The sequence below is a fragment of the Bradyrhizobium sp. USDA 4452 genome, from assembly GCF_054063575.1.
In genome coordinates this window covers 5,593,156-5,649,280 of sequence record NZ_JBSSGK010000001.1, presented here as the reverse complement: position 1 = coordinate 5,649,280, position 56,125 = coordinate 5,593,156, and the positions used below count along the sequence as shown (strand labels likewise).

At 64.9% G+C, this 56,125-nt stretch carries 55 protein-coding genes (2 of these 55 running past the window's edge); 27 read left to right on the top strand and 28 right to left on the bottom strand.

Translation table 11 applies throughout. The annotated features are described in order from the left end of the window. Positions 1-197 carry the final stretch of an aldehyde dehydrogenase gene (locus tag ACVISU_RS26960; RefSeq protein WP_456708873.1) on the top strand. Its footprint begins 1,285 nt before the window's first position, so the window shows 197 of its 1,482 coding nt (coding positions 1,286-1,482); the start codon falls outside the window, past its left edge; the stop codon is at positions 195-197. 29 nt (positions 198-226) lie between these two features. Here ACVISU_RS26960 and ACVISU_RS26955 read toward each other — a convergent pair whose 3' ends face one another. From ACVISU_RS26955 to ACVISU_RS26940, 4 genes are all read right to left on the bottom strand, one after another. After that, a complete protein-coding gene (locus ACVISU_RS26955; RefSeq protein ID WP_456708872.1) occupies positions 227-847 on the bottom strand; it encodes a c-type cytochrome in 621 nt (206 codons plus the stop codon). Continuing rightward, positions 844-1,380, bottom strand: a complete 537-nt coding sequence (locus tag ACVISU_RS26950) for a c-type cytochrome (RefSeq protein ID WP_244522083.1) — start codon at positions 1,378-1,380, stop codon at positions 844-846. Before ACVISU_RS26950 ends, ACVISU_RS26955 begins: the two co-directional genes overlap by 4 nt. A 112-nt stretch (positions 1,381-1,492) precedes the next feature. Next, on the bottom strand, positions 1,493-2,296 hold the full coding sequence (locus tag ACVISU_RS26945; protein ID WP_050405024.1) for an outer membrane protein: 804 nt from the start codon (positions 2,294-2,296) through the stop codon (positions 1,493-1,495). Positions 2,297-2,317: 21 nt separating this feature from the next. Further along, complete coding sequence (locus ACVISU_RS26940; protein ID WP_456708871.1) at positions 2,318-3,817, bottom strand: cytochrome C; 1,500 nt, start codon at positions 3,815-3,817, stop codon at positions 2,318-2,320. Positions 3,818-4,050: 233 nt separating this feature from the next. Between ACVISU_RS26940 and ACVISU_RS26935 the strand changes: the two genes are divergently transcribed. Continuing rightward, positions 4,051-4,797: a c-type cytochrome gene (locus tag ACVISU_RS26935; protein ID WP_456708870.1), complete on the top strand. Its 747-nt coding sequence runs from the start codon at positions 4,051-4,053 to the stop codon at positions 4,795-4,797. Here the strand turns inward: ACVISU_RS26935 and ACVISU_RS26930 are convergent. The 5 genes from ACVISU_RS26930 to ftsE all read right to left on the bottom strand — a co-directional run bounded on the left by ACVISU_RS26930 (position 4,781) and on the right by ftsE (position 8,911). Next, positions 4,781-5,359, bottom strand: a complete 579-nt coding sequence (locus tag ACVISU_RS26930; RefSeq protein WP_456708869.1) for a MarR family winged helix-turn-helix transcriptional regulator — start codon at positions 5,357-5,359, stop codon at positions 4,781-4,783. The genes ACVISU_RS26935 and ACVISU_RS26930 overlap by 17 nt on opposite strands. 286 nt (positions 5,360-5,645) lie before the next feature. Beyond that, positions 5,646-6,407 carry a lysophospholipid acyltransferase family protein gene (locus ACVISU_RS26925; protein ID WP_050405027.1) on the bottom strand — a complete coding sequence of 254 codons (762 nt, stop codon included), beginning with the start codon at positions 6,405-6,407 and terminating at the stop codon, positions 5,646-5,648. A 1-nt stretch (position 6,408) separates the two neighbouring features. Next, a complete protein-coding gene (locus ACVISU_RS26920) occupies positions 6,409-7,128 on the bottom strand; it encodes a YdcF family protein (protein ID WP_050405028.1) in 720 nt (239 codons plus the stop codon). A 159-nt stretch (positions 7,129-7,287) separates the two neighbouring features. Continuing rightward, complete coding sequence (locus ACVISU_RS26915) at positions 7,288-8,259, bottom strand: cell division protein FtsX (protein ID WP_063695513.1); 972 nt, start codon at positions 8,257-8,259, stop codon at positions 7,288-7,290. Next, positions 8,252-8,911, bottom strand: coding sequence for a cell division ATP-binding protein FtsE (ftsE, locus tag ACVISU_RS26910; protein WP_063695512.1), 660 nt, complete (start codon positions 8,909-8,911; stop codon positions 8,252-8,254). The genes ACVISU_RS26915 and ftsE overlap by 8 nt, the downstream gene beginning before the upstream one ends. Positions 8,912-9,083: 172 nt before the next feature. Here ftsE and ACVISU_RS26905 point away from each other — a divergent pair, with 172 nt between their 5' ends. Beyond that, on the top strand, positions 9,084-9,944 hold the full coding sequence (locus tag ACVISU_RS26905; RefSeq protein WP_050403445.1) for an MJ0042-type zinc finger domain-containing protein: 861 nt from the start codon (positions 9,084-9,086) through the stop codon (positions 9,942-9,944). Between the two features lie 38 nt (positions 9,945-9,982). Further along, the gene (locus ACVISU_RS26900; RefSeq protein WP_029079732.1) at positions 9,983-10,360 is read left to right on the top strand and encodes a response regulator; all 378 of its coding nucleotides are present in this window, start codon (positions 9,983-9,985) and stop codon (positions 10,358-10,360) included. A gap of 146 nt (positions 10,361-10,506) precedes the next feature. Here ACVISU_RS26900 and ACVISU_RS26895 read toward each other — a convergent pair whose 3' ends face one another. Then, entirely contained in the window at positions 10,507-13,116 is a 2,610-nt protein-coding gene (locus ACVISU_RS26895; RefSeq protein WP_456708868.1) for a TIGR02302 family protein, read from the bottom strand. Between the two features lie 171 nt (positions 13,117-13,287). Between ACVISU_RS26895 and ACVISU_RS26890 the strand changes: the two genes are divergently transcribed. Then, the gene (locus ACVISU_RS26890) at positions 13,288-13,671 is read left to right on the top strand and encodes a carboxymuconolactone decarboxylase family protein (RefSeq protein WP_018268955.1); all 384 of its coding nucleotides are present in this window, start codon (positions 13,288-13,290) and stop codon (positions 13,669-13,671) included. A gap of 101 nt (positions 13,672-13,772) precedes the next feature. Then, a complete protein-coding gene (locus ACVISU_RS26885; RefSeq protein WP_050403443.1) occupies positions 13,773-14,684 on the top strand; it encodes an NAD(P)-dependent oxidoreductase in 912 nt (303 codons plus the stop codon). Positions 14,685-14,778: 94 nt separating this feature from the next. On the opposite strand, the gene lysA is transcribed toward ACVISU_RS26885, so the two are convergent. From lysA to argH, 3 genes are all read right to left on the bottom strand, one after another. Then, entirely contained in the window at positions 14,779-16,044 is a 1,266-nt protein-coding gene (gene lysA / locus ACVISU_RS26880; RefSeq protein ID WP_050403442.1) for a diaminopimelate decarboxylase, read from the bottom strand. Positions 16,045-16,140: 96 nt separating this feature from the next. Continuing rightward, a complete protein-coding gene (gene lptM, locus ACVISU_RS26875) occupies positions 16,141-16,410 on the bottom strand; it encodes an LPS translocon maturation chaperone LptM (protein WP_456708867.1) in 270 nt (89 codons plus the stop codon). 92 nt (positions 16,411-16,502) lie between these two features. Next, the gene (gene argH, locus ACVISU_RS26870) at positions 16,503-17,900 is read right to left on the bottom strand and encodes an argininosuccinate lyase (RefSeq protein WP_456708866.1); all 1,398 of its coding nucleotides are present in this window, start codon (positions 17,898-17,900) and stop codon (positions 16,503-16,505) included. Positions 17,901-18,028: 128 nt separating this feature from the next. Here argH and tlpA point away from each other — a divergent pair, with 128 nt between their 5' ends. Beyond that, on the top strand, positions 18,029-18,709 hold the full coding sequence (gene tlpA, locus ACVISU_RS26865; protein ID WP_456708865.1) for a thiol:disulfide interchange protein TlpA: 681 nt from the start codon (positions 18,029-18,031) through the stop codon (positions 18,707-18,709). On the opposite strand, the gene ACVISU_RS26860 is transcribed toward tlpA, so the two are convergent. The 3 genes from ACVISU_RS26860 to ACVISU_RS26850 all read right to left on the bottom strand — a co-directional run bounded on the left by ACVISU_RS26860 (position 18,710) and on the right by ACVISU_RS26850 (position 19,771). Continuing rightward, entirely contained in the window at positions 18,710-18,898 is a 189-nt protein-coding gene (locus tag ACVISU_RS26860; protein WP_456708864.1) for a putative motility protein, read from the bottom strand. A gap of 68 nt (positions 18,899-18,966) precedes the next feature. Beyond that, positions 18,967-19,185, bottom strand: coding sequence for a helix-turn-helix domain-containing protein (locus tag ACVISU_RS26855; protein WP_456708863.1), 219 nt, complete (start codon positions 19,183-19,185; stop codon positions 18,967-18,969). A gap of 10 nt (positions 19,186-19,195) precedes the next feature. Continuing rightward, positions 19,196-19,771 (bottom strand): DUF2975 domain-containing protein, encoded by a 576-nt coding sequence (locus ACVISU_RS26850; RefSeq protein ID WP_456708862.1) that lies wholly within the window; start codon positions 19,769-19,771, stop codon positions 19,196-19,198. 198 nt (positions 19,772-19,969) lie between these two features. Between ACVISU_RS26850 and ACVISU_RS26845 the strand changes: the two genes are divergently transcribed. After that, on the top strand, positions 19,970-20,227 hold the full coding sequence (locus tag ACVISU_RS26845) for a hypothetical protein (RefSeq protein WP_456708861.1): 258 nt from the start codon (positions 19,970-19,972) through the stop codon (positions 20,225-20,227). Positions 20,228-20,249: 22 nt separating this feature from the next. Here the strand turns inward: ACVISU_RS26845 and ACVISU_RS26840 are convergent, their stop codons facing one another. Next, positions 20,250-21,107, bottom strand: a complete 858-nt coding sequence (locus ACVISU_RS26840; RefSeq protein ID WP_456708860.1) for a LysR substrate-binding domain-containing protein — start codon at positions 21,105-21,107, stop codon at positions 20,250-20,252. A 105-nt stretch (positions 21,108-21,212) separates the two neighbouring features. On the opposite strand from ACVISU_RS26840, the gene ACVISU_RS26835 reads away from it, so the two are divergent. The 3 genes from ACVISU_RS26835 to ACVISU_RS26825 are packed head-to-tail and all read left to right on the top strand — an operon-like array spanning position 21,213 to position 22,926. After that, positions 21,213-21,596: a tautomerase family protein gene (locus ACVISU_RS26835; RefSeq protein ID WP_456708859.1), complete on the top strand. Its 384-nt coding sequence runs from the start codon at positions 21,213-21,215 to the stop codon at positions 21,594-21,596. After that, positions 21,593-22,804: a pyridoxal phosphate-dependent aminotransferase gene (locus tag ACVISU_RS26830; RefSeq protein WP_456708858.1), complete on the top strand. Its 1,212-nt coding sequence runs from the start codon at positions 21,593-21,595 to the stop codon at positions 22,802-22,804. The genes ACVISU_RS26835 and ACVISU_RS26830 overlap by 4 nt, the downstream gene beginning before the upstream one ends. Further along, positions 22,801-22,926, top strand: a complete 126-nt coding sequence (locus ACVISU_RS26825; RefSeq protein WP_283807399.1) for a hypothetical protein — start codon at positions 22,801-22,803, stop codon at positions 22,924-22,926. The genes ACVISU_RS26830 and ACVISU_RS26825 overlap by 4 nt, the downstream gene beginning before the upstream one ends. Before the next feature lie 14 nt (positions 22,927-22,940). Here ACVISU_RS26825 and ACVISU_RS26820 read toward each other — a convergent pair whose 3' ends face one another. From ACVISU_RS26820 to ACVISU_RS26800, 5 genes are all read right to left on the bottom strand, one after another. Beyond that, positions 22,941-23,822 carry a 3-hydroxybutyryl-CoA dehydrogenase gene (locus ACVISU_RS26820; RefSeq protein WP_050403462.1) on the bottom strand — a complete coding sequence of 294 codons (882 nt, stop codon included), beginning with the start codon at positions 23,820-23,822 and terminating at the stop codon, positions 22,941-22,943. Positions 23,823-24,069: 247 nt separating this feature from the next. Beyond that, a complete protein-coding gene (locus ACVISU_RS26815) occupies positions 24,070-25,020 on the bottom strand; it encodes an electron transfer flavoprotein subunit alpha/FixB family protein (protein WP_063695509.1) in 951 nt (316 codons plus the stop codon). Further along, on the bottom strand, positions 25,020-25,769 hold the full coding sequence (locus ACVISU_RS26810) for an electron transfer flavoprotein subunit beta/FixA family protein (RefSeq protein WP_050403433.1): 750 nt from the start codon (positions 25,767-25,769) through the stop codon (positions 25,020-25,022). Before ACVISU_RS26810 ends, ACVISU_RS26815 begins: the two co-directional genes overlap by 1 nt. A gap of 117 nt (positions 25,770-25,886) precedes the next feature. Continuing rightward, a complete protein-coding gene (locus ACVISU_RS26805) occupies positions 25,887-26,459 on the bottom strand; it encodes a cob(I)yrinic acid a,c-diamide adenosyltransferase (protein ID WP_456708857.1) in 573 nt (190 codons plus the stop codon). A gap of 51 nt (positions 26,460-26,510) precedes the next feature. Further along, a complete protein-coding gene (locus tag ACVISU_RS26800) occupies positions 26,511-26,705 on the bottom strand; it encodes a twin transmembrane helix small protein (protein ID WP_050403431.1) in 195 nt (64 codons plus the stop codon). 165 nt (positions 26,706-26,870) lie between these two features. Between ACVISU_RS26800 and ACVISU_RS26795 the strand changes: the two genes are divergently transcribed. Beyond that, positions 26,871-27,731, top strand: coding sequence for a YihY/virulence factor BrkB family protein (locus ACVISU_RS26795; RefSeq protein ID WP_456710903.1), 861 nt, complete (start codon positions 26,871-26,873; stop codon positions 27,729-27,731). On the opposite strand, the gene ACVISU_RS26790 is transcribed toward ACVISU_RS26795, so the two are convergent. Continuing rightward, on the bottom strand, positions 27,658-29,022 hold the full coding sequence (locus ACVISU_RS26790) for an ATP-binding protein (protein WP_456708856.1): 1,365 nt from the start codon (positions 29,020-29,022) through the stop codon (positions 27,658-27,660). The two genes, ACVISU_RS26795 and ACVISU_RS26790, sit on opposite strands and share 74 nt — an antisense overlap. Positions 29,023-29,152: 130 nt before the next feature. After that, positions 29,153-30,022: a tRNA glutamyl-Q(34) synthetase GluQRS gene (gluQRS, locus tag ACVISU_RS26785; RefSeq protein ID WP_456708855.1), complete on the bottom strand. Its 870-nt coding sequence runs from the start codon at positions 30,020-30,022 to the stop codon at positions 29,153-29,155. A 266-nt stretch (positions 30,023-30,288) separates the two neighbouring features. On the opposite strand from gluQRS, the gene ACVISU_RS26780 reads away from it, so the two are divergent. Continuing rightward, a complete protein-coding gene (locus ACVISU_RS26780; RefSeq protein ID WP_050403428.1) occupies positions 30,289-30,942 on the top strand; it encodes a DNA-3-methyladenine glycosylase family protein in 654 nt (217 codons plus the stop codon). Positions 30,943-31,062: 120 nt separating this feature from the next. Then, positions 31,063-32,676 carry a glycoside hydrolase family 17 protein gene (locus tag ACVISU_RS26775; RefSeq protein WP_456710902.1) on the top strand — a complete coding sequence of 538 codons (1,614 nt, stop codon included), beginning with the start codon at positions 31,063-31,065 and terminating at the stop codon, positions 32,674-32,676. 9 nt (positions 32,677-32,685) lie between these two features. Here the strand turns inward: ACVISU_RS26775 and ACVISU_RS26770 are convergent, their stop codons facing one another. After that, the gene (locus tag ACVISU_RS26770) at positions 32,686-33,573 is read right to left on the bottom strand and encodes a LysR family transcriptional regulator (protein ID WP_456710901.1); all 888 of its coding nucleotides are present in this window, start codon (positions 33,571-33,573) and stop codon (positions 32,686-32,688) included. Between the two features lie 175 nt (positions 33,574-33,748). Between ACVISU_RS26770 and ACVISU_RS26765 the strand changes: the two genes are divergently transcribed. The 4 genes from ACVISU_RS26765 (at position 33,749) to ACVISU_RS26750 (ending at position 39,357) form a co-directional block, all read left to right on the top strand. Then, positions 33,749-34,720 (top strand): NAD(P)H-dependent flavin oxidoreductase, encoded by a 972-nt coding sequence (locus ACVISU_RS26765; RefSeq protein WP_050403426.1) that lies wholly within the window; start codon positions 33,749-33,751, stop codon positions 34,718-34,720. A gap of 30 nt (positions 34,721-34,750) precedes the next feature. Next, on the top strand, positions 34,751-36,268 hold the full coding sequence (locus ACVISU_RS26760; RefSeq protein ID WP_456708854.1) for an acyl-CoA synthetase: 1,518 nt from the start codon (positions 34,751-34,753) through the stop codon (positions 36,266-36,268). Positions 36,269-36,371: 103 nt separating this feature from the next. After that, positions 36,372-37,457: a DUF2855 family protein gene (locus ACVISU_RS26755; RefSeq protein WP_456708853.1), complete on the top strand. Its 1,086-nt coding sequence runs from the start codon at positions 36,372-36,374 to the stop codon at positions 37,455-37,457. Between the two features lie 112 nt (positions 37,458-37,569). After that, a complete protein-coding gene (locus tag ACVISU_RS26750) occupies positions 37,570-39,357 on the top strand; it encodes a flavin-containing monooxygenase (RefSeq protein WP_456708852.1) in 1,788 nt (595 codons plus the stop codon). Between the two features lie 271 nt (positions 39,358-39,628). Here ACVISU_RS26750 and ACVISU_RS26745 read toward each other — a convergent pair whose 3' ends face one another. Then, positions 39,629-41,389: a chloride channel protein gene (locus tag ACVISU_RS26745; RefSeq protein ID WP_050403422.1), complete on the bottom strand. Its 1,761-nt coding sequence runs from the start codon at positions 41,387-41,389 to the stop codon at positions 39,629-39,631. 192 nt (positions 41,390-41,581) lie between these two features. On the opposite strand from ACVISU_RS26745, the gene ACVISU_RS26740 reads away from it, so the two are divergent. The 8 genes from ACVISU_RS26740 to ACVISU_RS26705 all read left to right on the top strand — a co-directional run bounded on the left by ACVISU_RS26740 (position 41,582) and on the right by ACVISU_RS26705 (position 51,061). Next, positions 41,582-42,139: an HNH endonuclease gene (locus tag ACVISU_RS26740; protein ID WP_016845270.1), complete on the top strand. Its 558-nt coding sequence runs from the start codon at positions 41,582-41,584 to the stop codon at positions 42,137-42,139. 223 nt (positions 42,140-42,362) lie between these two features. Further along, complete coding sequence (locus ACVISU_RS26735) at positions 42,363-42,503, top strand: hypothetical protein (protein WP_157113544.1); 141 nt, start codon at positions 42,363-42,365, stop codon at positions 42,501-42,503. Between the two features lie 437 nt (positions 42,504-42,940). Then, complete coding sequence (locus tag ACVISU_RS26730; protein ID WP_456708851.1) at positions 42,941-45,235, top strand: heavy metal translocating P-type ATPase; 2,295 nt, start codon at positions 42,941-42,943, stop codon at positions 45,233-45,235. A gap of 534 nt (positions 45,236-45,769) precedes the next feature. Further along, on the top strand, positions 45,770-46,984 hold the full coding sequence (locus tag ACVISU_RS26725) for a GNAT family N-acetyltransferase (protein WP_456708850.1): 1,215 nt from the start codon (positions 45,770-45,772) through the stop codon (positions 46,982-46,984). A gap of 438 nt (positions 46,985-47,422) precedes the next feature. Next, entirely contained in the window at positions 47,423-47,941 is a 519-nt protein-coding gene (locus ACVISU_RS26720) for a MarR family winged helix-turn-helix transcriptional regulator (protein WP_456708849.1), read from the top strand. A 2-nt stretch (positions 47,942-47,943) separates the two neighbouring features. Then, complete coding sequence (locus ACVISU_RS26715; protein ID WP_050403418.1) at positions 47,944-49,995, top strand: FUSC family protein; 2,052 nt, start codon at positions 47,944-47,946, stop codon at positions 49,993-49,995. Beyond that, on the top strand, positions 49,992-50,198 hold the full coding sequence (locus ACVISU_RS26710; protein ID WP_050403417.1) for a DUF1656 domain-containing protein: 207 nt from the start codon (positions 49,992-49,994) through the stop codon (positions 50,196-50,198). The genes ACVISU_RS26715 and ACVISU_RS26710 overlap by 4 nt, the downstream gene beginning before the upstream one ends. Beyond that, positions 50,195-51,061 carry an efflux RND transporter periplasmic adaptor subunit gene (locus ACVISU_RS26705; RefSeq protein ID WP_050403416.1) on the top strand — a complete coding sequence of 289 codons (867 nt, stop codon included), beginning with the start codon at positions 50,195-50,197 and terminating at the stop codon, positions 51,059-51,061. Before ACVISU_RS26710 ends, ACVISU_RS26705 begins: the two co-directional genes overlap by 4 nt. A 50-nt stretch (positions 51,062-51,111) precedes the next feature. Here the strand turns inward: ACVISU_RS26705 and ACVISU_RS26700 are convergent, their stop codons facing one another. Both ACVISU_RS26700 and ACVISU_RS26695 read right to left on the bottom strand, forming a co-directional pair. After that, positions 51,112-51,978: a tetratricopeptide repeat protein gene (locus tag ACVISU_RS26700; protein ID WP_456708848.1), complete on the bottom strand. Its 867-nt coding sequence runs from the start codon at positions 51,976-51,978 to the stop codon at positions 51,112-51,114. 73 nt (positions 51,979-52,051) lie between these two features. Beyond that, a complete protein-coding gene (locus ACVISU_RS26695; RefSeq protein WP_244522080.1) occupies positions 52,052-52,708 on the bottom strand; it encodes a FecR family protein in 657 nt (218 codons plus the stop codon). 468 nt (positions 52,709-53,176) lie between these two features. On the opposite strand from ACVISU_RS26695, the gene ACVISU_RS26690 reads away from it, so the two are divergent. Then, on the top strand, positions 53,177-56,125 hold the 5' portion of the coding sequence (locus ACVISU_RS26690; protein ID WP_456708847.1) for a DUF5801 repeats-in-toxin domain-containing protein. 528 nt of this gene lie beyond the right edge of the window; the window shows 2,949 of its 3,477 coding nt (coding positions 1-2,949); the start codon lies at positions 53,177-53,179; the stop codon falls past the right edge of the window.

Here is a 56,125-nt window from a genome sequence, read left to right as displayed (position 1 = left end):
CGAAGCAGCTCCGCGCCGGCACGGTGTGGGTCAATACCTACCGCGCCATCAGCTACATGATGCCGTTCGGCGGCATGAAGTTCTCCGGCGTCGGCCGCGAGAGCGGCATCGACGCGGTGCGCGAATATCAGGAGACCAAGAGCGTCTGGATCTCGACCGCGACCGACGTGCCCGCGAACCCGTTCGTGATGCGGTGAGAGTCTGCCGGCAGGCGGCGGACGATCAGCTACTTGATGAAGCTGAGGTAGGACGCCAACGCCTCGATTTCGGCGGATGCCAGCGGGCGGGCAACGAGAGGCATCGGCGATCCCGGGACGGAGTGGTAGCCTTGGCCCCATTGCTCCAACCGAGCTTTCAGATAGAAGCGTGAGAGTCCACCGAGGCGGGGGATATCCCGGATGCCCTCGGCATTCGGACCGTGGCAAGCGTAGCAGGCCGCTATATTCGCATCCGGAATTCCTTCCATGTAGATTGTGCGGCCCGTCGCGGCGAGGTTCCTGTTGCCGTCGTTGGCGGGCCTCGGCGGGATCGTCGCAAAATAGGCGGCAAGATCGCGAGCGGCTTGCGGTCCGAGGACGGCTGTCGCGCTCCACATATACTGCCTCGAGAGCGGATTATCGCGGAAGCGCTCGTGAAAGCTCTTCAGTTGTGTTTCAAGATAGGCCGGCCGCTGACCGGCGAGCCGCGGCGCGATCGCATATCCCTGTGCCGATGTGCCGTGACACCAGGTGCAATTCTGAACCGACACGGTCGGCTCGCCGGCCACGGCAGTGGCCATCGGGGCGGTCAACGCCGAGAGTACCATCAGCAGCGCGGCCGTGCAGGCGGAACGCGTGATGATGCTCATGGCAGCGTGCTCACATAGGCGGCGACGGCTTCGATCTGCGATCTCGACATGTTGTGCGCGGTCGGCGCCATGACAGCGGAGGTGTCAACTGACGTTCCCTGTCCTCGCACTCTCGACCAGCCGGTCAGCTGGCCGACCGTATATTCGTAAAGCTGCCCGGCAAGCCGCGGGATCTCGTTCTGACCGCGTCCGTCGCTGCCATGACAGGCAGAACAGGCCGGCACGTTGGCTTCGGGCAGTCCTTCGTCGAAGATTCGTTTACCCGCAGCGAGCGAACGCGACGGCGCGCCCCCGATCGGCCTCGGATCGAGATGTCGGAAATGCGACGCTAGGGCCGCGACCATCGACGGGCTCAGCGCATGCGCGACATTGGCCATGATCGGATTGACGCGCCGGCGTTCGACGAAGGCGCGCAGCTGGCTCTGGAGGTATTCTTGTTGTTGACCTGCCAGCCGCGGCATCGGGAAGTAGCCGCGGTAGCCTTGGCCCGACAGGCCATGACAGGTTTTGCAGTAGTCGAGCTTCGCCTGCACCTCGTCCGCCCGGCTTGCGGCCGAGAGGCCGGCCGACAATGATACGGCAAGGATCGCCGCTCGTATTGTCAAACAAGAGCCCAAGCTGCTCATGGTCCGCATTCGACTCGATCTATTGCCAATTCCAAACATGGAAGTTCACGCCAAGCTTCACCGTCTGCAGGGTCGTCTTGATGCTCAGTGGGCCAACCCCGTTGTTGACGTCGTTCATCAACGCGGTATGGGTGCCGAAATCGTAATAGTCGTACTCGAGCCGCGCCGACCAATCGTCGCTGAACGCCCATTCGACGCCGGCACCCACGGTCCATCCGAAGCGGTCACCCAGCCCCTCGAAGTCGAACGGGATCGCGGGCGCGACAGCACCAGCTGCGGTGAAGTTTCCTGTGAGGCTGTACTTGCTGTTTGCCCAGGCGACGCCGCCCTTCGCATAGAACAGCCAGTGATCGGCGGCATAACCGACCCTGCCGGTCACCGTCGGAATGAAATCGGTCTTGATGGTCAGGAGCGCCGTGTCGGGCGCGCTGTCGGGAAGAGCGAGCAGCCGCTCGCCCTTCATCGTTGAACCGGAAGCCGCGCCCTCGATGCCGATCACGAAATTCGAGGGGGTCTGGTAGTCGCACCCGAGCTGACCGCCGATAATAGCGCCGCGCTGGTCGAGGCCGACGGTGGCAGGGCCACCGGTGGTAAAACCCGGTCCGCCCAGATTGACGTTGTCCTGCACCAGCAACACCGGATCGGTAACGGTGTTGCTCATCCAGGACCCGCCGCCGTGCATGCCGATATAGCAGCTCGTCCAAGTGAACCTTTGCACGAACGTCGCCTTGACCGGCATCTGGGTCGGCAGATCAGCGGCGAATGCCGGCGCGGCGGAGATGAGGGCCAGCCCTGCAATTCCGAACAAGGAAAATTTGCTCATGCGTAGATCTCCGTTGCACCGCTACATCGCAAACCATGCGTGAAGGAAGACAGTGTTGTTGTCCTGGGCGCCAAGCGTGGTGCCGTTGAATTTGTTGTAGTAGACGTATTGCAGGCCGATCTTGGCGTTGAACCACGGCCAGCCCGGCGCTTTACCCATTCCAAACGGAATGTAGTCGAGCTCCGCCATCCAGCCGCTGCTGTTCGGACTGTTGTTCGCGAAGCCACCGCCAACCGAATAGAGATTGGCGTCAGGCGTGCCCCAGATCTTGAAATACTGACCGGTCAGCGCGAAGCGATTGTCGCCGCCGAATGTGACCTCGCCGGTGAGACGAAGCGAGTTGAGCAGATTGCTCGGGTTGGCGGACGCGCCCGTCGGAAAGCTCGCGTTGAGCTGCTGGAATTCGCGCAGATAGTTGGCGCGAAGCGTGACCCAGTAGTTGGAGCCCTGGTACTGATACTGCGAGTCGAAGCCGACGTCGGTGAACCTGTCCGCGATGCCGAGTACGCCGGTCGTTCCCTGCACGAAGGTCGAATCGATCCACGGGTTGACATTGAAGACCATGCCATAGGTGCCGATCATGAACGTGTGCGGCCCCCAGTGCGGTTCGAGCGCCACGCGCCAATAGGGCGCCACGCCGCTGAACAGGCCCGGCGCGCCGAACGGATCCACGCCCAGCGAGTTCTGCTGCCCGAAGCGAAGCGTCTGGTAGCCGGTTGCCTCGAGATAAAGCATGTCGTTGATCATCGTATAACCGCCGACACCCACGGCATGCGCCGCAAAGGCACCCTCGATTATCGTCCTGGCGCCGGGCGTCGAACCAAGGTTCGAGACAGCGTAGGGAAACGTCCAGGCCGGCGTCGTATTCCAGAGGTCCTGAACAGTCGGATTATTGTTGGCCGTGATTCCGTAGATGATATCGAGCGGCCCGATCCTGGTCGTGCTCGCAAAACGTACGTCGGTGTTGTCCCAGGTCCAGGTGTGCAGGAATTTGTCCGCCGGGGTGCCGCTCAATCCGGACACCGGACCTGGCGCGTTGTAGGTGACTTGAGCGAACGCGCCGATGTTGCTGGTGACCGCGCCGCCCCAGAAGCCGCTGAACGGCGTCAGGACCGTGTTGTCGTTGGGTCGATAGGGATCGGTCGGCGCAGGGATATCGGCTTGCGTGTGGGTGAAGCCCGCAATTGCCATCATGGAGATCGGAGGCACCCAGCCCCGCTCGCCGCTCGATGTGGCGGACTGCGCAGCACCACCGCCGTCGGTGCGGTTGGCGTAGTCGCGTAGCGCCGCATAAGCTTGTTGCGGTCCGTTGTTATTGCCGAACGGCGTCGTCTTGTAGAGACCGCCGCCGGTCGTGTAGCCGAGAAGCTTGAAGCGGCGGCCAAACGGCGTCAGCCCCGGGAAGCTCGTATGACAGGTGCCGCAAGGCTGCCCGGTCTGCCGCGCGAAGCTCGGCAATGCGCTTGCCGGCGCCGCCCCGCCGATCATCACGAGCAGAACGACGGCGGCACAAATAGCCATGACGGCGGCAATGCCGCCTCTGCTCCACACTCGATCGGAACGTCTATGCTCCATCGCGGTTCATTCCGTCTTGCGGCGCAACTTTTTTCAGAGGAGAGAGCGACGCGCCGCGGACGAGATAATGCAATGGTCGCGCTAGCTGTGAAGCCACTTCATCGCAGGCGACTGCGTTTCCATACGACGCGCGCCATTTCGGCAACGAGCGTTGCATCTGCAACGCCACGGAATGTTGCATGTACAACGAGATTGCATGCGCTGTGATTTGTAAATTTGAAGTGGACCGATGCGCGCGGCACAGCGTAGCTTGCGCGTGCATCTATGGGCACACGTCAATGAACTTGCGATTGAACCGGCATGCTGCTCTCGCCACTGTCCTTGCGCTCGCCTCCACATCCATCGGTGCATATGGCGCCGCGGCAGAAAACATTTCCGCGCAGGCTCTCAAGGCAAAGACGGATTACTGCAAGACCTGTCACGGGCTCGACGGGCAAGGCTTTCGTGGATCGGCCCCCATGCCACGGCTAGCGGGCCAGCAGCCGGAATATCTCGCAAGCCAATTGCAGGCATTCATCGACCGCAGGCGGACCAATCCCGTGATGAACAACGTCGCACACGTGCTCGACCCTGAAATGGTCAAGGCGCTCGCGGCCTATTTCAAAGACCTCAATCCGAAACCGCTCGGAGGCGGAGCCAAATCGCCATCGTCCGACGGTAAGAAGATCTACGAGGAAGGCGTGCCGAGCGCCAACATTCCACCCTGCGCGTCCTGTCACGGCACGGACGGCAAAGGCGCCGACGCGTTTCCGCGCCTTGCCGGTCAGCTTCCCGACTATGTCCAGCGCAAGCTGGCCAATTGGGACAAGGAGCGTGGCCAGAAGAAGGATCAGCCCGACAACTCATCGATTATGCAGCCGATAGCGCACGATCTGACCGAAGCCCAAGTGAAGGCCGTCGCCGCCTATGTCAGTCAGCTGAACTGACCAGCGCCGAGGATGGCGGCTCGGAAGATCCCTCGATCGGATGCGTGATGCGGTCTGCGATGCTGATCAGCGCCATCGTACCATCGTTGCCGAGCAGCGCCTTGGCCTCGTCTTGTGCCGCCAGCCATGCCGACTGGGCGCTGAACAGCAAATCCTTTCCTGCGTTGGTCAACGCGATCGGTCTGCTGCGGCCGTCGGCGTTGTCGCGCACTTCTTCGACCCACCCTTCGCAAAGGATCAATTTCAGATTTCGGGTGAGCGTCGAGCGCTCGAGATGCTGCAGGCGAGCGATCTCGGCGCGGGTGATGGAGCCGGCTTGATCGATCATCGAAAGAAGGACGAATTGTGCCGAGCTGATGCCGAACGGCCGAAGCGGCTTGTCGAAGAGTTCCGTGACGGACCTGGATACGTAGCGGGCTCTCATGAAGAGGCTGTCACCCATCCGCATGATCACGCCATTGTTCAGAGCTGACTTACCTCCGACTTTTCGCATCAGCGCCTCCGCCAAGGTTCTGTCTGAAACCTGCGTCGGTTCGCCGCGGTGGTGATTGCGATAGATCAAAAATGATCGGCTCTCGCCCGGAGTTACGGGCGCGACTCACTCGCAACTGTGGAGGGCGACATCGGGGAATGCCCATGACCTGTGATGCAAACTGACTGGAGCGCCGCGAACGTCATGTTCGATCGGCCCTATTCCGCGGTGAGCTGCACTCGCGCGATGTAAAGACTGCAACGTCGGCATCGGCTCGTTCTCAGGCCGGTCGCCCCCGAATGACGGCTCGATCGGTGACCGGTCCGAGGCGCTTCGCAACCGTCCCGCTACTACCGAGCGTCGTCGAGCACGCGCCCTACCCTTTCGCCGAACTCGGCACGCCGCCGAACAATTTCGCCTGCTCGGCGCGGCCGGCGTCGACGATGCGGGTGGTGGCGGTTTCGATCTGATCGCGCAGGCGGGTCATGAACTCGTCGCGCGGCAGGCCCGGCGGCAACGGATCGAGGAATTCGACCACCAACGTGCCGGGATAGCGCATGAATGTGCGGCGCGGCCAGAACAGCCCCGAATTGAGCGCGATCGGCAGGCACGGCACGCCGCTCTCGGCATAGATCTGCGCGACGCCGGCCTTGTAGTTCGGCGCGGCGCCGGGCGCGGTGCGGGTGCCTTCGGGAAAGATCACGAGCTGCCGGCCGAGCTTCACCTCGGCGGCCGCACGCTTCAGCGTCTTGATCAGCGAGCGCGGGCCGCCGCCGCGCTCGACCGAGATCATGCCGACCTTCTTCAGGTACCAGCCGAACACCGGGATCATCATCAGCTCGCGCTTGAGGATGAACAGCGGATGCTCGAAGAAGCGCACCAGCGCGAACGTCTCCCAGAACGACTGGTGCTTGGAGGCGACGACCAGCGGCCCTGCGGGAATCTTCTCGACGCCGCGGAACTCGATCCGGATGTTGCAGATCACGCGCATCAGGAACAGGCTGGTGCTGGCCCACGCGGCCTCGATCGCCATCAGCGCGCCGCGCGGCAACAGCAGCGCCGGCAGCGCGACGATGCAGAGCAGCACCAGCACCAGATAGAACAGCACGTTGAAGATCAGCGAGCGCAGGAAAATCATTTCAGTCCTTGTTCGCCTGCGCCGTTGCCGGGCGGCGCGGCGCAGCTGCCGGCTGCTCGGCGAGATCGGAGGTCAGGTCGAGGCCGATATCGGCCAGCCGCACCCGCATCTCCGCAGCGACATATTTGGCGTATTCCGATAGCAAGAGACGGAACGTTCCGCCACTCGTCCACCACGGCTCGTCGCGCCATTTGTCGCCGACGACGGCGAACGGGATCAGCGTGATATCCGGCATCGCATGTGACAGTTCCACGATCGCCCGCGGCATGTGGTAGTTCGAGGTCACCACGATCAGCGACTTGAAGCCGCGCTCGTGCGCCCAGCGCCGCGTCTCCGCCGCATTGCTGCGGGTGTTGACCGCCGAGCGGTCGAGATCGACGCAGCACCGCATCAACCCCTGGCTGTCCGGCACCGAGCGCGAAATGTCATTGGCGTCGTTGGTCGGATGCACGCCGGAGATCAAGAGGCGCTTGCCGTAACCCGCAGCCAGCAGTTCCATCGCGTCGGACACCCGCGACGAGCCGCCGGTCAGCACCACGATGCCGTCGGCATTGTGCGGCGGATCGGTCTCGACACCGCGCAATTGCGACAGGAAGCCGATGAAGCCGACCGCGGCGGCAACGAAGGCAAGCGCCAGCGGCACGACGATGACGACGCGCAGCCAGCCGCGCGCCTGCGCGGCATGGCCTTTCGGCGACGTATCGTCGGGCTGCAAACTCATGTGATGCTGATATCCTTCCCCCCGGGGATTTTAGAGCATGATCCGGAAAAGTGGAAACCGGTTTTGCCCGGCAAGGGCCGCACGTCTGCGAGCGAAATCACACTCCGGCGACGCCCCGCGATCACGATACCGCCCCCATGATTGCGACGCCGCGGGCCGTCAGTCGATGTCGTCGAGCGTGGCAAACAGGGTGCGCCGCGACGCCCACGCGGTGATCGCCGCGATCAGCACCGCCTGCAACGCCAGGACGAGGTAACCCGACGGACGCAGCGAGAACGTGCCGAGCAGGGCCGCGAACTGGTCGCCGACCGGCGTGCCGGAGAACCAGTTGGCGATCGATTCCGAAAAGCCGAACGCCAGCATCGCCGCGCCGCCGCCGATCAGTCCGCCCTCGAGGCCGAGCCTGAGGAAATGCCGCAGGAAGCGGTTGGCGATGAAGCTGTCGCCGGCGCCGACGAAATGCAGCACCTCGACGATTGGACGGTTGGCAGCCATCGCGCCGCGGGTCGCGAACGACACCGAGATGATGGTGGCGATGATCACGAGGATCAGGATGCCGACGCCGGCAAACACCGTGGCGCCCGTCATCGAGCGCATGCGCTCGATCCAGGCGCGATGATCGTCGACGCTGGCGGTCGGCGCCGCCTGCGTCACCCGCGCGCGCAAGCCGGCGAGATCGAGCGTGGTGCCGGGCTGCACCCGCGCCACGATCACGCGCGGCACCGGCAGTTCGTCGATCGAGAGTCCGCTGCCGAGCCACGGCTCCAGCAGCTTGGCGGATTCCTCCTTGCTGAACGGACGAACCTCGAGAATGCCGGGCTGCGCCCGCATCGCCTCCACCGCGGCCTGCGCGTCGCGGTCGAGGTCGCGGCCCGGCGAGGGGCGCACCTGGATGGTGATCTCGCTCGACACTTCGGATTGCCATTCGGCCGCCGACGCGCTGACCAGCAGCACGGTGCCTGTCGTCAGCGAGGCGAGGAAGGTCATGATCGCGACGACCGCGACCAGCGCGCGGCCGGAGATCGAGGCGCGCGGCACGATCGGCGACATGTTGCGCGCCGTGGCCGGGACCTGCGGACGCTCGCGCCCGAGATCGACCAACGACACTTTCTCGTCGCCGCTCCTATTCATAGATGTGCAGCCGTCCCTGATGCAGCACCAGCCGCCGCGCCTCGTATTGATCCATCAATGTAATGTCGTGGGTTGCGATGATGACCGCGGTGCCGGACTTGTTGAGCTCGATGAACAGCCGCAGCAGGCGGCGCCCGAGCGTCGGATCGACGCTGCCGGTCGGCTCGTCCGCCAGCAGCAATTGCGGCCGCGAGATCACCGCGCGCGCTATCGCCGCGCGCTGTTTCTCGCCGCCCGACAGGATCGGCGGCAGCGCATCCATCCGCTCGCCGAGGCCGACCCATTTCAGGAGGTCGATCACCTCGCGGCGATAGGTCGATTCCTCGCGGCCCATCACGCGGAACGGCAGCGCGACGTTCTCATAGGTCGTCATGTGGTCGAGCAGGCGAAAATCCTGCAGCACGATGCCGATCCGCTTGCGCAGGTCGGCGACCTGATCCTTGCCCAGCAGGGAGACGTCCTTGCCGAACAAATTGACCAGCCCCCGGGTCGGCCGCAGCGACAGGAACAACAGCCGCAGCAGCGAGGTCTTGCCCGCGCCGGACGGCCCGGTGAGGAACTGGAACGAATGCGCCGGGATCATGAAGGAGAGGTCGCGCAAAATCTCCGGGCCGAGCCCGTAGCGCAGACCGACATTTTCGAACCGAACCAATGCGCTAGCTCCGTTCGAGAGGGCCTGTGGCCCAATACCCAACAAAGACGACCCGAACATCCGCCGAGCGGCCGCAAACCGCACAGAACGCTTGTGCGTCGGTTATGGTTTCCGATTCGTTAACGGTCGCTCGGTAGCATCCGGGCATACCACACGGTGGAGATTCGGCTCCATGCATATCGTTTGCCCGCATTGTACAACATCCTACGCCATCAATCCGGCCACCCTGGGCGAGGCCGGCCGCACGGTCCGTTGTTCCCGCTGCCGCGAGGTCTGGCTGGCCCGGCCGGAGGACGCGATCGGGGCGACTGCCCCTACACTGGCCTATGAGCCCGCGGGCTCCAATCTCGCCGACGAATGGGAGGCGATGGGCCGCGAGGAGGCTGACACGACCCCGGTGGTCGAAAGCCCCTCGATTTCAGCCGATTTGCCCGCCGACGGGGACGCCGCCACGGAATGGCCGGCGGTGGCCGAAGCGGATGCCGCGGCCCATGCCGACACCCGGGATGCCAGAAAGCGCCGCTTCCGCCTGCCGCGGTTTCCTCGCCTCTTCCGTCTGCCGTCGCTCCCCCGTATTCCGTTCATGCCCGTGATTGGTGCCCTGCCGACCACCTGCGCGGCGATGGGCGCGCTGATCATCGCGCTGTTCGTCTGGCGCAATGACGTGGTGCGGCTGCTGCCGCAGACCGCGCTGTTCTACAAAATGGTCGGGCTCGACGTGAATTTGCGCGGCCTCGCCTTCAAGGACCTCAAGATCACCAACGAGACCGTCGACGGCAAGCCGGTGCTGGTGATCGAAGGCATGATCGTCGGCCAGACCAGGAAGCCGGTCGAATTGCCGCGGCTGCGCTTCTCGGTCCGTGACGCCCAGGGCGCCGAGATCTATGCCTGGAATGCGGTGCTGGAGCAGCCGGTGCTCAATCCCGGCGAGCGCGCTTTCTTCAAGTCGCGCCTCGCCTCGCCGCCGCCCGAAGGCCGCAATATCGACGTACGCTTCTTCAACAAGCGTGATCTCACCGGCGGCCGCGCGTGAGGCTGCCGGCCAACACTTTCGGGAACTGACCAATCGCCATGACGCGTGTTCTGATCGCCGACGACGAAGACTCGATGCGCTCGCTGGTGGCGCGCGCCATCGCCATGGACGGCCACGAGACCGTGACCGCGCAGGACGGCGCCGAGGCACTGGAGATGCTGACGCGCGACGAGGGCGCGTTCGACCTGTTGCTCACCGACATCCAGATGCCCGTCATGGACGGCATCGCGCTGGCGCTGACCGCGGCGCGCGATTTTCCCGAATTGAAGATCCTGCTGATGACCGGCTTCGCCCATCAGCGCGAGCGCGCTTCGGGCCTCGAGGCGATCGTGCATGACGTGGTGACCAAACCGTTCTCGGTCGCCGATATCCGCACCGCGGTGGCGGACGCGCTGGCGGCGAGGAAGGCGAGTTAGCAACCGCTCCCCGCACACCACTGTCATGCCCCGCGAAAGCGGGGCGTCCAGTACGCCGCGGCCTCTCGATTCGATCGCTGGCGTCTCTGGAATACTCGATCGCTCGGTCATCGAGCCGGGCGATGACGGTGGAATGTGTTGCGGGCTCAGTAATCCTTCAGCAACCGCTCGATGTAGTCGAGCTCGAGCTGCGGGCGTGACGGATCGGCGAGGCGGCGGCGCAGCTCTTCGAGGATGCGGCGGACGCGCTGAACGTCGATTTCGCCGGGGATCTTCACCGTGTAGTCGTCGCCGAATTCGCGGCCATGCAACGGACGGCCGAGCGGATCGGTCTGGTTGCCGCCGCTCTGCTGGCGGCCGGCGCGGTTGCCGGGGCCATCGCCCTGCTGGTCGCCATCGCCCTGCTGCATCGCGTCGGCGAGGCTCTGCGCGCCCTTGCGCAGCGCATCGAGCGCGCGACCCTGCGAATCCACCGCGCCGTCGGCATTGCCCTCGCCGAGCCGCCCGGAGGCATCGCCCATTGCGGAATCGGCCTGGTCGAGCCCGTCACCGTCGTCGCCCTGGTCGCCCTGATCGCCGCCTTGCTCGCCCTGCTGCGCCTGATCGCCCTTCTGACCTTGCCCCTTCTGACCCTTCTGGCCGCGCTGCTCCGGACCCATGCCGCGCTTGGCGAGCTCTTCCTGTAGCTTCTTGAGACGATCGCGCAGCGCCTGCTGATCCTGCTGCAGGTCGCCCATCGACTGATCGCCCTGCTTGCCGCGCATCCGGTCGCGGCGGGAATCCTGGCCCTGCTTGAAGGTCTTGTCGCGCAACTGCTGCTGCTTGCGGATCATGTCGCCGAGTTCGTTGAGCGACTGCTGCATGTCGTCGTCGCCCTGATTGGGCTGCGCCATCTGCAGGTTTTCCAGCATCTGCTGCATCTGCTCCAGCAACTGGCGCGCCGCATCCTTGTCGCCGGAGCGCGACAGCCGCTCCATGCGGTCGAGCATGTTCTTGAGGTCCTGCTGGCTCAGGACCTTGGCATTGGGATCGAGCGGGCGTGCGAGCTGCTGCGGATTGTTGCGGAACTGCTCGACCATCTGGCGCAGGAAATTGTCCAGTGCCGCACGCAGATTGTCGGTGAGCTTCTTGATCTCCTCGTCGGTCGCGCCGCGTTCCAGCGCCTGCTTGAGCGCCTCCTGCGCCGCGCGCAGCGCCTTGTCGACGTCGCTGATATTGCCGTCCTCGATGGTGACGGCGAGCGCCCACATGCTGGCGACGACCTCGCGCAGCTGGTCGTCGGTGCGCGCCGCCTCAAGCTGGCGGGCCACGGTGTGAAGGCCTAGATAATAGCCGGTTTCCGGCATGAACATTTCCGGCGCGATCATCAGCGCGTCGAGCGCGGCGTAGACCTGGCCGTTCTGGTTGGCATCGAGCGCCAGGATGCGGCGCTGCTCGATCAGCGCGCGCGCCAGCGGCTTGGTGAACAGCCGCTCGGGCAGCCGCATATTGAACGGCTCGCTCTTGCCCTCATTGCCGGCTTCGTCCTTTGCGGACAGCGTCAGCGTCACGTCGGCGCCGGCGTAAGGATCCTCGCTGAGATCCTTGACGGTCTGGCCGACGCCGTTGCGGGTGCGCGCATTCGGCAGCACCAGCGGAAATTGCGGCGGCTCGAACAGCGGGCGCGGCTGCGCGGCCTTGCCGTCGGCATCTTTCGGCGCATCGGCCGGCCGCGCTGCGAACTGCGCGCGCGCTTCGGTGACGCCGTAATCGTCCTCGAGCCTGTAGGACATCTGCAAGGCGCCGCGCGCCTGCCGCTCCGGATCCTTGGCGAGTGCAATCGACGGCGGACGGTCCGGCGTCGCGGTGAACTTCCACTGCGGCTGGCCGGCCGGCGCGCGGACATGCGCGGTGCCGTCGCCGGAGATCTTGAAATGCCGCTCGTTGGTGCCCTTGGGCGCCTGCCCCTCCGGCGCAACCTCGGCGACGCCGCCACCGACCACGACGTCGATGGTGCCGCCGCTGGAGCGTACCAGCAGCGTGCTGCCCGAGGGAACCGCGAGCGGGGTGGTATCGGCCGCGTTGGCATCCTTGTTGGCGTTGGACAGGATGATCGGCGGCTTGCCGGTATAGTTCGGCGGCGTCACCCAGGCGTCGACCCGGATATTGGCCGGCGCCATGATGCCATTCCAGTCGAACGCGGAGGCGACCCGCAGGCCGCGCTCGTCGCCGGCGGCGACATAGGTCGCGACCAGCATCACGATGACCAGCGCGCGCAGCGCCCAGGGATCGTGCAGCGACACCCGCGGCCGCGGCAGCCCGGCGCGGATCCGCTTGAGCGAGGCCAGCGTGCGCTCGCGCTGCGCCTGCCACAGCGCCAGCGCGAACGGATCCTTGTTGGTGAGCGTGTCGGAGAGCGTGGTCGCGGGGCGATGGCGGATACCTGCGCCGCGGTCGAGCCGGCTCAACCCCTCCTCGCGGCTCGGCCAGCGGAAGCGCAGCAACGGCAACAGCGCCGCGAGCGCGGCTATGCCGAACAGGGCAGCGCCGGCCACGCGTGCGGCAAACGGCAGCGCCAGCCACAGCCCGGCCCAGGACGCGACCAGGAACAGACCCACGACCGTCAGGAACCGCGCCAGATGCGGCCAGGCCCGTTCCCAAGCAATCGCGAACTTTGCCCGCTGCAGAGCCTCGGTCAGTTTCAACCGCGCGATCGCATCGCTGTCGCGCGCGGCGCTTGACGGGTTGTCAGACGGGTCGATGTTGGCTCCGCTCAATAAAATCTCCGGGGTAGCCGGCAGGTTAGCCTAGCACAGCGGCGGCTTTGAGGCACCCGTTCCCCGGCGTAACCCACACCAGGAAATACGCATAACACGAAGGCGTGACTGCGGCAGTTCGACCCCGTAACTTCCCGGTCCGAACCAACGCCTTAAGCATGAGGAAACGACATGGACCAGAAGACGCACGACAAGGGGCTCGAAATCCGCAAGGCGGTGCTCGGCGAGGCCTATGTCAACAATGCACTGAAGAATTCGGACAGCTTCAACAAGCCGTTCCAGGAACTGGTCACCGAATATTGCTGGGGCGCCGTCTGGGGCCGCGAGGAGCTGCCGCGCAAGACGCGCAGCATGCTCAACCTCGCCATGATCTCGATCCTGAACCGGCCGCACGAGCTGAAGGCGCACATCAAGGGCGCGCTGACCAACGGCGTGTCGCGCGACGAGATCCGCGAGATCTTCATGCAGGTCTCGATCTATGCCGGCATCCCGGCCGGCGTCGACAGCTTCCGCATCGCGCGTGAAGTGTTCGCCGAGCTCGACAATAAGGCGTGAGCGAACTCCACTCGCTGTCGTCCCGGCCAAACGAGGCGCGAGCCGGGACGACGTCGAGTGCGAGGCGGACTCCGCACATAACGACGTAGAGGAACAACACCATGGAAATCGGATTTATCGGCCTCGGGAAGATGGGCTTCCCGATGGCGCGCCGGCTGATCGAGGCTGGCCACAAGCTCACCGTATTCGATACGAGCAAGGATGCGCGCGATCGGCTGGTTGCGCTCGGCGCCACTGCGGCAACGTCGCCCAAGGATATCGCCGACCGCGTCGAGACCGTGATGGCGAGCCTGCCGTCGCTGCAGGCCTCGCTCGAGGTCGCGACCGGCACAGGCGGTGTGATCGAGGGCACGCGCGTCAAACGCTTCATCGATCTCTCCACGGTCGGCTCGCAGATGGCCGTGAAGATCCACGATCTCCTCGCCAAGAAGAACATCGTGCAGATCGACAGCCCGGTCTCGGGTGGCGTGTCGGGCGCCGAGAAGGGCACGCTGGCGGTGATGGTGTCGGGCCCGCGCGCCGATTTCGAGTTGGTGAAAGGCGCGCTCGACGTCATCGGCAAGGTGTTCTTCATCGGCACCAAGCCAGGCTCCGGCCAGACCATGAAGCTCGCCAACAACTTCCTGTCGGCGACCGCGATGGTCGCGACCTCGGAAGCGGTGGTGATGGGCGTCAAGTCCGGGCTCGATCCGGCCGTGATGATCGACGTCATCAATGCGGGCTCGGGGCTGAACACCGCGAGCCGCGACAAGTTTCCGCGTTCGGTCTTGCCGCGCAGCTTCGACTTCGGCTTCGCCACCGGTTTGATGGTGAAGGACGTGCGCCTCGCCGTCGAGGAGATGCGTTCGCTCGGGCTGTCGATGGAAGTTGCCGAAGCGGTCGGCCGGCTCTGGGAAGTCATCATCCGGGAGGAAGGACCGGAGTCGGATTTCACGGCGGCGATCAAGCCGATTGAGAAGGCCGCGGGCGTGATCGTCGGCGGTAGTGGAAAAGGCAGTCACGCCGCGAAGTAACGCCTGCGTAGGTGAGTAGGGCGTAGCGAAACCCGTCAATTGCGTCCGCGCAGCGAGATGATGGGTTTCGCTGCGCCCTACCCACCCTACAAGATCACAGCCACGGCGCGGGCTTGTCCATCGCGATCAGCGCGTCGACGTCGATGCGCGGGCGGACCACGGCGTATTGGTCGTCCTTGACCAGCACTTCCGGCACCAGTGGCCGCGTGTTGTAGGTGCCGGCCTGCACCGCGCCATAGGCGCCGGCGGTCATGATCGCCAGGAGATCGCCGGCCTTCGGCTGCGGCAGCGCACGGTCGAGCGCGAGATAGTCGCCGGTCTCGCAGACCGGGCCGACCACGTCGGCGACCATGATCGGGGTATCAGGTGCAGGCTGACGCACGGCTAAGATGTCGTGATGCGCCTCATACAGCGTCGGCCGGATCAGGTCGTTCATCGCGGCGTCGATGATCACGAAGTTCTTGGCATCGCCCGGCTTCACATGGATGACGCGGCTAACGAGGATGCCGGCATTGCCGACGATCAGGCGGCCCGGCTCGAACATCAGCGTGCAGCCGAGATTGTGCGTGACGCGCTTGACCATCGCAGCATAGGTCGCGGGCAGCGGCGGCGCGGCACGATCCAGATGATAGGGAATGCCGAGGCCGCCGCCGAAATCGACGTGCGAGATATCGTGGCCGTCGGCGCGCAGCGTCTGCACGAATTCGGCGAGCAGGCGGAACGCCGCCTCCAGCGGGCCGAGATCGGTGATCTGGCTGCCGATATGCACGTCGGTGCCGGTGACCTTGATGCCCGGCAGCTTCGCCGCGCGGGCATAGACCTCGCGGGCGCGCGCGATCGGAATGCCGAACTTGTTCTCCGACTTGCCGGTCGAGATCTTGGCGTGGGTGCCGGCATCGACGTCGGGATTGACCCGCACCGAGATGCGCGCGGTCGTCTTCATCTCGACGGCGAGGCGCGAGAGCATCTCGAGCTCCGGCTCGGACTCGATGTTGATGCAGAGGATGTCGGCGGTGAGCGCGGCGCGCAGCTCGGCCTCGGTCTTGCCGACACCGGAGAACAGGATCTTCGAGGGCGGGATGCCGGCCGCGAGCGCCCGCTTCAACTCACCGCCGGACACGACGTCGGCGCCGGCGCCGAGCTTGGCCAGCGTGCGCAGCACCGACTGGTTGGAGTTGGCCTTCATCGCGTAGCAGACCAGCGTCTTCTCGCCGGCAAAGGCCTCGGTGAAGACGCGGTAGTGGCGCTCCAGCGTCGCGGTCGAATAGCAATAGAACGGCGTGCCGACGGCCTCCGCCAGCTCGATGAGATTGACCGCCTCGGCATGCAGCACGCCGTTGCGATAGTCGAAATGGTTCATGACAGGCTTGATTGTTTGAGCATGATCTCCGCGCAAACGCTTCGCGTTTGTCGCAGGGAACACCGGTTTCCACTTTTCCGGATCATGCTCCAGATACTAGTTGCCGAGCAGCGGATCGAGTACGAACGACCGTTTATTGCCTTTCGACGCCGTCGGCGCGGCATCCGAGCCATAGGTCGGATTGAACACGCTCGGCTGAGCCGCGCGCTCACTCTCGGTGTCGCCCGGAGCTGTGGCCGGCGCGGCGTTCGCGGTCGGCGGCAGGTCGAGCGGTCCCTTGCGGCCGCAGCCGCCAAGCGCAAGCGCAGCAGCGCTCAGCACAATAATGGCCCATCCCGAGGGGGTCAGGCGGTTCTTGCTAATCACGACGAATTCCCCAATTCGGGCGGCACCATACAAACATTGGCGTGCTCTGGCGAGAGGCGGAGACCCGAGAAATCACGGCTAAATTTTCGAGATCAGCCCAATTTTCGCTCTTTTTCCAGCCGCTTGGCCCAGGCTTTGGCCTGCGCCATCACATTCTTCGGCGCGGTGCCGCCAAACGAGGTCCGGCTCTTGACCGAGGATTCGACGCTGAGCACCCTGAGGGCGTCGGCGGTGATCTTCGGTTCGACCTCCTGCATGGCCTTGAGCGGCAGTTCGTGCAGCGCCACGCCCTGCGCCGAGGCGAGGCCAACGATGCGCCCGGTAACATGGTGGGCGTCGCGGAACGGCATTTTCAGGGTGCGCACCAGCCAGTCGGCCAGATCGGTCGCGGTGGCATAGCCCTCGCCGGCCGCTTGCTTCATCTTCGCTTCGTCCGGCACCAGATCCTCGACCATGCCGGTCATGGCGCGGATCGCGAGCGACAGCGCCTCGAACGCCTCCATGGCGCCCTGCTTGTCCTCCTGCATGTCCTTTTGATAGGCGAGCGGCAGGCCCTTCATCACGATCAGGAGCGCTGACAGCGCGCCGATCACGCGGCCGGTCTTGGCGCGCACCAGTTCGGCGGCATCCGGGTTGCGCTTCTGCGGCATGATCGACGAGCCGGTGGTGAACTTGTCGCTGAGCTTGACGAGACCGACCAGCGGCGAGGTCCAGATCACGATTTCCTCGGCGATGCGCGACATGTGCACCGCGCAGATCGCCGCCGCCGACAGCGTTTCCAGCACGAAATCGCGGTCGGACACCGCGTCGAGCGAATTGGCCATCGGCCGGTCGAAGCCGAGCGCCTTGGCGGTCGCCGTACGATCGATCGGGAATGAGGTGCCGGCGAGCGCGGCCGCACCCAGCGGCGATTCGTTCAGCCGCTTGCGCGCATCGGCAAAGCGGCCGCGGTCGCGCCCGGCCATCTCGACATAGGCCAGCAAATGATGACCGAAGGTCACGGGCTGCGCGGTCTGCAGATGGGTGAAGCCCGGCATCACGGTTCCGGCATGCTCCAGCGCGCGGGCGACCAGCGCCTGCTGGAACGCGGCCAGCGCCGCATTTGTCTCGTCGATGGTGTCGCGGACATAGAGCCGGAAATCGGTCGCGACCTGGTCGTTGCGCGAGCGCGCGGTGTGCAGGCGGCCCGCCGCAGGCCCGATCAGTTCGGACAGCCGCGACTCGACATTCATATGGATGTCCTCGAGCGCGCGCTTGAAATCGAAATCGCCCTTGCCGATTTCTGACAAAATCGTGTCTAGACCTTTGCCGATATTTTTCGCATCAGCTGACGTGATGATGCCTTGCGCAGCGAGCATCGCGGCGTGGGCCTTGGACGCGGCAATGTCCTGGGCATAAAGGTGACGGTCGACGTCGATGGAGACGTTGATTTCCTCCATGATCGCGTCGGGACGCTCCGAGAACCGGCCGCCCCACATCTTGTTGCTCATGACATTTCGCTCACGAATTTGTATTTCAGGCCGTGCTGTTTCCTGCGCCGGAGTGGCGAAACAGCGTGGCGGTTCCGGACGTATTCCCGGCACTGCATAGCCATATCTGACCCAGGATGACAAACGATATGCCCGAGACGACCCCATCCGAACCGATCGTCAAGCCGACGGCCAAATGGCGCATCCCGCTGGTGATCGGCGCCGTGCTGGCCGGGGCCGTGATCGGCTATGTCGGGGTCTCCGGCCTCAGGCATCCCGCCGGTGGCGACGTCGCGTGCAACAGCGCGGTGGATCTGGCCAAGAAGATCGCCCCGCTCGCCCATGGCGAGGTGGCGGCGCTGACCATGGCGACCACCCCCTTGAGGCTGCCCGACCTGACCTTCGAGGACGCCAACGGCCAGCCGAAGAAACTCTCGGATTGGCGCGGCAAGACCGTGCTGGTCAATCTGTGGGCGACCTGGTGCGTGCCCTGCCGCAAGGAAATGCCGGCGCTCGACAGCCTGCAGACCAAGCTCGGCGGCAAGGATTTCGAGGTGGTCGCGATCAACATCGACACCCGCGACCCGGACAAGCCGAAGAACTTCCTGAAAGAGGCCAATCTGACCAAGCTTGACTATTTCAGCGATCAGAAAGCCAAGGTCTTTCAGGACCTTAAGAACATAGGCAAGGCGCTCGGCATGCCGACCTCCGTGCTGGTCGACGGCAAGGGCTGCGAAATCGCCAATATCGCCGGTCCCGCCGAATGGGCGAGCGATGATGCGATCAAGCTGGTGAAGGCGGCGCTGGCTCCGGCCGCGGCGGGGTTCTGATCAGGCGACGGCGTTGAGGTTGCCGCCGATGCCGGGACCGAGATTGGCGGTCGACGGCGTGCCGAGCAGGGTCTGAACCGCGAACTTTTCCGCGTCGAGGTTCCGCTTGGTCACACGGGTCGCGATCTGCCCCTGCAAATTGCCCTGCTGCATCGACAGGATGCTCGACACCATGCTCATCATGTCCATACGCGGCACTCCCAAACCCGCCCTTGCGTAGCGCGCGAAAGTTAATGTTTGGGTAACGGATGGCCGCGTCAGGCTGACGCATCGTCGTCTTCATGGCGCAGCAAGTCACCGGGCTGGCACTGCAGGTAGGTGCAGATCCGTTCCAGCGTGACGAACCTGACGCCCTTCACCTTGCCCTGCTTGAGCAGCGACAGATTGGCCTCGGTGATCCCGACATATTCGGCGAGTTCCTTCGATTTCACGTTGCGCTCGGCGAGCATCACGTTGAGCCGGACCCGGATCGGCATCGCAGCGGCCTCAGACGAATTGCGCGTGCTCGTCGGCGATCGCATTGGCTTCGGCCATCACCCAGGCCGTCACCGCAACTAGACCCGCGAACAAGAGCGCCAGCAGCATGTCGGAACCGAGCGCGATGACGATGGACTTGCCCTGCGCGTAGGTTTGCCAGCTCAGCAGGATCGACAGCAGCGCGCCGATCACCGGCTTCAGCAAGGTCGAGACCAGCATCGCGATCGCAAGGTCACGCAATCCGGCGACGTTTGCGGCCGTGAAGAAGCGCCCTGCCGCGAACGATGTGAAAGCGCGGCGCACGCGCGACAAGCCCCAGATCAAACAGGCGAGCGGCAACGCCGAGACCAGCAGAGCCATCAGGCGGACAAGCCAGCCGATCGGATGGAACGCAATGCCGGTCAGCCCCGCATCGCGCAGGATCGCCTCATCCGGACTCCCCAGCCAATAGACCAGCAATCCGACCGCGAGCACGAACGAGATGCCGGTACACGCATAGGCGAGCACGCGGCTGACCGCACGGATGCGTTCGAGGCGGGCCGGCCGCGCGGATGGGGAAAGCTCTGGCGAGAGGGACGCGGACATGGCTCAACCTCGGGATTGCTGATCTGATATTATTGTTTTAAAATAATTAATATCTGCAAGTCAACATGCCTTAGGAGATGAAAGTTTATGCTCGTTCGTCCCGCTCACGCCGTCTGGGCCGTCCTTCTATTGACGACAACCGCACATGCGCAGCCCTCGACATCGCACGGGCAGATCTCGGTCGCGCAGGTCAGGGCCATGCTGGACCAAGCCGCGACCAATCCGACCGCGCGCCAAACGATGACGGCCTATCTGGCCGGTACCGGCGAAACCGCCGGCTGGCTGCTCGATGCCGCTCGCGGCCTGCCCCCCTGCGCGCGGCGGCTGACGCTCGACGCGCAGCAGGCGCGGGATGCGATCGCAGGCACGGCGGCCACCGCTGCGACCGAGACACCGGCCACGCCGCTGATCATCCACGACATGCTCGAGCGCGCGGGATGTCGCCTGACAGACTGAGGAGCGGACAATGCGTGCGCGATCAGGCCGCGTTCGCCGCGAAGGCCGCGCCGAGGGTGCGCAATGCCTGGCGGGTCCGCGCATCCGACAGTTTCGAGTGCAGCATGACATCGCGGGACGGCAGTGGCGGCAGGCCGAGCTTTGGTCCGAGGTCGATGGTGTCGGCCGGCGCCACCCGGCGCGCCAGCGCGGCGACGGCGAGCCCTGCTGAAATCGCGGCGCCGATCGTCGAAAGCCCGCCACCGACGAACGCCTCTGTCCAGGCGATGCCGGCGGCGTCGAGCGTCTCGACCGCCATCGCGCGCACGCTACAAGGCTCGGCTTGCGTTGCCAGGCGCAGCGGCTCGCCGGGCCGATGGTGAAAATCGGGCGCAGCCATCCAACCGAACGGTTCTTCGAACAGCACGTCGCCATCGCGGCGCCTGGCATCGTGGCGCAGCACGATCGCGGCATCGAGCTTGCCGTCGTCGAATGCGCCGAGCACCGAACGCGACGTATCGACATGCAACTGGATCACGAGACTCGGGTCGGTGCTGTTCATCCGTTTCAACAGTGAGGCAAGTTCCGAACCGACGATGTGGTGGCTGATGCCGACGACAAGCCGGCGGCGTTCGACCGCAAACGACCCGATCGCCGATTGATGCGCCGCGACCAGATTGCGCGCCGCCCCGAGAAATGCGGCGCCTTCAGCGGACAGCCGGACCAGCCGCGGCGTCCGCTCCAGCAGCCGGCGGCCGAGCCCATCTTCCAGCCGCCTGACCTTCAGGCTGATCGCGGACTGCGTGGTCTCCATCACCTGCGCCGCGCGTGTGAAGCTGCTGAGGTCCGCGACCAGGACGAAGGCCTGCACCGCCTCGACGTCGAGCGCTTTCATGATCATACATTTAAAAATGAAATCATTGAAATACATTATCATGCCGTTTTTAAATGATCAACGAACTCCTAGGATCGGCGCAGTCAACAATTGCCACCAGGAGACAACATCATGCCGCTGACCCGTGTCTCGCTGCGACGGGGCAAGCCCGCCGCCTACCGAAAAGCCATTCTCGAGAGCCTCTATCGCGCCATGCGCGAGACCTTCGATGTGCCGGAAGGCGATCGCTTCATGACGATCTCCGAGCGCGATGGCGACGATTTTGCCTATGGCGCGGACTATCTCGGCATCAGGCGCAGCGACGACTTGGTCATCATCCAGATCACGGTCAGCAACACCCGCCCGGTGGCGCAGAAGCAGAAGCTCTATCGACGGATCGCCGAACGGCTGACGGAAAGCCCCGGCCTGCGCACTGAAGACATCTTCATCAACCTCGTCGAGGTGCTCCCCGAGAACTGGTCGTTCGGCAACGGTGAGGCGCAGTACGTCCGATGACGCCGACACCGATCCTCTCGCCGCGCATGGACGGCATCAACGCCTCGCCCGCATCGGTGCTGCGCCGCCGCGCCCGCGAACTGCGCGCCGCCGGGCGCGACATCATCGAGCTGTCGTCGGGCAATCTCGACTTCCCGACACCGGACCATGTGATCGCGGCGGCCCATGACGCAGCCTTGCGCCGCGAAACCCGCTACACCGATGTCGACGGCACGCCGGAACTGAAGCGGGCGGTGCAGGCCGCACTGCTGCGCGACCATCGTCTCGACTATCGGCTCGACGAGATCGTCATCACCAACGGCTCGACCCAGGCGCTGTTCAACGCGCTGCTGGCGACCCTGGCGCCCGAGGATGAGGTGATCGTCCCCGCGCCGTACTGGGCGCCCTATCTCGGTCAGGTGCGGCTGGCGGGCGCGACGCCGGTCGTGGTGCCGTGTGCGCAGAACAACGGCTTTAAGCTGCGCGCGGAGGATTTGCAGGCGGCGATCTCGGCGCGAACGCGCTGGATCGTGATCAACAATCCGGTCAATCCATCCGGTGCGCTGTATTCTTCGGAAGACCTCTCCGGGATCGCTGCGATCCTCCTGCAGCATCCGGACATCTGGGTACTCGCCGACGGGCTCTACGAGCACATCACGTTCGACGGTGCGCCCGCGCCGACGCTTGCGGAGATCGAGCCGCGCCTGAAGCCGCGGACGCTCACCGTCAGCGGCCTCGCCAAGAGCTACGCCATGATGGGATGGCGGATCGGCTATGCCGCCGGACCATCGGGGCTGATCCGCGCGATGATCACGGTCCAGTCGCAGACCACCTCCGGCGCCTCGTCGATCAGCCAGGCCGCCGCGGTCGCCGCGCTCGAGGGCGCGCAGGATGTGCTGGCCGAGCGTGCCGCCATCCTTCGCACGAGGCGTGATCGCTTTGCCGACCTCGTGAACGGATGCAGCGGGCTTTCCTGCACGCCGCCCGAAGGCACGTTCTATCTGCTGGTCAGTTGCGCCGGCGCGATCGGCAAGCGCGCGCCCGACGGCAAGCTGATTGCGACCGATCGCGATTTTGCGACCTATCTGCTTGAGCAAGCCGATCTGATGGTGTTTCCCGGCGAGGATCTCGGGCTGTCGCCCTACGTCCGGCTCAGCTTCGCCAATCCGTCACCTGTCATCGAGGAAGCGGGAAGACGGTTGAAGCGTGCCTGCGAGGCCTTGCAATGACGGCACATGGCCAGAGCCAGCGCCTCGCGCTGGCGGCGCATCTGCTCGGACTTGGAACGGGTGTGGCGATGATTGCAGGTCTCGTGCCCGCGACGCTTGCGCTGCTGCGGGCACTGACCTGAAACGAGAGTGGTGATTACCGGGTCGGGACCGGCTTGTCGCCGCGGTAGTCGTAGAAGCCGCGCTGGGACTTGCGTCCGAGCCAGCCGGCCTCGACATATTTCACCAGCAGCGGGCACGGCCGGTACTTGGAGTCGGCGAGCCCCTCATGCAGCACCTGCATGATCGACAGGCAGGTGTCGAGGCCGATGAAGTCGGCGAGCTCGAGCGGGCCCATCGGATGGTGCGCGCCGAGCTTCATCGCGGCATCGATCGCCTCGACGTTACCGACGCCCTCATACAGCGTGTAGATCGCCTCGTTGATCATCGGCAGCAGAATGCGGTTGACGATGAAGGCGGGGAAATCCTCCGACACCGCGACCTGCTTGCCGAGCTTGGCGACGAACGCCTTGGCGGTGTCGAAGGTCGTGTCGTCGGTGGCGATGCCGCGGATCAGCTCGACCAGCTCCATCGCCGGCACCGGATTCATGAAATGAATGCCGATGAATTTCTCCGGGCGGTCAGTCGAGGCGGCAAGCCTTGTGATCGAGATCGATGACGAGTTGGTCGCGACGATCGCTTCCGGCTTCAGCACCGCGCAAACCTCGTGGAAGATCTTGCGCTTGGTCTCTTCCTTCTCGACCGCGGTCTCGATCACGAGATCGCAATCGGCCAGCGCATCGATCGTCTCGGCGGAGGCGATGCGGTCGAGCGCCTGCTTGCGGTCGCTTTCGCTGATCGCCTTCTTGGCGACCTGGCGGGTCAGATTGCCGTTGATGGTCGCCAGTGCCGCCTTCAGCCGGTCGGCGGACACGTCATTGAGCACCACGTCGAAACCGGCCAGCGCCGCCACATGAGCAATGCCATTGCCCATCTGACCCGAACCGATCACGCCGACCTTCTTGATTGCCACCGTCATCTTGTCATCCACCGGAACGGCGCGCATGTCGCGCCTGCCCAATTCCAACGATACCCGAAGTGCAGCCTTCCGGGTTGCCCAATCCGCCGGAAAACGCTTCCCGGGACCATGATGTGATTACGACGTAATCGCACCCGATCCATCTTTCCCCGCCGGACACGATCCTTTCGGAAAACCGTTTCCGGATAGTTGCCCCAAGAGTAATAACACCGGCCGGAGCTTACTCACCCGGCCGGTGCTTTGTCGCTTACTTTCCGAGCTTGCCGAGCGCCTCGGTCAGCTCCGGAACCGCCTGGTAGAGGTCGGCGACCAGGCCGTAATCGGCGACCTGGAAGATTGGCGCGTCCTCATCCTTGTTAATGGCGACGATCACCTTGGAGTCCTTCATGCCTGCCAGATGCTGGATCGCGCCGGAGATGCCGACCGCGACATAGAGTTCCGGGGCCACCACCTTGCCGGTCTGGCCGACCTGCCAGTCGTTCGGCGCATAGCCGGCGTCGACCGCGGCGCGCGAGGCGCCGACGCCGGCGCCGAGCTTGTCGGCGAGCGGCTCGATGTACTTGGCGAAGTTCTCGCGGCTCTGCATCGCACGTCCGCCCGAGACGATGATCTTGGCCGAGGTCAGCTCCGGACGGTCGCTCTTGGCGACTTCCTCGCCGACGAACGTCGACAGGCCCGGATCGGCGGCGGATGCAGCGTTCTCGATCGCCGCGCTGCCGCCTTCGCCGGCCGCGGCGAAGGTCGAGGTGCGGACGGTGATGACCTTCTTGGCGTCCTTCGACTTCACGGTCTGGATCGCGTTGCCGGCATAGATCGGCCGCTCGTAGGTGTCGGGCGCAACGACCTTGATGATCTCGGAAACCTGCATGACGTCGAGCAGCGCTGCGACGCGCGGCATCACGTTCTTGAAGCGCGAGGTCGCGGGCGCGACGAAGGCGTCATACCCCGGCGCCAGCGCTACGATCAGCGCGGCCAGCGGCTCGGCAAGATCGTGCTCATAGGCGGGGCCTTCGGCCACCAGCACCTTGGTGACGCCGGCAAGCTTGGCGGCGGCTTCGGCCGCCGCCTTGGTGCCCTGGCCGCCACCGGCAACCAGCACATGGACGTCGCCGCCGAGCTGGCTCGCCGCGGTCAGCGCCTTGTTGGTCGAGTCCTTCAGGGTCTCGTGGTCGTGTTCGGCAATCAACAGCGTCGTCATCAGAGAACCCCGGCTTCGGTCTTGAGCTTGTTCACGAGTTCGGCGACGTCCTTAACCTTGACGCCCGCCTTGCGGCCCGCCGGTTCCGCGGTCTTCAGCACTTCCAGACGCGGCGTCACGTCGACGCCGTAGTCGGCGACGCTCTTGTCGTCGATCGGCTTCTTCTTCGCCTTCATGATGTTGGGCAGCGACGCATAGCGCGGCTCGTTGAGGCGCAGGTCAGTGGTGACGATCGCCGGGCCCTTGAGCTTGATGGTCTGCAGGCCGCCGTCGACTTCGCGCGTGACCTTGAAGTCGGATCCTTCGACTTCGAGCTTGGAGGCGAAGGTCGCCTGCGACCAGCCGAGCAGCGCAGCCAGCATCTGACCGGTCTGGTTCGAATCGTCGTCGATCGCCTGCTTGCCGAGAATGACGAGGCCGGGCTGCTCCGCCTCGACCACGGCCTTGAGGATCTTGGCGACCGCGAGCGGCTCGACGCTGCCTTCGGCCTTGACCAGGATGCCGCGGTCGGCGCCCATCGCAAGCCCGGTGCGAATGGTCTCGGAAGCCTGCGCCGGTCCGATCGACACCACCACCACTTCGGTCGCCTTGCCGGCTTCCTTCAGCCGCAGCGCTTCCTCGACGGCGATTTCGTCAAACGGGTTCATCGACATCTTGACGTTGGCGAGCTCCACGCCCGTCCCGTCACTCTTGACGCGGACCTTGACGTTGTAGTCGACGACCCGCTTTACCGGCACAAGAACCTTCATCGATCCTCTTTCGCTTTGATTTTATGGGTTTCGGTTGGCTGGCGCGGAACCTAAAGGTCCCGTTTCCCCCGGTCAACGCGGCAAAGCCAAAAAACCGTCCCTCGGTTTTGAACCAGTTTAGCGGTTCTGGCCCGGCACCCACAACACGTCCCCGGCCCCTTTATTATTCTGGAAGCGGCTGGCAACGAATAGGAAATCCGACAGCCGGTTCATATACTGGATGCCAGCTTCATTGACCGGCTCGTCCGGTCGGGCGGCGAGTTCCACCATCATCCGTTCCGCGCGGCGACATATCGTCCGGGCGAGGTGCAGATATGCGGATGCAGGCGTCCCGCCGGGCAGCACGAACGAGGTCAGCGGCGCGAGCTGGTCGTTGAGGCTGTCGATGTCGCGCTCGAGCCGCTCGACCTGGCTCGCCAGCATCCGCAGACGTTCAGCCTTGCCCTCGCGCTCGGGCACCGCAAGGTCGGCGCCGAGATCGAACAGATCGTTCTGGATCCGGCCGAGCATCGCATCGAGCTCGGGACTGTCGGCCAGATGCAGCCGCACCACGCCGACAGCGGCATTGGTCTCGTCGACGGTGCCATAGGCGGCAACCCGCAGATCGTATTTCGGCCGCCGCTCGCCGGAGCCGAGCGCGGTGGTGCCGTCATCGCCGGTGCGCGTGTAGATCCGATTGAGAACGACCATGGCCGTGATCTCCTAAGGTTTTGCGCATCGCGCCCGCCGCTCGAAAGCGCTCTAGCGCCCCATCGCCCAGACCGCGAGCATCGCGATGACGATGGCGACGAACTGAAACAGCACGCGCAGCCGCATCAGCTTCTGCGATGTGTTCGGCGAGCCGCCCTTCATCATGTTGACGAGGCCGAGCAGAAGCACCAGCGCGACGGCGCCGACGGCGATGGGAAGAATGATCGTGCTGAGGACAGATGTCATCTGCGGTACATAACACCGCAGGACGCGGACTTCCACACGGCGGCAGATGCAACCAACTGGCTTTTCACTGCGTAATATCAGATGCTGGGCCCGTCCTCGGACCGAGCGGTTGTCGACAATGCCGGGTGGAATGTGAAGCAGCTTCGTTACGTCACCCACGTCGTGATGGATGCCTTTTACACGTTCCTCGCCGACGACGGTTGGGCGATCGCGAGCCACATCGCGCTGTCGACCCTGATGGCGCTGTTTCCGTTCCTGATCGTGCTGACCTCGCTGGCCGGCTTCTTCGGCTCCAAGCAACTCGCCGACCAGGCAGTCGGGCTGTTGCTGCAGGTGTGGCCGGATCAGGTCGCCGGGGCGCTGTCCGGCCAGATCCACGATGTGCTGACCAATACCCGCGGCGACATCCTGACCATCGGCGCGGTGCTCGCGGTGTACTTCGCCTCCAACGGCGTCGAGGCACTGCGGGTGGCGCTGAACCGCGCCTATGCCGTGATCGAGCCGCGGCGCTGGTACTGGCTGCGGCTGGAATCGATTGGCTACACGCTGGTTGCGGCGTTCACCTCGCTCGCGATGGCATTCCTGATCGTGCTCGGACCGCTGATCATCGAGGCGGCGCGACGCTACATCCCGTTCTTCGTCGAATCGAACGAGAGCCTGCTCAACACCGCACGTTACGGCATCACGATCCTCGCGCTGGTCGTCGCGCTGTTCATCCTGCATGCCTGGCTGCCGGCGGGCCGCCGCGGCTTCACGCAGATCCTGCCCGGCATCATTTTCACCGTGGTGGCCTCGCTGATCTCGGGCATCGGCTTCGGCATGTATCTGGCGCGCTTCGCCAACAACTACGTCACGATGTATGCGGGGCTCGCATCGGTGGTGATCGCGCTGGTGTTCCTGTATTTCATCGCCGCGATCTTCGTGTTCGGCGGCGAATTGAACGCTTCGATCATCAAGTCGCGGTTGCCGCGCGGCGTGACGCTTCAAGCAGCGCAGTCGCGAGCGCCCGCGGAGAAACAGGCTTGACCAGGAAGGCGTCGGCACCGGCGGCGCGCGCCGCGGCTTCGTCCTCGGCTCGGCCGGAGATCCCGACGATCACGATGCCGCCCTGCGGCGGCGGCAGCGCGCGGATGCGCTTGATTGCCTCGACACCGCCGATGCCGGGCAGCACCATGTCCATCAGTACGGCGTCGAAGGCCCCCTGTGCGAGCCGCTCCGGCGCACCCTCGGCCTGACCGACGAATTCGGCATGGTGACCAAGCTCGGTCAGGATCGTGTTGAGCACGACGCGACCGAACGGATTGTCCTCGACGCTGAGCAGCCGCAGCCCCTGCGATGACGGCACCGCTGCGCCCTCGCGCGCCGGCGCGCCGGCCGGTGCTGCGGCCGAAGCCAGCACCACATTGAGCGTGAAGACGGTGCCGCCGCCTGCACGCTGGGCCACGGCGATGTCGCCGCCCATGGCGCGCGCGAGCTGCCTGACCGAGGAGAGGCCGAGCCCTGCGCCGCCGAATCGCGCGGCGATCGTGACATTGGCCTGCGAGAACGGCCGGAACAGGCGCTTGACCTCCGATAACGTCAGGCCGATGCCGCTGTCGGAAATCGTAAAGGCAACGCCGATTCGGCGCCCCGCCTTGCCCTTGGCCTTTCCCTTGGCCGCACGCACCGGCGCGACGTGCAGCTCGATGCTGCCCTGCTCGGTGAACTTGACGGCGTTGTCGATCAGGTTTTCCAGCGCCGCGCGCAGCCGGACGGGATCGCCGACCGCAAACGTCGGCAGCTTCGCGGAGATCTCGACCGAGGCCCGCAATCCCTTGGCTGCGGCGCGGCCGGCCAGCGAATCGCCAGCATGGCGCGCCAGCGTGCGCAGGTCGAAGAAGTCCTGCCGGATCTCGAGCCCCGGCCCCTCGCTCCGGGCGGCGTCGACGAACAGGGTCGCGAGGCTCGCCAGATGCTCGGCCCCGGCCTTGATGGTATCGACCCAGCGCCGCTCGCGCTCGCCGAGATCCGACGTCGCAAGCAGGTTGCTGATCGCGAGGATCCCGGTCAGCGGGGTCCGGACTTCATGGGCAAAGGCGGCAAGCGCGGTCTCGACCATGCCCGGCGCGGCCTTCGGGGCAGCCCGCTTGCGGCTCGGCTTGACCGCGCGCGTCTTGGCGGAGCGCATCTTGGCGGAGCGCGTCTTGGCGGAGCGTGTCTTGGCAGTGCCTGTCTTGGCAGTGCGCACTTTGGCGGGCCGCGTTTTTTCGGCGCGCGCCTCCGGCGGCATCCCTTTGGACTGCCGCTTGCTGCGCCGTACGCGCGATTTTGACGCCATGGTCTCCGTGATCCCCGCCCCGGACAACAACATGGCATGCCAAACGTGCCGGAGTCACGGCGCGGTTTGCGGTGCGCCACAGCAGAGCCCCGTGATGGTAACCATGCTGTTTCGCGAGCGCGGGCGGGATCTATCGCAAGCCGACCAGGCGGCGAATATCGGCCGGGCTGGCGCCCTCCGCCCGCAGTTCGCGCAGTCCGGTCGCCCGGGTCGATTTCGACAGCTTTTGGCCGGCGGCGTCCAGGATCAGTGCATGGTGCAGGTAGGTCGGCACAGGCAGGCCAAGTAGTTCCTGCAGCAGCCGATGCACGCTGGTCGACCAGAACAGGTCAACGCCCCTGACCACATCGGTGACGCCTTGCAGCGCGTCGTCGATCACGACCGAGAGATGGTAACTGGTTGGGGTCTCCTTGCGCGCCAGGATCACGTCGCCCCAGGCCTCCGGCCGGGCCGCCACGTCCCCGGTCTTGCCGGCCGGGCCCTCGCCTGCCTCCCGCCAGCGCAGGCCGCCGCTGCGGGCGCATGCCGCGGTCATGTCGAGCCGCAGCGCGAACGGCGCACCTTGCCCGATCAGCCGGTCGCGCGCCTCGGCCGCGAGGGATTTCGCCGTTCCCGGATAGAGCGGCGCGCCGTCCGGATCGCGCGGCCATGCACCGCCGGCCTCGCGTTCCGCGACCAGCCGCGCGACCTCGGCGCGGCTCTCGAAGCTCGGATAGACCAGTCCCTGCGCCGCCAGACGATCGAGCGCCGCGCGATAGGCGGCAAAATGCTCCGACTGCCGCCGCACCGGGGTCTCCCAGGCGATGCCGAGCCAGGCCAGATCCTCATAGATCGCCTGCTCGAACTCGACCCTACAGCGCGTCGCGTCGATGTCCTCGATCCGCAGCAGGAAGCGTCCGCCCGAATCGCGCGCCAGATCGTGGTTGAGCAGCGCCGAATAGGCATGGCCGAGATGCAGGTAGCCATTCGGACTCGGTGCAAAACGGAAAACGGGTGGCATAGCGTTTGATCGTTCGTCATTGCCGGGCCCCGCCCGGCGATCCTTGTTTGGGCATGATCTTCGCGCGAACGCCCTGCGTTTGTCGCGCGGGAAAACCGGTTTCCACTTTTCCGGACCATGCGGCTGGACAAGACTCTGTTACGGTAGGAGATGGATGCGCGGGTCCCGGCTCCGCCAAGGCTTCGCCGAGGCCCTCGCATCCAGGCCCGCCGGAGCTTTAGCAGAGGCGGCAAGCCCGCGCATGACGAGCCAATGCAGATCCCGCAATGCTGATCCATCTCGAAACCCAGGCCGACCTCGACGACGCCATCCACAAGCTGGTCGACCAGGATCGACGGCTGCGCCCCATCCTCGAGCTGACCGGCATGCCGACGATCCGGCAGCGCGAGCCGGGGTTTGCGGGACTTGCTGCGATCATCTGCGGCCAGCAGCTGTCGACCGCGAGTGCTGCCGCGATCTGGGGCCGCGTCAGCCAGGCGTTCGACCCGTTCCACCATGATACGATCCGCAAGGCGCGGGCCGACCGGCTCGGCCGGCTCGGGCTCTCCGCGGCCAAGATCAAGACGCTGAAGCACATCGCGCGCGAGCTCGCCGAGGAGCGGCTGAACCTCGACGTGCTCGCCAACGAAGAGGCCGATGCCGCGCACAATACGCTGACCGCGCTGCCCGGGATCGGCCCGTGGACCGCCGACGTCTATCTCTTGTTCTGCCTTGGCCATGGCGATGCGTGGCCGGCGGGCGACCTCGCCGTGCAGGAAGCGGTCAAGGTCGGGCTCGGGCTGAAGGAGCGGCCGACGCCGAAGCAGATGGCCCCGCTTGCGGAGCCGTGGCGTCCGCTGCGTGGCGCCGCCGCACATCTGTGGTGGGCATATTATCGCGTATTGAAGAATCGCGAGGGCGTGATCGCCGGTGCAAGGTAGGTCGTGGAGAAAACACTCCAACTGCGTAGTCGCCTGATATAGCATCGGCCGACCAATACTTGTTCAATTGCCGGCCTCGCCCATTTTTGCCCACGCATCCTTCCTCCAAGGGGGACAGACCTGCTATCGCTTCGCATCCCGCTGACGCTTCTTCTGATATCCCTCGGGGCTATCGCCGCGGCGTGGTGGCGGCTGGGCATCCCGGTCAGCCTGCCTCGCGCACCGATTGACCCAAATGACAAAGTTCAGTGCATCTCCTACGCCCCGTTCCGCAACAATCAGACATCGCTTTCGCCGGAGACGCAGGTCTCGCCAGAACAGATCGCGGAAGATCTCGCGCAACTCGCGAAGATATCCAATTGCATCCGGACCTACGCGACCGATCTCGGACTCGACCAGATTCCCGGGCTCGCAGCCAAGGCGGGGCTGAAAGTCATTCAGGGCATTTTCCTGGATCGGGACCGCAAGAAGAATGCGACACAGGTCGAAACCGCGATACGCCTCGCCAAGGAATATCCGGACACGATCACAGCACTCGTGGTTGGCAACGAGGTTCTGCTGCGCAAGGAAATGTCGGTGTCCGACCTCACTGCCATGATCCGCTCGATCAAGGCCCAGGTCAGCGTTCCCGTGACCTATGCCGACGTCTGGGAGTTCTGGCTGAGCAATCGCGAACTTTACGACGCGGTCGATTTCATCACGATTCACATCCTGCCATATTGGGAGAATATCCCAATCCCCGCGGAGCATGCCGCGGCTCATGCTGACGAGATTCGACGGCAGATTGCGGCGGTCTTTCCCGGCAAGGAAATCCTGATCGGCGAATTCGGCTGGCCGAGCGAAGGGCGCATGCGCGAATCGGCGCTGCCCTCGCGGACCAATCAGGCGCGGGTGGTCTCGGAGGTGCTCGACCTTGCGCGGCGCGAGCATTTCCGCGTCAACCTGTTCGAGGCCTACGATGAAGGATGGAAGCGGGAGATCGAGGGCACGATCGGCGGAACCTGGGGACTGTTCGATTCTGACGCGCGCGCGCTGAAATATCCGCCCGGACAACCGATCAGCAACTTTCCGCTCTGGAAACTGCAGATGGTCAGCGGAATGGCGCTGGCGATCCTGGTGTTCGGCGCCGCGTGGCTGACCTTGCGCCGCAAGCCCAGGGAGCCAAAGGAAGCAAGACTCGCATCATGGCTTGCGGTCGGGCTATCGGCGACCACAGCCGGAATCCTGTTTGGGGTGGCCGCCCAGAAAATGGTCTATGAAAGTTACGGCACGGGTGGCTGGCTGCTGTGGGGCTCGCTGCTGGCAGCGGCAACGGCTTCGCCGGTGCTTGGCGCCAACGCCCTGATGTCGGGTCGCGCATCGCCCAGCTTTCTCGAATTGCTGGGTCCGACCGGCCACCACACTGGGTCGGTGCTGGTCACCATGCACGGACTGGCCTTGATCGTCACCACAGTGGTCGGGACCGCGACCGCACTTGGCCTCGTGTTCGACCCGCGCTTCATTGATTTTCCCTTCGCGCCTTTCACGATGGCCGCGGTGCCGTTTGCGGCGATTGCGCTGCTCAATCCTCCCACCAAGGGAATCCGTCCGCTTGCGGAATCGATATTTGCCGGCATTTTTGTCGTGGCGGCGATCTATGTTGGCTTCAACGAAGGACCGGAGAACTGGCAGTCGCTGTGGACTTGCGCTGCTCTTCTGCTGCTTGCGGTGACGTTATGGCGGGCGCGCGCGTGAGACTACGCTCTAACCGCGCAGCCTGACGCGGTCCTCGCGTGCGCAATCGGTGACGAAGCCGATGACGGCGCGCACCGAGGGAAGCTCGACCAGGTCGGGATGGGCGAGCAGCCAGAGATCGGAGAGGCTCGACAGCTTCTGCGGCGCGACCCGCACCAGATCGGGATAATCCGCCCCGACCAGGCAGGACAGCGCGCAAATCCCGAGCCCGGCCCGCGCCGCCGCGAGCATGTCGCCCTGCGAGGAGCAGCGCATCACCAGCGTGCCCTGCCGCGTGATGACATCGCTCCATTGCGCCAGCCGCGCATTCGAGGCCTGGTCGGCAAAGCCGATCACGCTGTGCCCCCGCCACTCGTCCGGCCGCTCCGGCAACTTGCGCCCGGCGGCATAACCGCGTGACGCGTAGAAGCCGGCGCCGAGCCGTCCGATCTTGCGCCCGATCAGGTTCTCGTCCCCGGCATCGACCGGCCGCAACACCACGTCGGCCTCGCGGCGGCGCGCGCTCGCCGGAAACGGGTGGGTGATGATCTCGAGCTGGATGTTGGCATGATCGCGCAGGAACGGCCCGAGGCGCGGCATCAGCCAATGCGCCGCCAGCGTGGCGCCGATCGACAGCTTCACGACGCCGCGGGCTTGCTCCCCGGTGGCGGATGCGGACGCCTCCGCGCGCAGGGCTGCCGCCGCCATCACCTCGGTGTGCTCGCGGAATTTGCGGCCTTGCGACGTCAGCGACAAGCCGTCATTGGATCGGGCGAACAGACGGGTCCCGAGCTGCTTCTCGAGCGCCGCGACGTTGCGGCCGACGGTGGGATGGCTGATACGCAGCCGCCGCGCCGCGCCGGCGAAGCTGCGCGTCTCCGCCACCGCGACGAACGTCTTGCAAAGCTCCCAGTTCATGCCGCCGCCCGCGCCGTTGTTCATTTCTGGCTAATGATCTGTTCAATATTGAACGCCATGACGCAGCCGTCCAGCCTTATATTGCCGCGCCAAGGGAGCCGCCGCTTCCGGCCATCACAACAAATCGCGATTCGCCCCGGCACCGGCCGGGCGGTACGCATGGAGGATCCGAACAATGCCGCTGCCCGCCTCGCTCGCCAACAGGCTCGAACTGCCGGTGGTCGGTTCCCCGCTGTTCATCGTCTCGGGGCCCGAGCTCGTGATCGCGCAGTGCAAGGCCGGCATCGTCGGCTCGTTCCCGGCGCTCAACGCCCGCCCGGTCGAGAAGCTCGACGAATGGCTCACGCGGATCGAGAACGAGCTCGGCGAGTACCAAGCGCTTCACCCGGAAAAGAAGGTCGCGCCCTACGCGGTCAACCAGATCTGCCACGCCTCCAACGACCGGCTGATGCACGACATGGAAACCTGCGTGAAGCACAAGGTGCCGATCATCATCACCTCGCTGCGCCCGCCGTCCGAGATCGTCGAGGCCGCGCATTCCTATGGCGGCGTGGTGTTCCACGACGTCATCAACGTGAAGCACGCCCGCAAGGCCGCCGAGCAGGGCGTCGACGGATTGATCCTGGTCTGCGCCGGCGCCGGCGGCCATGCCGGCACGCTGTCGCCGTTCGCGCTGGTGCGCGAGGTCAAGCAGTGGTTCAAGGGTACCATCCTGCTGTCGGGCGCGATCTCCGACGGCTGGAGCATCGCATCCGCGCTCGCGCTCGGCGCCGACCTCGCCTATGTCGGCACCCGCTTCATCGCCACCGAGGAAGCCAACGCCGACATCAGGTACAAGCAGGCGCTGACCGAATACGCCGCGCACGACATCGTCTATTCGAACCTGTTCACCGGGGTTCACGGCAACTACCTCGGACCCTCGATCGCGGCCGCGGGCCTCGATCCGGCCAACCTGCCGGTCGCCGACAAGTCCAAGATGAATTTCGGCTCCGGCGGCAACACCAAGGCCAAGGCCTGGCGCGACATCTGGGGTTCGGGCCAGGGCATCGGCCAGATCACCGACGCCCCGCCGGTGGCCGAGCTGGTGACGCGGCTGAAGGCGGAGTACACCGAGGCGCGCAGCGACTTCCTGCGGGCCAGCGCCTGACGCCCGGACAACCGCCTGGAGAAACCCGGCATGATCATCAGCGGCGATAGACAGATCAGCTATGGCGACATTCACGCCCGCATCGCGCGGGCGGCGACCGGCTTCCGCGCGCTCGGCGTGCAGGGCGGCAAGCCGGTCGGCATGATGTTGCGCAACGATTTCGCGCTGTTCGAGGTGGTCGCAGCCTCAGCCGCACTCGGCAGTCCGGTGGTACCGATCAACTGGCACCTGAAGGCCGACGAGGTCGGCTACATCCTGTCCGACAGCGGCGCCGACACGCTGGTCTGCCACGCCGACCTGCTGCCGCAGATCCGCGACGGGTTGCCGCCGGGGATCAAGCTGCTGGTGGTGACGACGCCGCCGGAGATCGCCGCAGCCTATGGCGTGGCGCCGGAGCTCACGCGCGTGCCCGATGGCGTCGCCGACTGGGATCAATGGCGCGACACCCATGCCCCGCTGGCCGACGCGCCGCTAGGCGCCGCGCCGATGTTCTATACGTCGGGCACGACCGGACTGCCGAAGGGCGTTCGGCGCAAGCCGATGCGTCCCGAGCAGCTGCCGGCGGCGGCCCGCATCGGTGCGCTCACCTACGGCATCAAGCCCGATGAGGATCAGGTGATCCTGATGAACGGGCCGATGTATCATTCGGCCCCGCATTCCTACGGCATGCTCGCGTTCCGTAACGGCTGCAGCATCGTGCTCGAACCGCGCTTCGATCCCGAGGATCTGCTGCAACTGATCGAGCGTCACCGCGTCACCCACATGCACATGGTGCCGACCATGTTCGTGCGGCTGCTGCGGCTGCCGGAGGAGACGCGGCGCCGCTACGACCTGTCGTCGCTGCGCTTCATCATCCATGGCGCGGCGCCCTGCCCGGTCGACGTCAAGCGCGCCATGATCGAGTGGTGGGGCCCCGTGATCAACGAATATCTCGGCTCGACCGAGACCGGCATCCCGGTCTGGCATTCGTCCGCCGAGGCGCTGGCCAAGCCCGGCACCGTCGGGCGGGCGATCGAGGGCGGCATCGTCAGGATCTTCCGGCCTGACGGCACGCCATGCGACATCGGCGAGCCCGGCGAAATCTTCATGCGTCAAACCTTGATATCGGACTTCGACTATCACGGTAACGCCAAGGCGCGCGCCGAGGCCGATCGCGAGGGCCTGATCAGCGTCGGCGATGTCGGCTATCTCGACGCCGACGGCTATCTGTTCCTGTGCGACCGCAAGCGCGACATGGTGATCTCGGGCGGCGTCAACATCTACCCCGCCGAGATCGAGAACACGCTGATCGGCATGGACGGCGTCCGCGACTGCGCGGTGTTCGGCGTGCCCGACGACGAATATGGCGAGCGGCTGTTCGCCTGCGTCGAGCCGGAAGCGGGCGCTGCGCTGTCGGTCGCGGCGATCCAGGATTTCCTCCGCGGCAAGCTCGCCAATTTCAAAGTGCCGAAGGACATCCGCTTCATAGGCGCGCTGCCGCGCGAGGCGACCGGCAAGATCTTCAAGCGCAAGCTGCGCGACCTCTACCGCGAAGGGCAGCTTCGCTGACGAGGTGACGGTGAGGCGAACGGCGTTTGAAACTTAGTTGCTGTTGCAAACGCCCGGCGATCGACGCAACGATGCGCCCGCATCCGAAGCCGGGATCATCGCCATGAACGCCACTGACTTCATCGTCATCCGCAACGACCTGCAGCAATGCAAGGTGATCGAGACGCGATTGCCCGATGCGGCGGCGCTGCCGGACGACGCGCTGCTGGTGAAGGTGACCCGCTTCGCCTTCACCGCCAACAACATCACCTACGCCGTGATCGGCGAGCAGCTGAAATACTGGCACCTGTTCCCGGGGCCGGATGGCTACGGCATCATCCCGGTGTGGGGCTTTGGCGAGGTGCTGGCCTCGAAACATCCCATGATCGCAACCGGCGAAACGCTGTTCGGCTATTTCCCGATGGCGACCCATCTTGTCATTGAGGCCGCCGACGTCAGCAAGCGCGGCTTGCGCGATGCGGCCGCGCACCGCCAGGAGGTCTCGCCGGTCTACAACGCCTATGCCCGCGTCTCCGGCGATCCGAGCTATGCCGGCCAGCAGGGCGATTTCCGCGCGCTGCTACTGCCCTTGTTCATGCTCTCGTTCCTGGTCGACGACTTCCTCGCCGAGAATGAATTCTACGGCGCGCGCCGCGTCATCCTGTCGTCGGCCTCGAGCAAGACCGCGTTCGGGCTCGCCCATCTGCTGCACAAGCGCGGTATCCGCGTGATCGGGCTGACCTCGAAGGGCAATGTCGATTTCGTCAATTCACTCGGCTGCTACGACGAGGTCGTCACCTATGACCGGGTCACCGCGATCCCGCCGGCTGAGCCGGTCGCCTATGTCGACATGGCCGGCAACAGTGCGTTGCGCGAGGCCCTGCACCGGCACTTCGGCGCGCAGATGGTCTATTCCGGCCGGGTCGGGCTCACCCATCGTGCGAGCGAGCCGGACGAGGCGACGCTGCCCGGCGCCAAGCCGGTGTGGTTCTTCGCACCCGACCAGATCCGCAAGCGCGCCAAGGAATGGGGTCCCGGCGGCATCGACCAGCGCTTCGGCGCCGCATGGACGGAGCTCGTGCCGCATCTGCCCAACTGGCTCGATGTGGTCGAACGGCGCGGCCCGGCCGCGGTGCGCGAGGCCTATCTCGATACCCTGCAGGGCCGCGTTCCGCCGGATCAAGGCCTGATCCTCTCGCTGGCCGAATAGGCGATATCCCGTCACGCCCTTTCTGCAACCTTGCCAATGGGTATAGGCTTGCGGGCAAGGGAACGCCGCCAAGAAAACGTCACCAAGGGCGGCCGATGACGAGAAACGCCCAATGCTCGACAAGACGGACGATATTTCGGTCGCCGCCGACAATTGGCTTGTGCAGTTCGAGGATGCGCTGGCGGGCCCCGACGATGTGCTGCTGAAGCCGCTGTTCCATCCCGAGAGCTACTGGCGCGACGTGCTGGCGCTGAGCTGGAACATCCAGACCGTCAACCGCGCCTTTGCCATCGTCGAGGAACTGCCCGCACATGCCCGCCGGAGCGCGCCGCATGATTTCCGCATCGACGCCGAGCGCGCGCCGCCCCGCCGGGTGATGCGCGCCGGCACCCAGGCAATCGAGGCGATCTTCAAGTTCGAAACCGCTGTCGGCCGCGGCCACGGCATCGTGCGGCTGATCCCGGATGCTGCCGACTGCGATCGGCTGAAGGCCTGGACCTTGCTCACCGCACTGGAGGAGCTGAAGGGATTCGAGGAGCAGCAGGGACACACAAGACCGCGTGGACAGGCCTATTCCCGCGACTTCCGCGGCCCCAACTGGCTCGACCTGCGCAAGGCATCCGCGGAATATGCCGGCCGCGATCCCGACGTGCTGGTGGTCGGCGGCGGACAGGCCGGGCTTGCGATCGCCGCGCGGCTGCAACAGCTAAAGATCGATGCGCTGATCGTCGACCGCGAAGCCCGCGTCGGCGACAATTGGCGCAAACGCTACCATGCGCTGACGCTGCACAACCAGGTGCAGGTCAATCATCTGCCCTACATGCCGTTCCCGCCGAACTGGCCGACCTACATCCCGAAGGACAAGCTCGCCAACTGGTTCGAATCCTATGTCGATGCCATGGAGCTGAACTTCTGGACCGGCACGGAATTCGCCGGCGGCAGCTATGACGAGGCAACGGGGCGTTGGACTGTCGAGCTGCGCCGCGCCGACGGCACGACGCGCAAGATGCAGCCGCGCCATGTCGTGATGGCGACCGGCGTCAGCGGCATTCCGAACGTGCCTGATATCCCGTCGCTGCAGAATTTCTCCGGCAAGGTCATGCATTCCAGCGGCTATGAGGACGGCGAGCATTGGGCCGGCAAGCGCGCGCTGGTCATCGGCACCGGCAACAGCGGCCACGACATCGCGCAGGATCTGCATTCCTCCGGCGCCGAGGTGACGCTGGTGCAGCGCTCCTCGACCCTGGTCACCAATATCGAGCCGTCGGCACAGCTTGCCTATGCCGCCTACAATGAAGGCTCGCTCGAGGACAACGATCTGATCGCAACCTCGATGCCGCTCGCGCTCGCCAAGCGCAGCCATGTGCTGATGACCGAGCAGTCGAAGGAGTTCGACAGGCCGCTGCTTGACGGTCTCGCACGCAAGGGCTTCAAGCTCGATTTCGGCGACGGCGGCACCGGCTGGCAGTTCAAGTACCTGACCCGCGGCGGCGGCTACTACTTCAACGTCGGCTGCTCCGACCTCGTCGCCAGCGGCGCGATCGCCCTGAAGCAGTTCGCCGATATCGAGACCTTCGTGAGCGACGGCGTCCGGCTGAAGAGCGGCGAGACCGTTGCCGCCGACCTGATCGTGCTCGCGACCGGCTACCGGCCGCAGGAAGAGCTGGTGAAGCGGCTGTTCGGCGAGGCGATGGCCGCGCGGGTCGGCCCGATCTGGGGCTTTGGCGACGGCCAGGAGCTGCGCAACATGTACACCCGCACGCCGCAGCCCGGCCTGTGGTTCATCGCCGGCAGCCTCGCGCAATGCCGCATCAACTCGCGCTATCTCGCGCTGCAGATCAAGGCGATCGAGGAGGGCCTGCTGCCGCGCGACGTCGGGCCGGTGGCGAAGCTGACATAACCAACATCGTCATTCCGGGATGCGCGCAGCGCAGGCCCGGAATCCATAACCACGATCGGGAGATGGATTCCGGGCTCGCGCTACGCGCACCCCGGAATGACGAAAGAGGAGGCGGATTCCGACGTAGCGTCGAATTCCCTAACTCCGTCACCCCGAGGAGCGCGCATCGCGCGCGTCTCGAAGGGTCGACGGCCCGGCTGGTGGCCGTGCATCCTTCGAACCTCGCTCTGCTCGCACCTCTGGATGACGGATCGAAAGCGCTCCCGCGCCATCAGATCTCGCCGATCACCTCGCGGCGGCGCTGCTCGGATTCTTCAGCGTAGCGCCGCATCGCGTGGGCTTCGGTGAGCAGGCCGATCGGCCGCCGGTCGCCATCGCCCTCGACCACGGCGAGCGATTCCGCTTCGGCCGCGTCGAACACCGCGATCGCCTCCTGCACGTTCATGCCGGGATGCAGCACCACGTCGGCGTAGCGCAGGATGGCGGCAAGCCCCTTGTCGGCCTCGATATCGGGCGCATGCGCTTCGGCGACCAGCGCGAGCCCGGCGTAGCGTCCCTCGCCGTCGACCGCGACGACCTGGGTCTTCGAGCCCGGCGGGAATTTCTCGCGAAACGCCTCGATCGGCATCGCGGCGTTCACCGTCGTCATGTCCTGCCGCATCATCCTGCCGACCGTGAGATCGCGGATCCAGCCGATATCGGCGGCGCTGCGGATGGTCTCGCCGCGCAGATGCAGCCGCCAGGTCGCGAACGAATAGCCGAACAGCTCGCGCGTGATCGTGGTCGAGATGATGACCGCGACCAGCACCGCGGTGGTGAGCCAGAGATTGCCGGTGGATTCCAGCGCGATAAACGACATCGTCAATGGACCGCCGATCACCGAGGCCGACAGCGCGCTCATGCCGATCACCGCATAGGCGTTTGGGTCAAGGTTCAGCCCCGGCCATCCGATGTCGACGCCGGCTGCGAACAGCCGGCCGCCGAGCGCGCCCATGAACAGCGTGGCAAAGAACAATCCACCGCGGAAACCCGAGCCGAGCGACACGATCGAAGCCACCGCCTTCAGGGCGAACACGCCGGCGATAAAGGTGAGCGGCATCGCCACGATGCCGGCGAAGCGCAGCGCACCGTGGCCCGACGACATCACCTGCGGCGTCAGCAGCGCCATGGCGCCGACCGCAAGCCCGCCCAGCGCCGGCCGCAGCGGCGGCCAGAGCCGGGTCTTGGCGAGCAGCGCCTCGCACAGCGCTACCCCGCGCATGATCGCAATCCCGGTCAGGGCCGCGACCACGCCGAGCAGCGCGGCAATCGCGAGATCCCGTCCGAGCACGTCGCCGACGGTTCCGACGCCGACACCGAGCGGCAGCGGCTCGAAGGCATGGGCGACGAAATAGCCGGTCACCGCCGCCACCCCGACCGGAGTAAGGCTTGCCGGCGTGTAGCCGCCGATCACGAGTTCGAAAGCGTAGAACGCGCCCGCCAGCGGCGCGCTGAAGGCTCCGGCGATGGCCGCCGCCGCGCCGCAGCCCACCATGATTCGCTGGTCGTTGCGGCGGAGATGGAAACCGCGGCCGAGCGAGGCGGCCAGACCACTGGACAACTGGGTGTAGCCGGCCTCGAGCCCGACCGAGCCGCCGACGCCGCTCGACCAGATCGTCTGCAGCGCCACGATCACGCTGCCGCGGAACGACATCCGGCCGCCATAAAGCGCGTTGGCCTCGATCGGGTCGATTTCCCGAGCCGGCCGGACCCGGAGCAGCAGCAGGAACGCTACGCCAAGCACCAGTCCGCCTACCGTGGGAACCACAAGCGCCCGCACGGGATCGATGCTGGGCTGGCTCGACAGCCGTTCGCCCAGCGGCAGATTGAACAGCACCGAGTGCAACACCGTGACCAGGCTGCTCATGACCGCGACCACGAGGCCGCCAATGGCGCCGATCAGCAACGCCAGCACCACGAGGCTCGTCTCGTGCGCACGCACGAATGCGCGCAACCGGCGCGGCGCCTCGAGATAGCTTGTGGTCGCGGTCATCGGCAGGGTCCGTCACTGGCCGACAGGGCCTTGCGGCCCCCTTTACGGGCCTCGCGGGCGGGAGGCAATCGCGGCAGGAACATGGCAGGGCATGGCGGATAAGCCGCTCATTGCTCTTCACAATCCCGTCACGCTGCCTGTAGTATGTGAGTGCATGCTGCTTCGCAGCTAATGGGAGATCAGGAGCGTTATTTGAACGCACATGTCTCGCAAGGCGGTTGGCCGGTGCTGGTCTTGAATGCGGACTTCCGGCCGCTGAGTTATTACCCGCTGTCGCTCTGGTCCTGGCAGGACGCGATCAAGGCGGTGTTCCTCGATCGTGTCAACATCGTCGAATATTACGACCGGGCGGTACGAAGTCCTTCCTTCGAAATCCAGCTTCCGAGCGTCGTATCCCTCAAATCCTTCGTCAAGCCGACCACCCACCCCGCCTTCACCCGGTTCAACGTTTTCCTGCGCGACCGATTCAGCTGCCAATATTGCCTGTCGGGCGACGACCTCACCTTCGATCACATCATTCCGCGCAGCAAGGGTGGCCAGACCACCTGGGAGAACGTCGTCGCCGCCTGCTCGCCCTGCAATCTGCGCAAGGGCAATCTGACGCCGCAGCAGGCCAAGATGTTTCCGAAGCAGACGCCCTACGCTCCGACGGTGCACCAGCTCCACCGCAACGGCCGGCTGTTCCCGCCGAACTATCTGCACGAGAGCTGGCTCGACTATCTCTACTGGGATACTGAGCTCGATCCGTAGCGCGCGACACGGTCGTCATTGATCGGAGTCCGGCTACTTCGCCCGGATACCGGTCGAGTCTTTCGAGTCGGAAGCAACATTCGAGGCATTGTCGGTCGGCGGTTGCGGCTGGCGACCCAAGTGAGCCCGATCTTCGAAGGAACAGAACTATGACCTCCAAGACGGCGAAGCCATCGCCGATATCGGTCCAACGCCCGACTATGAACGCGAGCGTGACATTGATATGAAAGAGGCCGCCAGCAAGGGCGGCCTCCCGGAACAGCTTAAAATGAAGCAGTCCTCGTTGCTCGGTGATGGACAAATGTATCTGGCCAGCTTTGCAACGTATCTGCTTGTTGCACAGTCAGCGCCGAACTGGCCTTGATCGTTGTCAAAGCAGCCCGAGACGGCTCTTACCTTGCGCAGTCACTGCGCATTTGTAGCCTCAAGTCGGTCCAGATGCCGGCTCAGCCGCCGCACGACACTCTCGCGTCGAGATGACGCTCAAGTACGCCGAACAACAATCTCAGGCGAGCGGCGCGGTTGTGGTTGGCAGATCAGCTCCCACGACGGCAGCTACGACCAGGAATGTCGTAATCGCTCCCCTAGCAGGATTGTCCGCGCAGTTTCGCAGTTCAAGGCCTGACAGGCCTCACTCAACATCGAGTAAACTTCGCGAAGTTCTGAAGCTCACGCATCACTCCACGCAATCTGAAAGCCCACCTAACCATCCTGACATTGCCTTCAGCCACATTGATTTCCATCAAAATGGAGGTCGGGGATTCTTGAGACAATAATGTAATTGGCTTTAGAGCGGCTCGGATGTGCTTGGTGTGGTCTGAACGTGTTTTCCGCCGAACGCTCATCGCGGTCGCGATCGCGGGGCTCGTTTCCGGACTCTTGGCGTGGGGCGCCCACAGACCCGAGCTGGCGAAGTGGTGTTGGGTAAGCGGCACCATCCCTGTCATTACCGGTTTGTTTGTTGCCATGGTGCGTGACCTCTCGGTCGGTCGCATGGGCGTCGATTCAATCGCATTCGTCTCAATGTCCGGCGCGCTTCTTCTCGGCGAGGCTCTCGCCGGGATCGTCATTGCCATCATGTATGCGGGCGGCAATGTGCTCGAAGACATTGCCGTTGCCCGAGCTCAACGCGACCTCCGGTCGCTGATCGACCGTGCACCGAGAATTGCTCATCGGCGGGCTGGATCGACCATCACTGACACACCCATCGAGCAAGTTGCTATCGGCGACATCATCCTGGTGCGCTCCGGCGAGGTCATTCCGGTCGACGGTGTCATCACCAGCCCGGCGGCGACCATCGATGAATCGGCGCTGAGCGGCGAGCCCATACCCGTGTCTCGGCAGGCAGGCGAGCCAGCGCGTAGCGGCTCGCTTAACGCAGGCGGGCCATTCGAAATCCGTGCGTCTGCGACCGCCGGTGAGAGCACCTATGCGGGCATATTGAGGATGGTGAGTGCGGCGCAAACGGCAAAATCGCCCTTTCTCCGCCTGGCGGATCGCTATGCACTTTTGCTGTTGCCGATCACCCTGCTGCTCGCCGGCGGCGCTTGGCTTTTCTCTGGCGATCCCATCCGTGGGCTTGCAGTGTTGGTTGCTGCGACGCCGTGTCCACTTATTCTAGCGGCCCCGGTCGCATTCATATCGGGGGTTGCACGGGCTGCCAAGCGCGGGATTCTGGTCAAAGGAAGCAGTCCCCTCGAAGCGCTCGCGGAAACTCATACGGTGATGTTCGACAAGACTGGCACTCTGACCGTTGGTGGTGCCCGTCTTGTTGCAATCGAAGTCGCTCCGAACCATCAAGCGGACGAGGTGCTTCGGCTGGCGGCGTCGCTTGAGCAGGTTTCACATCACATCGTTGCGGTGGCAATCGTTCAGGCGGCGACTGCGAAGGGCCTCAAGCTGACTGCTGCGTCACACGTGCGCGAAACCGTGGGAGCAGGCCTCGAGGGCGTAATCGATGGGAGAACGATTCGGGTCGGCTCGCACCAGTTGGTCAATGGATCTCAAAAGCCCGAACCGTGGGTGGTTCGCACCCTCAGGCGTGCCGCGTGGCGTTCGGCATTAAGCGCGTTCGTCGCTGTGGATGGACGCACGATTGGCGCTCTGTTGCTGGGTGACGAGCTTCGGCGCGAAACGCCCCGCGCGGTTCAGGCTCTGCGAACGGCCGGAGTTTCACGTATCGTGATGGTGACCGGTGACCGGGCGGAGGCAGCGGAGACGATCGGCGCCGCGCTTGATCTTGACGCAGTCCTTTCGGACCGTGAGCCGGCTGATAAGGTCGATGCCGTCGCCACCGAACAGCGCCGGAACGTTACGGTTATGGTCGGGGACGGCATCAACGACGCGCCCGCATTGGCGGCCGCGAACGTGGGCGTTGCGCTTGGCGCGCGAGGTGCGAGCGCGTCCTCGGAAGCGGCTGATGTCGTCATCCTTGTCGATCGTCTCGATCGCGTCTCCGACGCGATCGGCATTGCGAAGCGGACCCGCTCGATAGCCTTGCAGAGCATCATTTCGGGAATGATGTTGTCCGCCATCGCAATGGCCTTCGCCGCAGTCGGATGGTTGCCTCCGGTCGCCGGAGCTCTGACCCAGGAAGTGATTGATGTGGCCGTTATCCTCAACGCCTTGCGTGCATTGAGTCCCGGCCACGCGAACGGTCGCCCGACTATGCCTATCGCTGCGGCCAGTTCGCTTCAAGCGGATCACGAGCAGTTGGAGCCAACGCTCAATCGCTTGAGGGAGGTCGCAGACGCACTGGATCACGCTGAAGGTTCCGGCGCGGTCGCCATGATTTCGGAAGCAGATCGGATTACGAATAAGATCGTGACCCATGAGCGGGACGACGAAAGCCGCGTCTACCCCCGCGTCGCAAGATACCTGGCGGACCGTCATGGGCTTGGGGCAATGAGCCGCGCACATCGCGAGATCATCCATCTGTCGCGCCTCCTGAGACGGCTCGCTGATGGGCTGAGGCCCGAGGATATTGATCCCTACCTGATCAGGGACGCACAGCGGGTCATCGAATCGATTGAGGCACTCGTGCGCATCCATAACGCCCAGGAGGAAGATATCTATGAATATGCAATCGGGGCATAGGTGTGAGCAGCGGCAGGATTGGAGATAGCCCATGCTCGCATCGACGCCTACAAGACGGGGTTAGCTATCGGTATTTTACCGGGTGGCTGGCGTCTCAACGTGACTGAGTATTCGTGACGTTCTCGCCGACCGCCTTCCCCGGCAGCAACTGGTCGAGCTCTTGGAACATGATCATCCGCCCGAGGTCCGTTTCGATAATCATGCATCCTCCGGCGGCTCAATAGCCGCAGATCGCCCGGAGTGCTGCCGGCTCTCCGCAACCGGGTGGCAAGGGGTTGGCAGTCGGCACACTTCTCCGTGCATCTGCGGTGCGTTAAGGTTAGCGAGCGCGTCGCGTTAACCTCCACAGGTTGAATTTCTTGACGGCTCACAAATGACGCCGGAGAGTTGACGCACGGACGCGCGCCCAGACCGAGCAGCACCAGATTTCTTGCTTGCGTGATGTCGATCGACCCGAAGTTCTCGACATTCATTTGATCCTATCGTCCGACGACGCTGCCGCATTTGGGCAAGAGACGAAGTGGCGAGAAGCGCATGCTGAGCTCCATGTCCCATACGGCTGTCAGGGTTATCGATCCGCCTGACGACCTGTCGATCGCGCCGGACCTGCCGCGTGAGCAGTCCGATCCCGTAGTGGTCCAGGCGCCCGCGCCAATGTCACGCAAGGGCAGCGCCAGGCCGATGACGACGGCTGACGTTCCCGCGGTCGCGCGGCTGTTCCTCAAGGTCTTCAGGAATATCGACAAGCCCGCGGGTGCCGATCTCAAGGATTATTTCCGCGCATTGACCCTCGGTTCACCGTCCTACAGCGCAGCGACAGGGACGCAAATCTACCAGCAGCAGGACGGCCACATCTCGAGCGCGCTGCTCTCCGTCCCGATGCGCTTCATCGCCTGCGGCAATGTCATCCCGGGACGGTTGCTCGGCGTTTTCATGACCAACGGGGACTCGGCGGGTGCGGCGCAGCTCAATCTTGGTCTGCGACCAAAACGAGCGAGTCTTTCATTCTGTGACAGTGCATCGCCGACCAGCGCCAGGTCGCTGCTCGCCATCGGCGGAAAGACGATTCCGCTGCAGAACCTGGAATGGGTGCGCACGTTCCGTCCGTTCGGAGCACTCGTCGAACGCCGTTTGCCGCGCTTCATGCGCCGACTCGATCCGGCTCTGGCAACGCTCGCGCGTCCCGTTGATGCTCTCCTCAGTCGCCTGCGCAGTGATGAAGGGATCGAGGGAGGCAGCGAACTGAAGGTGCAGGAGATGTCGGTCCCGGACTTCCTCGTGCAGGCACCCCGGTTCATTGCCCACTACGCCGTCCGGCCGCTGTGGTCGGAAGACGAGCTCGGCTGGCTGGTCGGCCTGGCTGCGCAGAACACCAGGCTCGGCGCATTCACGATCCGCGCGGTCGAAGACCGGTCCGGAGCGGTGATCGGATGCTTTGTCTACTATGCGGCCCCGGGGCGGACCGCGCATGTTCTGAACATCCTGTCGCTTCCGGACCAGGAGGTCGGCGTGCTCTGTGCGATGTTCCGCCACCTCGAGCGCACCGGCCATGCCAGAGCCCGCGGCCGTGCGCAACCCGCCCTGATGGCAGGGCTAGGACTGCAGCGCCGGCTCGTGTTCCGGCACCGCGCCTTCGCCATGGCGTTGACGCGCGTTGCGGAGGTGAACGACGCCGTCGTGCGCGGCGATATCTATGTCGGCGGCCTTGCCGGCGAGGACTGGAGCCGGTTGATGCACGACTTCGGCTGAAATCGGACAGCGCGCGGCGATCGTGTGGCAGCAACCGCAGTTTGCGGCTAAGTCGACTGCTTGGCGAGAGCCGCGTCGCCCTCTTCGCGTCCGGGAACGCTGACGTGCACTTCTGATGCGATAGACGCGGACTGGCATGAGCCGGCCCGCGAGCGGCGGCCATCCCGCGCGATCTCTGTCTCGCGAAACGCGACCGTGCAGCAGGCGTCGCCGGCGCCGGCGACGCCTGCGGCCCCCTCCAGCCGGCCGGCTGGACAAAAATATCGAAAACAACCCCATGCACAGTAGGGGTTGGGGCCCACTCCGTCATCCACCCGCATCGGGTAGATGCCCATCCCCATACCGACGCCCCTGCCGCGTGATCGCATTTGCGTGATCCGCAGCCATGTCCGCGGCAATATTATTGCAGCCTAATAGTTTGTATCCTATCTAATTTGCATGCCTCCTTCGCAATCCCATATCCACGCCGAGATCGGCCGCCTGATCACCAGGCTCGCGCGGATCTGGCGTCGCGAGTCGGATCAGGCGCTGTCCGATCACGGCCTGTCCTACGCGACGGCGATACCGCTGCTGGTGCTGTCGCGGCAGGGGGAGAACGTCCGACAGGGCGTGCTCGCCGACGAACTGGGGATCGAGGGGCCTTCGCTGGTGCGGCTGATCGACCTGCTGCAATCCGAAGGCCTGGTCGAGCGACGCGGGGACCCGACCGATCGGCGCGCCAAGACGCTGCATCTCACCGCGGCCGGCGAAGCCAAGGTCGAGCAGACGAACCGGGTGCTGCGCCGCGTGCGGGCCAGCGTGCTCAAGGATATCGGCAGCGAGGAACTTGCGATAACCTTCGAGACGCTGCAGCGCATCGATGCGCGGGCGAGCCGCCTGCAGAACGCCAAGAGCCCTGCAGCCAAGACCGCTTCAGATAAGACAGCTTCAGATAAGGCCGCTCAAGAGGCGAAATAGTCATGCGCGCGGAAGAGCCGTTCCTGGTCCGCCACGCGGACATCATCTTCGCGTTGAAGACGTTCGCCGCGTCGATGCTGGCGCTCGTCATCGCATTGGCGATCGATCTGCCGCGGCCCTATTGGGCGATGGCGACGGTCTATATCACGTCGCAGCCGCTGGCCGGCGCGACCAGCTCAAAGGCGTTCTTCCGCGTGATCGGCACCCTGGTCGGCGCGACCATGACGGTCGCGCTGGTGCCGAACCTGATCAATGCGCCGGAGCTGCTTTGCCTCGCGATCGCGCTCTGGGTTGGATTATGCCTTTATCTGTCGCTGCTCGACGGCACGCCGCGCAGCTATGTCTTCATGCTCGGCGGATACACTGTCGCGCTGATCGGCTTTCCGTCGGTGGCCGACCCGGGCAGCATCTTCGATGTCGCGCTGGCGCGGGTCGAGGAGATCTCGCTCGGCATCATCTGTGCCAGCCTGGTGTCGACGGTGGTATTTCCGCGCAGCGTCGCGCCAGCGGTCGGCGAACGCGTCAGGAGCTGGCTGTCGGATGCGCGACGGCTGTCCCGCGACGTGCTGCTTGATCACGGGACCAGCGAGACGCGCCGGGCCCAGCGCCTTCGCCTTGCGACCGATATCGTCGAAATCGATACGCTGGCAACCCATGTCGCCTATGACCGGCTGGCCGAAATCGGCACCGTGCGCGGCCTCGCCGAGATCCGGCTGCGCATGCTGATGCTGTTGCCGATCATCACGTCGATCGAAGACCGGCTCGCCGCACTCGGCGAAGCGACGCTGCAAAGGCAGCCGGAGCTGCGGCACCTGCTCGCCGATCTCGCCGCATGGATCGTGGACGACGAACGCCAGCGGCAATCCGGCGACCAGATCCGCGCTGCGATCGCCGAGCGGCAATCTGCCCTCGACGGCCTCGCTCCGCGGGAGCGTATCATCACGATCAGCCTGCTGCTCCGGCTGCGCGAGCTTGTCGACATCTCGGCCGACTGCCGCGCAGTCGGCGATGCGATTGCTGCGGGCAAGGATATCTCCGGCGTCCCGCTGGCGTTCCACCCGGAATCCGGCGCGGCGCCGGTCCGTCATCGCGACCACGGCATGGCGCTGTGGTCGGCCGCGGGCGCGGCAATCGCCATCCTGATCTGCTGCGGCCTGTGGATTGCGACAGGCTGGCCGGATGGCGCGTCGGCGCCGATGATGGCGGCGGTCGCTTGCTCCTTCTTCGCCGCACAGGACGAGCCGGCGCGCAGCATCCGGGCCTTCGGCCTGTTTTCGCTGGTCGCGATCGTCGTCGTCGCGATCTATCAGTTCGCGCTGGTGCCGGGCATCACCCATGTCGAGGTCCTAATCGCCGCGCTGGCGCCGACCTTCCTGACCTACGGCTTCCTGATCGCGCGGCCGAAAACCGCGCCGATCGGCATGGCGCTCGCCGCCAACACAGCGACGCTGCTGGCGCTGCAGTCGACCTACAGCGCGGATTTCGCCGGCTTCGCCAACACGGCGGTCGCCTTCTTCCTCGGCGTCGTCATCGCCGAGATCGTAACGCGGGTCGCGCGCGGCGTCGGTGCCGAATGGGTCGCCAAGCGGCTGATGACCTCGGGCTGGCAGACGCTCGCGGTCGCGGCCGAGCGGCGCGGCCACGGCGACCGGGCGCAGTTTGCGGGCCTGATGCTGCATCGGCTGGGGCTCCTGGTGCAGCGCATCGCCTTCATCTCCGAGAGCGACCGCCGCGACGCCGACAGCCTGGTCCAGCTGCGCATCGGGCTCAACATCATCGACCTCAGGCGCGCCCGTTACGGCCTTGTCGCATCGACCGTGCGCGCCATCGACGACATGCTGGACGCCCTCGCGGCCGCGTTTCGCGCCCATGCGGACGGAGCCATGCCGGCCGAACTGCTGTCATGCATCGATGCGGCGGTGACCGCGGTCGTCAAGGACCCCAATGAGCGCGCGCGGGACGATGCGTTGCTCGGCCTCGTCGGCATCCGCCGCGGCCTGTTTCCGCACGCAGCTGCGTATCGATCGCAGCCGGAGGAGAGTTTTGCTGCATGAGATATGAGCTCGACATCTACGGCGTCCTGGTCCCGGCGCTGCTGCTGTGGCTGATCGTTGCCTATGCGCTGAGCGCGGGGATCAGCCGGATCATGCAGCGCTTCGGGCTCTACCGGCTGGTCTGGCATCGCGCGCTGTTCAATTTCGCCCTGTACGTATGCCTGCTCGGCGTCGTCGTTTATGTTTCGGAGTTTCTGCCATGAAAGGGAATTTCGCCTGGTTCGGCCGGGTTGCGCTGACCGCCATCGCGCTCGTCGCCGCGCTTGCTGTCGGCCGCGCGCTGTGGATCTACTACATGGAGTCGCCGTGGACGCGCGACGGCAGGGTCCGGGCCGACGTGGTTCAGGTCGCTCCCGACGTCTCCGGCTTCGTCACCGACGTGCTGGTCAAGGACAATCAGCAAGTGCATCGCGGCGATATCCTGTTCCGGATCGATCGCGCACGCTTTGCCCTAGCCTTGCAACAGGCCGACGCTGCGGTCGCCGGCCATCGCGCGACGCTGGATCAGGCCGAGTCCGACCTCAAGCGCTACAGCGCGCTGACCACCGATGCGGTGTCGCAGCAGAAGCAGGAGCAGGTCCTGGCGACGCAGCTTCAGGCCAAGGCCGCCTATGACCAATCGGTCGCCGATCGCGCGGTCGCGCAGCTCAACCTCGATCGCAGCGAGGTGCATGCATCGGTCAACGGCACCATCACCAATATGGACCTGCGGCCCGGCGCCTACGTCACCGCGGGCAAGGGCGTGATGGCGCTGGTCGACACCGATACGCTGCATGTCGAGGGCTATTTCGAGGAAACCAAGCTCGCGCGCATTCGGGTCGGCGACAAGGCGCAGGTCCGCCTGATGGGCGAGCCGGTCCGCCTCACCGGACATGTCGAGAGCATTGCAGCCGGCATCGCGGACCGCGACCGCACCGACGGTGCCAACCTGCTCGCAAACGTCAATCCGACTTTCAGCTGGGTCCGGCTCGCACAGCGCGTCCCGGTGCGCATCGCGCTCGACCATCTGCCGGATCGCATCGCGCTGGTCGCCGGCCGCTCGGCCACGGTCGAGATCATGAACTAGAGCATTTCGGTTCTGATTGAAGCAGAACCAAAGCTCCAGACTGTCGTTCGCTATTGCACGCCGTAGCGCGTGAAATCGTCGCCGACGCTGCCCTGGATCGCCTTGGCCGCCGCGATGTCGACATTGCCGCCGGCCTTGTCGCCTCGCTTCAGCTTCGCCAGCCCGCGGCCGTAGAGTGCGCTCGCGAGCTTCGGATCGATGCGAAGCGCGGCGCTATAGTCGTCGATCGCTGCGCCAAACTCGCCGGTCTTCAGATAGATCAGGCCGCGCGAATCGTAGGTCGCCGCATTGGCTTCCCCCGCTTGCAGCGCCTTGTTGCAGTCCTGCAGCGCCTCCTGCAGCGCGCCGAGGATGGCGCGGCTCCAGCAGCGCCCGTTCCACACGCCGTCGAGTTTCGGCTCGAGGCGAATGGCCTGATCGTAATCCTGCACGGCGCGCGCATAGTCATTTTTCTTCAGGTAGGCACCGGCGCGATTGGCGAAGGCTTCGCCGTAGTTCGGATTGAGCCGGATCGCCTGATCGAACGCGTCGGTCGCGCGATCGTATTCGTGCTTCCTGAGGTAGGCCACGCCGCGGTTGTTGAACGGCTTGGTGTAGGTTGGATTAAGCTCGATGGATCGATCAAAATCCCCGATGGCGCGGTCATAGTCTTGCTTGGCGGCGTAGGCGTTGCCGCGGTTGTTGTAGGCGATCGCAAGACCAGCCGGCGTCATGTCCTGTCCGGCATCGATCAATTCCGTGCAGGCGCCGATGCGCGCATCGGCCGGCGCGTGATCGAGGCCGCTGCACAGCTCGATGTTGCGCAGATAGTTGCTCTTTTGCTTCGGGTCCTGCGCGCCCGCCGGGGCTGCAAGCAACAGCAGGATGCACAGCACCGGCAGGCCGCCGCCCCCCACAGAACCTGCACGAGGCTTCATGTCGGGCTCCGGTTTTGACGATGCAGCGTCGCTCGTTTCCATGAGTGGCCGCTCAAGCCAACGCCCTGCTCGCTTAGCACCCTCGACAGATATTCGGATTGAACCTGTGGTTGGGGTTCTGCTCGGGCTGCGGCGCCGCGCGTGTCGCGGGCTTTCTGAGAAGCTTGCTCTTGCCCTCTTCCACGAGCGTCGCGAACCTGACCGTTCCATCGTCGGAGATTTCGATGCGCGGCGTGGTGCCTCGAATTCCCATCGTCGCGGCGGGCGTGTCGATCTTCATATCACCGGTCTTCGCGACGTTGCCGGCAACGAAGGTGAACGTTCCATTGGCCAGCTTGAACAAGGTCGAATTCGACTTGCCGTTCGGGTCGTAGACGAACTCGGTCATGGTCATCTTGGCGTTGCTCGACAGATTGAACGAGGTGCCATCGGTGAAGTTGATCGCGACCCTGCCGTCGGCTCCGGTCTGCACGACGTCGCCCATATAGACGAGGTCGCCGACCTTCGCCTGAGGCAATTGATCCGACAGCGCGGCCTGAACGACGGCCGCACTCGCATGTTCGATCGTGACCGAGCCGGTGGCCGTCACGACCTTCCCGATGTACTTTGCTGCGGAATCTTGAACAGCGGGCTGGGCCGATCCGGTTTGCGCCTGCACCGGAACGGACGTCAGTGCTGCGAGCGTGAAAACGGTGCCGGCGAGCAATTGAATAATAAAATCGATGCGCACGATCCACTCCCTCGAGAAGATCTTGTCGTGCCGCGGCGCGGTGGTGATGTGGACCGCCGGGCCGAGACCGCAGGACCTTGAGTGTCAAGTTGCAGCAGACAGGCCTAAACGCCTGGACCAGTTCGACTAAAAATTAATAGGTGGACAATCGACTTGGTAAATATACATTAAATCCAGTGGGGCTGCACTCGCGATAAAGGACAGCAGTTCTGTCGTTTTGCGATAGCTCCCCGCGGTACTGGAATCCCATTTCGACGACGAATTTAATTTCAATCAGGACGTTTCCGCGGGCAAGCCTATGGCGACCGAAGCGGGGTCATTTCACCTCGTCGCGGGTGCAAGCCAGACCAAGAAACATACGGCGCCGCGTTCTGCCTGAGCTGTTTAGCAGGCGAAAAGCCAATGTTAGTCGCGTCCGACGTAGCGTTCGGGGACGCGTGCCTGGCCAGGTTTGGCCAGCTGCCCCGAGTGGTTGGCGTTGTTCAAACGGCGGCCGGCTGTGGCACGGTCACGCGTGCACGCGGCGTTGCCATTCAAATCGGGCCCGGTGATCCCGTTTGCCAGGGTGACGTCATCGAGATCGCAGCCGGCGGCCGGGTCGCAATCCGCATGGTCGATGGCACGGTGCTCGACCTGCCGGCTGACACCCGGCTGGAATTGGGCGACTTGGAAGACCGAGGTCGCCCCCTGCGCCCGGTGAGATTCGCCAAGGCCAGAAGCATCTTGCGCATGATCGGCGGCCGGCTGGCAGGGTCAGGCGTCCTGGCGGCGGACACGCCTGTCGGCACCATTCGGGCGAGCGGCCTTGGCATGCTGTCGTTTGCGGCGCTGACCCTCTCACTCCTCGAGAACGCGCGGGCTGCGGAGCCGAACGTCACAATCCTGGACGACGACAAGATCAACTACAAGGACCTCCACCACGGAGTGTTCGAGCTGGTGACCAAGGAGGCGATCCCCAGACACATCGTCGTCGACGATCCCGGCGTGACGGTCATCCTGAGCCCCAAAGGGTCGTCGGTCGGGGTGAACCAGGTCACCAACAGCCCCGCCCACATGGAGGAACTGCGCGACGCCCAGCAGGAGGCGCTTGCCAATCTCGAGAAGGGAACGGGAGCGAGAGGCTCCGGAATGCCCGCTCTCGAAGAGTCGCCGCTGTTGCAGCCGATCAATTTCCAGCCTGACTCGCCGTCGCTGGTGCCAGATCCGCTCGCGCCCGTGCCAATTATCAAATTCGCTTTCATTGATATCTTCAACCCGCCGCCACCACCGCCGCCGCTCAAGCTGACCTTCGGAGCAGCGCCGTCGCTGACATTGAGCGCGACGCACCTGACGGCGACGGCGCTGGACGACAACATCGCCGGCTCCTCGCCGAACGGGGCTCTCACCACGACGTCGGGGGACTTCTCGGTGAAGTTCGCCAGCGCACAGGACGCGGCGGGCGCAGCAGTCAGCTACGCCCTGACGATCACCGGCAGCAACGGCGCTGCGTCGGGAGTGATCGACTCGCACACTGGCCTGGCCGACGTGCTGGTTTTGAACGGCAACACCGTCGAAGGCCGCGTCGGCGCGCCCGGTGGGACGCTGGCATTCACGATCACGGTTGATCCGGCGACGGGGTTCGTGACCTTTGCCGAGTACCGGGCGGCGACACGGCCGCCTGGCACCAACACCGACGACAGCGAAATAGTGTCGCTGGCGAGCGGGGTCGTGACCCTGATTGCAACCGTGACAAAGGACGGCCAGTCGCAGGATGTGACCCTCGATCTCGGCAGCAAATTGACCATCATCGAAGACGACCCGAGCATCAGCACGAGCGGAACGGCTCCCTCGCTGACGCTAAGCGAGAAGCATCTGACGGCAACGCCGCTGGACGACAACATCGCCGGCTCAGCGCCGGATGGAACGCTGACCACGACCTCGGCCGACTTCTCGACGGCATTCAACGCGGTCCAGGGCGCGGACGGTGCAACGACCAGCTACGCGTTGGCGATCACCGGCGGCAACGGCACTCCGTCGGGCCTGATCGACTCGCACACCGGCCTGGCCGATCTGCTGGTTCTGAACGGCAACACCATCGAGGGCCATGTCAGCACGAGCAGCGGCACGCTGGCGTTCACCATCGCGCTCGATCCGGTCACCGGACGAGTGACCTTCACCGAGTATCGGGCGGTGAAGCAGTCGCTCGGCACCAGCCCGGACAGCGGCGAAGGTGTGGCGTTGAACGCCGGCCTCGTAAGCCTGGTGGCGACGATCACTGACAGGGACGGAGACTTCAAGAGCGCGAGCGTTGATCTCGGCAAGCAGCTGACGATTTTGGACGACGGTCCGAGCGTCAAGACGAGCGGCGCAACTCCGTCTCTGACGTTGAGCGAAGCGCATCTGACCGCAACGCAGTTCGACGACCACATCGCGGGCTCGGCGCCGGATGCGGCCTTTACCACGACGTCCGCCGACTTCTCGACCGCGTTCACCTCGGTTCAAGGCGCGGACGGCGCGACCATCCGCTACGCGCTGACGATCGCCGGCGGCAACGGCACCGCGTCCGGCCTGATCGATTCGCACACGGGCTGCGCCGACGTGCTGGTCCTGAACGGCAACACCATTGAAGGCCATGTCGGCACGACGAACGGCACGCTGGCGTTCACCATCTCGCTCGATCCAGCTACCGGGAGCGTGAGCTTCACCGAATATCGGGCAGCGATGCATCCGGCCGGCGACAGTGACAGCGTATCGTTGAATACCGGCGTCGTAGGCCTGGTTGCCACCATCACCGACAAGGACGGCGACGTCCAGAGCGCGTCCATCGATCTCGGCAAGCAACTGACGATCACGGACGACAGTCCGACGATTTGCAACTTTTCAAAGATTTGCGTCGCCGACCATGACAATCAGTTCGCGACCGGTACTTACGATGTCAATTTCGGCGCTGACGGTGACGCCGCCATGCTCGTTGCCATCCATAATGGTGCAGTTGGCAACACCGGATTCGATCTGGCCGCGTCGCACTTGGCCGACGGCAATACCGCGGTGCACGTCACTGGAAATGGCGACAACTTCACCTTCTACTATTCGACCCACGAGGCGGGCGGCGGCGTCGAGCTGGACGCCGATCGTGCGGATTGCGGCGGCACCCTGACCGATCCGTATTTCAAGCTGCTGATCGATCCGCACGGAACCTTTTGCTTCAATCTCGAGAACGTCGATCTGCTGAAAGACGTCACCGCGACTGGCTCCGATTTCGGCGCCCCGGGCGAGGCGAAGCCGTCACTGACCGCTGCGGACGGACAACTCGTTATCACCGGTTCTGACAGCTGCGGCCATCCCCTCGACGTCAAGGCGTCGAGCAGCGGCATTGCGGTCGGCGATTGCGGGCTGCAGATGGACCCAGACGAGCAGTTGAACCTCGCGTTCTCCGGC

What these genes read in the sequence shown, in the direction of transcription:
- ACVISU_RS26955 (WP_456708872.1), bottom strand. Translation starts at nt 847, where the DNA reads ATGAGCATCATCACGCGTTCCGCCTGCACGGCCGCGCTGCTGATGGTA.
- ACVISU_RS26835 (WP_456708859.1), top strand. Translation starts at nt 21,213, where the DNA reads ATGCCGCTGACCCGTGTCTCGCTGCGACGGGGCAAGCCCGCCGCCTAC.
- ACVISU_RS26825 (WP_283807399.1), top strand. Translation starts at nt 22,801, where the DNA reads ATGACGGCACATGGCCAGAGCCAGCGCCTCGCGCTGGCGGCGCATCTG.
- ACVISU_RS26900 (WP_029079732.1), top strand. Translation starts at nt 9,983, where the DNA reads ATGACGCGTGTTCTGATCGCCGACGACGAAGACTCGATGCGCTCGCTG.
- ACVISU_RS26815 (WP_063695509.1), bottom strand. Translation starts at nt 25,020, where the DNA reads ATGACGACGCTGTTGATTGCCGAACACGACCACGAGACCCTGAAGGAC.
- ACVISU_RS26920 (WP_050405028.1), bottom strand. Translation starts at nt 7,128, where the DNA reads ATGAGTTTGCAGCCCGACGATACGTCGCCGAAAGGCCATGCCGCGCAG.
- ACVISU_RS26940 (WP_456708871.1), bottom strand. Translation starts at nt 3,817, where the DNA reads ATGGCTATTTGTGCCGCCGTCGTTCTGCTCGTGATGATCGGCGGGGCG.
- ACVISU_RS26770 (WP_456710901.1), bottom strand. Translation starts at nt 33,573, where the DNA reads ATGAACTGGGAGCTTTGCAAGACGTTCGTCGCGGTGGCGGAGACGCGC.
- ACVISU_RS26845 (WP_456708861.1), top strand. Translation starts at nt 19,970, where the DNA reads ATGCTGGACCAAGCCGCGACCAATCCGACCGCGCGCCAAACGATGACG.
- ACVISU_RS26945 (WP_050405024.1), bottom strand. Translation starts at nt 2,296, where the DNA reads ATGAGCAAATTTTCCTTGTTCGGAATTGCAGGGCTGGCCCTCATCTCC.
- ACVISU_RS26855 (WP_456708863.1), bottom strand. Translation starts at nt 19,185, where the DNA reads ATGCCGATCCGGGTCCGGCTCAACGTGATGCTCGCCGAGCGCAACGTG.
- ACVISU_RS26905 (WP_050403445.1), top strand. Translation starts at nt 9,084, where the DNA reads ATGCATATCGTTTGCCCGCATTGTACAACATCCTACGCCATCAATCCG.
- ACVISU_RS26915 (WP_063695513.1), bottom strand. Translation starts at nt 8,259, where the DNA reads ATGAATAGGAGCGGCGACGAGAAAGTGTCGTTGGTCGATCTCGGGCGC.
- ACVISU_RS26735 (WP_157113544.1), top strand. Translation starts at nt 42,363, where the DNA reads ATGAAAGAGGCCGCCAGCAAGGGCGGCCTCCCGGAACAGCTTAAAATG.
- ACVISU_RS26925 (WP_050405027.1), bottom strand. Translation starts at nt 6,407, where the DNA reads ATGATTTTCCTGCGCTCGCTGATCTTCAACGTGCTGTTCTATCTGGTG.
- ACVISU_RS26795 (WP_456710903.1), top strand. Translation starts at nt 26,871, where the DNA reads ATGGATGCCTTTTACACGTTCCTCGCCGACGACGGTTGGGCGATCGCG.
- ACVISU_RS26700 (WP_456708848.1), bottom strand. Translation starts at nt 51,978, where the DNA reads ATGAAGCCTCGTGCAGGTTCTGTGGGGGGCGGCGGCCTGCCGGTGCTG.
- ACVISU_RS26765 (WP_050403426.1), top strand. Translation starts at nt 33,749, where the DNA reads ATGCCGCTGCCCGCCTCGCTCGCCAACAGGCTCGAACTGCCGGTGGTC.
- argH (WP_456708866.1), bottom strand. Translation starts at nt 17,900, where the DNA reads ATGAGCAACAAGATGTGGGGCGGCCGGTTCTCGGAGCGTCCCGACGCG.
- ACVISU_RS26790 (WP_456708856.1), bottom strand. Translation starts at nt 29,022, where the DNA reads ATGGCGTCAAAATCGCGCGTACGGCGCAGCAAGCGGCAGTCCAAAGGG.
- ACVISU_RS26730 (WP_456708851.1), top strand. Translation starts at nt 42,941, where the DNA reads ATGTGCTTGGTGTGGTCTGAACGTGTTTTCCGCCGAACGCTCATCGCG.
- ACVISU_RS26755 (WP_456708853.1), top strand. Translation starts at nt 36,372, where the DNA reads ATGAACGCCACTGACTTCATCGTCATCCGCAACGACCTGCAGCAATGC.
- ACVISU_RS26840 (WP_456708860.1), bottom strand. Translation starts at nt 21,107, where the DNA reads ATGATCATGAAAGCGCTCGACGTCGAGGCGGTGCAGGCCTTCGTCCTG.
- gluQRS (WP_456708855.1), bottom strand. Translation starts at nt 30,022, where the DNA reads ATGCCACCCGTTTTCCGTTTTGCACCGAGTCCGAATGGCTACCTGCAT.
- ACVISU_RS26780 (WP_050403428.1), top strand. Translation starts at nt 30,289, where the DNA reads ATGCTGATCCATCTCGAAACCCAGGCCGACCTCGACGACGCCATCCAC.
- ACVISU_RS26710 (WP_050403417.1), top strand. Translation starts at nt 49,992, where the DNA reads ATGAGATATGAGCTCGACATCTACGGCGTCCTGGTCCCGGCGCTGCTG.
- ACVISU_RS26805 (WP_456708857.1), bottom strand. Translation starts at nt 26,459, where the DNA reads ATGGTCGTTCTCAATCGGATCTACACGCGCACCGGCGATGACGGCACC.
- ACVISU_RS26725 (WP_456708850.1), top strand. Translation starts at nt 45,770, where the DNA reads ATGCTGAGCTCCATGTCCCATACGGCTGTCAGGGTTATCGATCCGCCT.
- ACVISU_RS26830 (WP_456708858.1), top strand. Translation starts at nt 21,593, where the DNA reads ATGACGCCGACACCGATCCTCTCGCCGCGCATGGACGGCATCAACGCC.
- ACVISU_RS26885 (WP_050403443.1), top strand. Translation starts at nt 13,773, where the DNA reads ATGGAAATCGGATTTATCGGCCTCGGGAAGATGGGCTTCCCGATGGCG.
- ACVISU_RS26820 (WP_050403462.1), bottom strand. Translation starts at nt 23,822, where the DNA reads ATGACGGTGGCAATCAAGAAGGTCGGCGTGATCGGTTCGGGTCAGATG.
- ACVISU_RS26935 (WP_456708870.1), top strand. Translation starts at nt 4,051, where the DNA reads ATGTACAACGAGATTGCATGCGCTGTGATTTGTAAATTTGAAGTGGAC.
- ACVISU_RS26720 (WP_456708849.1), top strand. Translation starts at nt 47,423, where the DNA reads ATGCCTCCTTCGCAATCCCATATCCACGCCGAGATCGGCCGCCTGATC.
- ACVISU_RS26750 (WP_456708852.1), top strand. Translation starts at nt 37,570, where the DNA reads ATGCTCGACAAGACGGACGATATTTCGGTCGCCGCCGACAATTGGCTT.
- lysA (WP_050403442.1), bottom strand. Translation starts at nt 16,044, where the DNA reads ATGAACCATTTCGACTATCGCAACGGCGTGCTGCATGCCGAGGCGGTC.
- ACVISU_RS26705 (WP_050403416.1), top strand. Translation starts at nt 50,195, where the DNA reads ATGAAAGGGAATTTCGCCTGGTTCGGCCGGGTTGCGCTGACCGCCATC.
- ACVISU_RS26715 (WP_050403418.1), top strand. Translation starts at nt 47,944, where the DNA reads ATGCGCGCGGAAGAGCCGTTCCTGGTCCGCCACGCGGACATCATCTTC.
- ACVISU_RS26760 (WP_456708854.1), top strand. Translation starts at nt 34,751, where the DNA reads ATGATCATCAGCGGCGATAGACAGATCAGCTATGGCGACATTCACGCC.
- tlpA (WP_456708865.1), top strand. Translation starts at nt 18,029, where the DNA reads ATGCCCGAGACGACCCCATCCGAACCGATCGTCAAGCCGACGGCCAAA.
- ACVISU_RS26745 (WP_050403422.1), bottom strand. Translation starts at nt 41,389, where the DNA reads ATGACCGCGACCACAAGCTATCTCGAGGCGCCGCGCCGGTTGCGCGCA.
- ACVISU_RS26860 (WP_456708864.1), bottom strand. Translation starts at nt 18,898, where the DNA reads ATGGACATGATGAGCATGGTGTCGAGCATCCTGTCGATGCAGCAGGGC.
- ACVISU_RS26850 (WP_456708862.1), bottom strand. Translation starts at nt 19,771, where the DNA reads ATGTCCGCGTCCCTCTCGCCAGAGCTTTCCCCATCCGCGCGGCCGGCC.
- ACVISU_RS26810 (WP_050403433.1), bottom strand. Translation starts at nt 25,769, where the DNA reads ATGAAGGTTCTTGTGCCGGTAAAGCGGGTCGTCGACTACAACGTCAAG.
- ACVISU_RS26890 (WP_018268955.1), top strand. Translation starts at nt 13,288, where the DNA reads ATGGACCAGAAGACGCACGACAAGGGGCTCGAAATCCGCAAGGCGGTG.
- ACVISU_RS26800 (WP_050403431.1), bottom strand. Translation starts at nt 26,705, where the DNA reads ATGACATCTGTCCTCAGCACGATCATTCTTCCCATCGCCGTCGGCGCC.